Origin of the sequence: Ferrimonas senticii DSM 18821, from assembly GCF_000422665.1 — a bacterium.
Classification (GTDB): Bacteria; Pseudomonadota; Gammaproteobacteria; order Enterobacterales; family Shewanellaceae; genus Ferrimonas; species Ferrimonas senticii.
This window is the reverse complement of record NZ_AUGM01000021.1, coordinates 1-57,181: the sequence shown is the minus strand read 5'-3', so window position 1 is coordinate 57,181 and position 57,181 is coordinate 1. Positions and strand designations below refer to the sequence as shown.

The window sequence follows — 57,181 nt, the reverse complement described above, 5'->3', positions numbered from 1 at the left end:
TCTTGCAGGAAGCGCATTGAGTTAGCTTTACCTTGGCCAATCTTGTCGCCCTTGTAGCTGTACCAGGCACCGGATTTTTCAATCAGCTTCTGCTTCACGCCCCAGTCGATCAACTCGCCGTGCTTAGAGGTACCTGCGCCGTACAGGATCTGGAATTCCGCTTGTTTGAACGGTGGCGCAACCTTGTTCTTAACAACCTTAACGCGAGTTTCGTTACCTACTACTTCGTCGCCCTCTTTGATGGCACCGATGCGGCGAATATCCAGACGTACCGAGGCGTAGAACTTCAGCGCGTTACCACCGGTGGTGGTTTCTGGGCTACCGAACATCACGCCGATCTTCATCCGGATCTGGTTAATGAAGATACACAGGGTGTTGGAACGTTTGATGTTGGCGGTCAGCTTACGCAGCGCCTGCGACATCAGACGGGCTTGCAGACCAACGTGGCTGTCGCCCATCTCACCTTCAATTTCCGCTTTCGGAGTCAGTGCCGCTACGGAGTCGACAATCACCACGTCAACGGCGCCAGAGCGCACCAGCATGTCACAGATCTCCAGCGCTTGTTCACCGGTGTCTGGCTGGGATACAAGCAGTTCATCAACGTTCACGCCCAGCTTGCCAGCGTACACTGGATCCAGCGCGTGTTCGGCATCCACGAATGCACAGGTTTTACCTTGCTTTTGTGCCTCGGCGATAACCTGCAGGGTCATGGTGGTTTTACCGGAGGACTCTGGCCCGTAAATTTCAACGATACGACCGTATGGCAGACCGCCAATGCCTAGGGCGATATCCAGGCCCAGTGAGCCGGTAGATACTGAATCGATGTCCATCGCAGTGGCATCGCCCAGACGCATGATAGAGCCTTTACCAAACTGCTTTTCAATCTGGCCTAGCGCCGCACTGAGGGCGCGTTTTTTGTTGTCATCCATTGTCGTGCTCCGAAGAAATTTGCGATGCCGAACCGTAGATAGGGTGAAAAATCGAACCCAACTTTGGCGCCGCGATAAACAGAATTGCGACCAGTATACTGTATAGTCATACAGTATCAATAGGTCACAGTAAATTCCTTGAATATGGCCATTGTTCCCCTGCCTCCAGCAACAGATTTCGGTATCATGTCGGCTTTGTTTAAAACCAACTGTTGCAGAGGAATTCGTGGCCAAAGCTAAACCTGCAGGCGAACAGCACACGCCGATGATGCGCCAATACTTGGCGATTAAAGCAGAGCATCCAGAGGTGCTGCTGTTTTATCGAATGGGCGACTTTTACGAGCTGTTCTTTGACGACGCCAAGAAAGCCTCGCAATTGCTGGATATCTCGCTGACCGCCCGCGGCTCCAGCCAAGGTGAACCGATCCCAATGGCCGGGGTGCCGTACCATAGCGTTGAAGGTTATCTGGCCAAGCTAGTACAGCGCGGTGAATCCGCCGCCATCTGCGAACAGATCGGCGATCCCGCCACCAGCAAAGGGCCAGTGGAACGCAAAGTGGTGCGGATCATCACCCCTGGCACCATTACCGATGAAGCGCTGCTGCAAGAGCGGCGGGAAAACCTGCTGGCGGCGGTATTTGAGCTGCGCGGTCACTACGGTTACGCCACGTTGGATCTGGCCTCCGGCCGCTTTATGGTGAACGAACTGGAAAGCGACGAGGCCTTGGCCGCCGAGCTGCAACGCACCAGCCCAGTGGAGCTGCTGTACCCTGAGCAGTTCGGACCGATGCACCTACTGGAGCAGCAAAAAGGGCTGCGCCGCCGTCCCGAGTGGGAGTTTGAACTGGGCACCGCACGGCAACTGCTAAACCAACAATTTGGCACTCGCGATCTGACCGGCTTTGGGGTTGAACAAGCCGAGCGTGCGCTGTGCGCCGCCGGTTGTTTGATGCAGTATGTGCGCGATACCCAGCGTACCGCCCTGCCGCACATTCGCAGTCTGATTAAGCAGCAAAACAATCAGCATATCGTGCTGGATGCCGCCACCCGCCGTAACCTCGAACTGACCCAAAACCTCGCCGGTGGCTTGGAAAACACCTTGGCTTCGGTACTGGATGGCTGTGCCACCGCCATGGGCTCGCGTCAGCTTGGCCGCTGGCTGCATCAGCCGCTGCGCCAACCGGAGCGGCTTAACGCCCGCTTAGAGATGGTCAGCGCCATCAAAACCTCTGGCCTGTATGTCGATCTGGCGGAGCAACTGAAACCGGTCGGCGATTTAGAGCGGGTACTGGCCCGTCTGGCTTTGCGCAGTGCCCGCCCGCGGGACTTAACTCGTCTGCGCAGCGCCCTGCAGCAACTGCCGCAGCTTAAAGATCTGCTAGCAGAACTGGATACCCCGCACGCGGCAAACTTAGCCCGTCGTTTAGGCGAATTCCCACAGCAGGTCGATCTGCTTGAACGCGCCATCATCGACAACCCGCCAGTGATCATCCGCGATGGCGGCGTGCTAGCCGAGGGCTATAACGCCGAGCTGGATGAGCTGCGAGCGCTGTCACGCGGTGCTACCGATTATCTGGAAGAGCTGGAAGCGCGGGAAAAAGCCCGCACCGGCATCGCCACCTTGAAGGTCGGTTACAACCGCGTCCACGGCTACTTTATTGAAGTAAGCCGAGCGCAATCGGCGCTGGTGCCACACGACTACATCCGCCGTCAAACCCTGAAAAACGCCGAGCGCTTTATCATCGCCGAACTGAAAGCCCATGAGGACAAAGTGCTGGGCAGTCAAAGCGCGGCGCTGACGCTGGAGAAACGGTTGTGGGAAGAGTTGTTCGATCTGCTGCTGCCGGTATTGCCAGAGCTGCAAGAGTGCTCGGAAGCCTGCGCCGCGTTGGACGTACTGCAAAACCTGGCCGAACGCGCTGAGACCCTCAACTACTGCCGTCCACAACTGGTGGCGCAATCTGGCATTCACATCGATGGTGGCCGCCATCCTGTGGTCGAACAGGTACTGAAAGAGCCGTTTATCGCCAACCCCGTGCACCTATCACCGGAGCGGCGGATGTTGATCGTCACCGGCCCGAACATGGGCGGTAAGTCGACCTACATGCGCCAAACCGCGCTGATTGCCCTGCTGGCGCACATCGGCTCGTTCGTTCCTGCCGAGCAAGCGGTGCTGGGACCTATCGATCGGATCTTTACCCGCATCGGCGCCAGCGACGATCTGGCCTCCGGCCGTTCCACCTTTATGGTGGAGATGACCGAAACCGCCAATATCCTCAACAACGCCACTACTAACTCGCTGGTGTTGATGGATGAGATTGGCCGCGGCACCTCTACCTACGACGGTCTGTCTCTGGCGTGGGCGGCAGCCGAGCAGTTAGCCAATAAGCTGCAAGCGCTAACCCTATTTGCCACCCACTACTTTGAGCTCACCCAACTGCCGGAGCTGCTCGACGGCGTTCACAACGTCCATCTGGATGCCATCGAGCACGGCGACAGCATCGCCTTTATGCACGCGGTGCAAGAAGGACCAGCCAGTCGCAGTTACGGCTTGCAAGTGGCGGCGCTAGCTGGGGTGCCGGTGGAAGTGGTGCGCAGCGCTCGCCAACGCTTGGCGCTGCTGGAAGCCAATGAACAGGGGCAACGCCAAGATCTGACGGCGATGCCGCAAGGGCAACTGCCGCTGCTGCCAGAGCCGCATCCGGTAGTAGAAAGCTTAAGCGCGATTGATCCCGATAGCCTGACCCCGCGGCAAGCGCTGGATCTGCTCTATCAGCTGAAACAGCAGCTTTAATCGGCACCACCATCGCCACATAAAAAATGGCCGCTGAGTCCCCTCAGCGGCCATTTTTATTGGCAAAAGCCACTAGCCAAAAACTAGCGACGTGGCAGGTAGCGGATTGGATCCACCGATTTGCCCTGATAACGGATCTCAAAGTGGAGCATGTTGCGATCGGCATCGGTGTTGCCCACTTCAGCGATCTTCTGCCCCACCTTCACCTGCTGCTGTTCTTTCACCAACAGCTTGCGGTTGTGGGCATACGCACTGAGGTAGTCGTCGCTGTGCTTAATGATCAACAACTGACCATAGCCACGCAGCGCACTGCCAGCGTACACCACCCGGCCATCGGCGGCGCTAACCACCGGAGTGCCACTGGCAGCGGCAATATCGACCCCTTTGTTGCCTTGCTCGGCATTGGAGAATCCCTGGATAACTTTGCCGCTAACCGGCCAGATCCATTTCGCCACCTTGCTTGGCAGCGGCGCTTCGCGCTTCACTGGCGCCGCTGGCTTCGGTTGCGGTTTAGCCACAACCGCAGGCTTAGCCAGAGTCTTGGCCACTGCAACTGGCGCCGCTGGCTTAACTACCGGTTTCGGCGCAGGTTTAGCGACCGGCTTACTGCTCACCGCTTTGGCTGGTGCCGGTGGCCGATAGCGGCTGGTGTTCAGCGACAAGCGCTGCCCCGGATAGATGGTGTAATCGCGGTCCAGTCCATTGCTGCGCGCCAGCGCTCTGAAGTCACGGCCAGAGGCAAAGGCGATGGAATAGAGGGTATCGCCACGCTGTACCACGTAGTGGCTGCCGCTTAAGCTGCCCTTTGGCAAACTGCGTACCGGCGCGGTATCCAGCGCCGCCACCGGCGCCGGAGCCGATGAACTGCAACCGGTTAATTGCAGCAATCCGGCCAGCAGCGGCAACCACCACAGACGGCAACGGCCGATCTTGTCCCCAACTTGCACCAACGACTATTACTCCATGATTTTGCTCGCCGTGTTACGGCTATTGTTATGCAGCCCTACAGCCGAATGAGTTATTCGGTCGCTGCCGCGCTGAGCTATTCCGTCGCTCCCGCGACCAAGGGCACAAACCGCACCACTTCAATTTGCTGGCTGTGGAATTGATCGCCACGACGGACAATCAATTGCAGCACCTGCTGCTGATCGCCAACGGGGATGATCAAGCGGCCACCATCTTGTAACTGTGCCAACAACGCCTGTGGCACCTGAGTCGCTGCCGCAGTGACGATGATCCCAGCAAACGGCCCTTTGCTGGCCCAGCCTTGCCAACCGTCACCGTACTTAAAGCTGATGTTGTGCAGATCCAGTTGCTTTAGGCGGCGCCGTGCCAATATCTGCAAACTTTTGATCCGCTCAATGGTGCACAGTTGCGGTACCACTGACGCCAGCACCGCCGCTTGATAGCCGCTGCCAGTGCCCAGTTCCAACACCGGCCCCGCAGGCAGATCCTGCAGCAGCAACTCGGTCATCCGCGCCACAATATACGGCTGCGAAATAGTCTGGCCAGCACCTATTGGTAACGCGGTATTTTCCCATGCCCGCAGGGTTAACGCGCCATCCACAAACAACTGTCTGGGGATCGCTGCCATCGCCGCCAGCACCCGTTCATCGGCAATGCCTTGATCGCGCAGTTGCGCCAGCAAGCGGCCGCTGTAGCCAGCGGTCGCCGCCGCTGCGGCCAAACTCATAACGTTGCCACCCAGTCTGTTAACTCGGCCAGTTGCTCATGGGCGGTTAAGTCCACTTTCAGCGGCGTGATCGACACATAGCCATTGGCGATGGCATCAAAATCGGTGCCGGGACCGGCATCTTGTTGCGCTCCCGGCGGACCGATCCAGTAGACATCGCGGCCAGCGGGATCTTGCATGGTCAGCATCTCTTCAGCGGCATGACGGGCCCCAAGACGGGTAACCTTAATGCCACGGATCTGCTCCAGCGGTAGATCCGGCACGTTAATATTGAGGATCCGATCTTGCGGCAATGGCTTATTCAGCAGCCCCTTAACCACATTTACCGCAATCGCCGCAGCGCTGTCGTAATGCACCAATTCACGGCCACAAAGCGAAATCGCAATGGTTGGGAAGCCCAGATGACGGCCTTCCATCGCCGCCGCCACGGTGCCGGAATAGATGGTGTCATCGCCCAGGTTGGCGCCAGCATTGATGCCAGACACCACTAAGTCAGGCTCTTCAGTCATCAGCGAGCGAATGCCAACCAGCACGCAGTCGGACGGCGTTCCGTTGATCTGGTAAAAGCCGTTATCCAGCTGCTGTGCCCGCAGCGGGTTGGTTAGGGTCAATGCGTTGGACGCCCCAGAACAGTTGCGATCTGGGGCAACGGTAATCACCTCAGCAATGGTGGCTAAGGCGTCACTTAACGCCTTAATCCCCGGCGCATGCACGCCGTCGTCATTGCTTACCAATATTCTCATTGACGTTCCTTCTCAAATTGCAGCTGCTGGGCGTCGGTGTAATCCACCAATTCACGCAGCAACGAGGTAGCAAAAGCCCCCGCTGGTAGTACAAATTGCAGCCACAGCAGGCCATCTTCCACCTTGGCTTGCAACTGCTCTGGGATCAGCAGGGCGCGACGACGGTCGTGATCCAAACGGGCATTCGCTAAACCGGTGCACATCTCTGGCCACTGGCTGACGATCTGCGCCTCGAACTCACCCGCTTCGGCTTGGGCAATGCCCTCGCCATCGCCCCACAGCGGCGCCGACAGGCTCACATCGTGACTGGCCAGACGATCCAGCAACAGTTGATCCCACTCGTTAGCAATAAAGTAACTGTTGGAACCGGCCAGCATCAAGGCATCACCGGCCAGGCCAACGTTACCAAACTTCGCCAAACGCGCCGACAGCACGTGGTTAAACAGGAAACTGCGGGCGGCAGACAGGTAGATGCTGCGTTTATTGCGATCTTTAATGCGTTTGCCGCCAAACATCTCCAGCGCGCGCTCTACATTGCCACCGCTGTGACCGAAGCGTTGCTCGCCGTAGTAGTTCGGCACCCCAGCTTGCAGCTCGGCGACTTTTGTCAGCAGCGCTTCTGGGTTGTCGATGCCGCTGATGGCGATCTTAAAGCGGTTGCCCAGCAGCGCGCCGGTGCGCAGCTTTTTCAGGTTACGGCTGGCAGACAAAATGGTCAGCTGGTCGCTGTTCAGCTCGGTCCACTTCGGCTCCAATTTGCCCGGGATACGAACACTCAACCACTGGCGAGTAACGCCGTGCTTATCTTTCAGACCAGCCCAAGAGACATCACGGGCTGGTACCCCAGCAAACTTGGCCAGCATGCCGGCCACTTGGTGGGTGGTCAGCCCGCGTTTTTCCACATGAACCATGTGGTTCTCGCCCTCGCCATCCGGCACAAACGGCAAAATCTCTTCCACTTGGAAGTGTTCATGCGCTCCGCGGATCTGGCCGGTTGCGGTTGGTTTGCCGTAAAGGTAGTGCCACTCTGGCAAGCTGTAATCAGTCATTTCAATGCCTATTAAAGGGTTATCTCGGAATACCGGCTTAGATCTTGTTGATCAGCACTACCGCTTCGGTGGCAATGCCCTCTTTGCGGCCGGTAAAGCCCAGTTGTTCGGTGGTGGTGGCTTTGACATTCACTTGGTCAATCGCCACCTGCAGATCAGCGGCAATGTTGGCGCGCATCGCCGCAATGTGCGGCGCCATCTTTGGCGCTTGGGCAATAATAGTCACATCCAAGTTGCCGATCTGATAACCGCGCTGATGGACTTGCTCGACACAGCGGCGCAGTAACACTCGACTGTCGGCGCCTTTAAAGGCCGGATCGGTATCAGGAAAGTGATGACCGATGTCCCCCAACGCCATCGCCCCAAGCAGCGCATCGCTAATGGCGTGCAGCACCACATCGCCGTCGGAGTGGGCGATCAGCCCTTGTGGGTAATCAACGGCAACGCCGCCGATGATCACCGGGCCATCGCCACCAAATTTATGTACATCAAAACCGTGGCCAATGCGGATCATTGCTCGCTCCTTGCTGCCGCTAAAAACAGCTCTGCCAGACGCAGATCGTCTGGGTGGGTGACTTTAATATTATCAGCACGGCCAGCCACCAGTTTCGGGGTCCAACCGCACAGCTCCAGCGCCGACGCTTCATCGGTGATGGCGCGATTATGCTGATGTTCGGTTAGCGCTTGGCTAAGCGCTTTTGCCGGAAACAGCTGCGGTGTCAGCGCATGCCACAGCGCTTCACGTTCGACGGTGTGATCGATATTGCCAACACCATTGGCGCGCTTCATGGTATCGCGTACTGGACTGGCTAAGATCGCCCCCTGCGCGCCGCATTGGGCCAGCAACGCATCGATATCATCGTGATGCAAACAGGGCCGCGCCGCATCATGCACCAACGCCCACGCCTCCTCCGGCAATTCCGCCAACGCCAAACGCACCGAATCGCTGCGCTCTGCACCGCCGCTGACAACGATAAGATCCGGGTGGCCCGCTTCGGCAAGGTCAGAGAAATAGCCATCTTCGGCGCCCAACGCCACCACTACTTTATCGATCCGAGGGTGACTTAACAGCAGCCCTAAGGTGTGGCTTAGGATGGCGCGCCCAGCCAGTGGCAGATATTGCTTGGGGATGGCGCTGCCCATCCGTTTGCCAACACCAGCGGCCGGCACTACCGCATACAACGGCTGCCCTGCTGCAAATGACATAGTAAAACTCCAGTAACGAGATGACGGTTATGGCGCAGCGGTGGGGCTGGGGATCACCCGAAAGAATTGCTCGTTCGGTTTGATCATGCCCAGTTCATTACGGGCACGCTCTTCCACCGCTTCGATGCCGCCACGCAGATCGGCAATCTCTTCTAACAACAATTGGTTGCGTTGCTCAAGCTGATTATTACTGACCTGCTGGGCATCAATCTTCTGCTGCAACTGCCAGTTTTCGGGCAGGTTATTGCTGCCGAACCACAATCGGTATTGCAAAGAAGCAAACAAGATCAGTAGCAATGTCAGTAAGATCCGCATGAGCTAGGCCAATAAACAGTAATTGATGGATCTTGGCTTAAGATGTTACGAAAGAAAAGCAAAAAGCCCGTTCAGATGAACGGGCTTTGGCTTATTCCGAGCAATTAGTAGCTAATCGCGGACTTATTCAGCAACCAACTGTGGTTGGTTACGCTTGTAAAACACCCCAGCGATGATGATTACTACCGTCAGCGGTGCCCATGCCATGTGCTGGTCAAACAGCGGCAGGAACGAGAACAACTCCACCACGCCAGCCAGCGCTTCAATGCCAGCAACCTTGATGGCGCTCAAGGTGCCAACGAATACCGCCGAGATCAGCAGCGCCGCTAACACTGGGCGAGTCTGGCTGATAAATGGTTTAGCAAAGGCAAACACTATCAGTGCCATTGCGATTGGGTACACGATAAACAGCACAGGGATGGAGATGGCGATCAATTGCGACAAACCAACGTTGGCCACCAGAGCACAAACTACCGCGTTGATCACAACCCACGCCTTGTAGCTTACCTTTGGTGCCAGTTCGTTGAAGTACTCCGAACAGGCTGACAGCAAACCAACCGCGGTGGTCAAACAGGCCAAGGTTACTACCGCCGCCAAGATCACCTTGCCGAACTCACCAAATACTTGACCTACGTAGGCGGCCAAGATCACCCCGCCGTTGGCAGCGCCGGCACCCAGTACCGAACTGGTTGCGCCCAAGTAGAACAGCGAGATGTATACCGCTGCCAAACCAACCGCAGCAATCACGGCGGCGATCGACAAGTAACGAGCAACATCGGCGTTATCGGTGATGCCTTTACGGCGCAGCATATCAACCACCAACATACCGAACATCAGCGACGCCAGCGCATCCATGGTCATGTAGCCTTCCAAGAAACCGGTAGTCAGCGGGCTGTCGATCCATGGATCCGATGCTGCGGCAATTGGGTCTTGCGGATCGATCACTGCGGATACCGCCAAGATCGCCAGCAACACGATCAGTGCAGGCGTCAGTACCTTGCCAACCACATCCATCAATTTACCTGGAGACAATGCCAACAGCAGTGCCACGATGAAGAAACCGGCGGTGTACAGCCACTGCGACAGGTCGCCGGCTTCAGACAGGAACGGCACCATGCCGATCTCATAAGCCACCAAACCAGTGCGCGGCGCCGCGAATGCTGGGCCGATAACAATGTAGATCCCCAGTGCGATGGCAATCCCAACCCATGCTGGCAACTGTTTGGTCATGGTTAGCACACCGCCGCCCATTTTCGCCACCGCGATCAGACCAATCAGCGGCAGACCAACGGCGGTCATCAGGAAGCCTGACATCGCCAATGGCATATTTTCGCCGGCCAGCATGCCAGCCATTGGTGGGAAGATGATGTTACCGGCGCCTAAGAAGAAGGCGAACACCATAAATCCGAGACTCAAGGTATCGGCGGTCGTTAATCGTTTGCTCACAATACACCTCTATTTGTGGCTACGTTGCTGATGCAATTTGAAGGGTTCTTGTACGCCTTTGCTAGCTTTGTAAACTTAGATGTACACTTTGTTTTTGATTATCGGTGTCATCTTTGCGCATTTAAGTCGCGAATTTGGCTCGCCTTTCCGATCAACACTGGTTTGAATCACAAATTTCAGTAAAAAACGGGAAAAACGCCAACGACAAGGCTGATTCGTTTGATACCAACATAAGAAAATAAAAGCAACACTCACACCCAGTTTGCAGCAATATAGATCCTGCCGTTAACAAATTGCGATCAAGTTATCCACAGAACCGGACTAACAAATCTGCTAAAGTTGCCGACCTTTTTCGCAATGGCGTGCACTATCTGCGCCCCAGCACTTCCCAAACAGGTTGTATGGCTTTCACCTTTAAACAGTTTCACGTTGATGATCACGGTTGCGGCATGGCCGTTAGCACCGATGGCGTGCTGCTCGGGGCTTGGGCGGCGTTGCCAGATTCGGGCACGGTATTGGATATTGGCACTGGCAGCGGACTGCTGGCGTTGATGGCGGCGCAACGCTGTGGTTGTCCGATCACCGCCATCGAACTGGATGCCGAGGCCTGCGTGCAAGCCAAGGCGAATGTCGCTGCCAGCCCATGGCCGCAGCGCATTGATGTGCAGCACATCGATGCTAATCAGCACCGCCAACAGGTTGCTGCCATCGTCTGTAATCCACCCTACTTTGGCAGCGGCGAGCGCACCCAGAAAAGCCAGGGCCGCGCACTTGCCCGCCACCAAGACGGCTTAACCCTAAGCCAGCTGCTTGAGTGTTGTCAGCGGCTGTTGACCGCAACCGGCTTTGCCAGCGTGATCTTGCCGGACAACGAAGCCCAGCAACTGATACAATTGCTGCCAAGTAAACAATTGCACCTGCAGCGCCAATGCTTGGTGAAAACCACCGAGCGCAAGCCGGTGCAGCGCCAGCTGTTGACCTTTGGCAAACAGCCGCAACCACTACACTCTGAACAGCTAACGGTGCACCGCGCCGATGGCCGGTATAGCGACGCCTTTATCGCGCTAACCGACGACTTTTATTTACAGCTTGGATCCCACCGCTGATGAGCTTTATCGATCTCGACCTTGATCCTCGACTGCTGACCGCCCTTGAAAAAGCCGGTTACAGCAAGCCGACCACCATCCAAAACGCGGTGCTAGAAGCGGCGCTTGAACAACGCGACATTCTGGCCAGCGCCCCAACTGGCACCGGTAAAACTGCGGCCTTTTTGCTACCGGCAATCCAACATTTGTTGGATTTCCCTCGTCGCGGTCCGGGTCATGCCCGCGTGCTGATCCTGACCCCGACCCGCGAACTGGCCGAGCAAGTTCGCCAGTACGGCGAAAAACTGGTTCGCGGCACCGATCTGACCATCGGCGCCATTGTTGGTGGTCGCGACTACCAACTGGATGCGGATCTGCTGACCGCCAATCTGGATATTTTGGTGGCCACCCCTGGCCGTTTGGAATACTACCTGCAGAGCGAACGCTTTGATCCGCGCCAAGTGGAGCTGCTGATCATCGATGAAGCGGATCGCATGCTGGACATGGGCTTTATGCCGGTAGTTGAACAGATCGCCAATGAAACCCGCTGGCGCAAACAGACCATGCTGTTCTCCGCCACTTTGGAAGGGGCTGGCATCGATCAGTTCGTTGACCGTATTTTGCAAGAGCCGGTGCGCTGCGACGCCAAACCGCCACGCAGCGAACGTAAAAAGATCAACCAAAGCTACTACCGTGCCGACGACTTAGCCCATAAAGACAAGTTGCTGATGCGGATCTTGAACGATCCTAGCTGCGAACGCAGCATCATCTTCGTCCGCACCAAAGATCGGGCGGTGGTACTCAACGGCAAGCTGTTTGCTCGCAAAGTGCGCATCGCGGTACTGCAAGGCAATATGGCGCAGGGCCAACGTGACCGCGCCATCGAACTGTTTAAAGAGGGCAAGGTAAAGCACTTGGTGGCAACCGATGTGGCTGCCCGTGGTCTGGATATCCCAGAAGTAACCCACGTGATCAACTACGATCTGCCGCGTAAGGGCGACACCTACCTGCACCGCATCGGCCGCACCGCCCGCGCCGGCGCTAAAGGCAGCGCAGTATCAATTGTGGAAGCGCACGATCACCCATCTTTGGAGAAGATCCAGCGCTACGTTGGCGAGCCAATTCGCTACCGAGTAATGGAAGGCCTAAAGCCACTGTCGCGGGTGCCAAAGTTCACCAAGCCAAAGAAAAGTAAGCTGAAAAAAGCCGCCGCCAAAAAGCGTAAATAAGCGCACACAAACACCGAGGGGTCGTTCTAAGCAACGACCCCTCGTGCTATGGTGGCGCAAAACCTCAGCAATGATCCGTCCGTGGCCAACTCAAACACCATTAAACAACTGTTAAACCAAGAAGATAACAAACAGCGTTTGGCAGACAGCCGGTTACTGTTTATCGCCAAAATGGTGCTGGTGGTGGTACTGGTGATCAGCTTTAGTGAGGCGATGCTGCAGCTCAATCAGCAGAGTGTTCGAGAACGGATCGCCAACAGCCGTTTCGCCGAACTGCAAAACTACAGCGATCGACTCAATGACGGTTTGGAGGCATTGCGACTGAACAGTCGCTTGCTTGAGCAACTGCCGCTACCGACCGCGGCGGTCGACGGCGGCAGTATTTCGCAAGCGCAGGCGGCATTGGCACGATTGCAAAGCAACTTAATTGGCTACCGCCACTTGGCGCTGATCAACGCCAATGGCGAGATATTAGCCAACGTTGGCGATCAGCCTTTACCGGTGCCACCGGCGGATCTACAGCGAGTACTGGCGCAACTGAGCAGCCGTGAACACTACTTATCACCGCTGCAACTGGATCAAACCCAAGACAGCAGTCATCTGTGGACATTAACCCCCATCAGCCATGTCGCTGGCGGCCGCCATTATCTATTGGCGTACATCGATATCAGCCCAATGTGGCGCCACCTAGGTGACAATGCCACGCCGCTATTTATGGCCAACCAGGCGGGTCAGTTAATCGATCTTCGTGACCAAAGCGATGACAATAACCACCAGTTAGAGCAACGCTTCCCCGGACTTTGGCGAACCATGGTCGAACAAGACTTTGGCCAATGGCACAGCAGCAACCGCACCATGGTATTTATCAAGGTGCGCCCCAACATTCCGCAAGGGTTCTACCTATTTTCCTATGTTGACGACAGTCAGATGCCAATGGCTCTGCGTTTTCGTTGGCAGATGCGCGCCTGCATCGGGTTAATGCTGCTGTTTATGATTCTTTATCTGCATCAAAAACGGCAACAGCAATTGCAACTGCAGCGCAGTAATCGCGGCCAAAATCTAGCAGAGGCACTGTATCAATCCGGCAGTGGCTCAATGCTATTTAGCGCCGAAGGCCACTGTTTAGGTGCCACCGAAGCACTTTGCCAAGAGCTGGATATTCCGCTAATGCAGTTAAAGGATCGCCGCTTTAACCGACTATTTAACAGCAAGCCAATTAGCATCGATATGGTCTGGCAACTGGCCCGAGGCAGTGGCAATTGGAGCGGTACCTTGCAACTCAATGGCCATACCGGTGGCCGCTTACAGGTTAAGCTGTCACTACTGCCACTGGACCAGTTGCAATCACTGATGTTGCTGCAACTGCAAGAGAGCCCGCAGCAGCGCCAACAAACCTTGAAACTGCAACAGATCGAACTGCTGTGCGAGAGCGCCAGTGGCTTGGCGCTGCTGGACAACCAACAGCGGATCCAAAGCAGCAATCGGGCGCTGGCAATTGTCTGTAAAACCCCGATGGAGCAACTGATCGGCCGCGATTGGCTGGAGTTATTGCCGCTGTGCAGTAGCGAGATGCAGCAGCAATTGGAAAATCAGCTCAATAGCCGTGGCCTGTGGCAAAGCCAAGTGTGGGTGCGCCGTGGCGATGCCGCTATCCAGCGCTGTCTCGCCAGCATTCAGTTAACCGAATCCAGCCATACCGAAGAGCTGCAGCGGGTGCTGACATTGACCCCGATCCGCGATCTGAGTCTGGTCAACGATGACGATCTGGCCAGCCCGCTAAAACGCGCTAACTTGGCGCAGCAGCTGGCACAACAGCCGAAGCCATACGTATTGATGCTGTTGAACATTAGCCACAGTAGCACCCTGGGCAGTTTTGCTGATGCCGATCAGTTGCTATTCCGCCAGCACCTATTGCTGCAGCAATTGGCCCATGAATTGCCACCAGAAACCATTCTGGGTCAATACAGTCAGCCAACAGAGATCCAATTGTTACTGCCGGACTGGCACCACACCAAAGCCGCTACGCTGGCTGCCAACCTGCTGAAATCAATGGACGATGCTGGCCTTGGCGAGCAGATCACCATCGGTTTGTCACAGTGCGACAGCGACGCCAATTGGCCACAGTTGTTGGCCGATGCCCATGCGGCCATTGAACGCGCGCGGATGACCGGACAACGCTACTGCCTGGCATACACCCGGATCCCCCGCTAGCCATGGGTATCATTGATTAGCCACGGCAATCACTGGTGATTTTATCAACGGATTTTGGCGATCTGCATCACGCAACCATTAAGCGGCAATGGTATCTGGCTAATGATTGCGCCAATCTGCGGCACCGATTTATCGATTCAACTAAAACACCAAGGATCTGGTAGTGGCGGATACACAAACACAGCGGGAATTAACCGGCCTCTTAATCCGCATCGCCGAGTACCCTGCGTTGACGGGGCTGGCGGAGATCAAACAACGCCTTAAGGCGATGATGGCTCGGGATAACAGCCAGCTGTCCGTGGCCGCTGACGCCTTTTTAACGGGCATCGAACACGACCGCCATGGCCGCTTAGAACAAGCCATCGAGCAATTCCAGCACTGTGCTGAACTGCACCAATCCCATGAACTGCGCTTGGCCGATCTTAGCCATATCTACCTTGGTTCAATCTACGGCGAACTGGGGGAGAGCTTTCTCGCCTATCACCATTACAAACAGGTGCTTGATCGTGTGGCCGATTTGGATGCGCTGCCATTGGCCATGTTGTACACCAACTTAAGCGATCTGTTTGTGCAGCTTAAACGCCATCAAGAGGCGGTGCACTATGGCCGCATGGCCTGTCGCGCCAGCGCCGATGCCCAGTCCCATCAAAGCCGAATCATCGCGTTAATCAACACCGGTATTTCGCTGGCACGGCTTGAACAGCCCGCCCCCGCACTGGCGTTAATGGAACAGGCGCTGGCCATCGCCTGCGAACATCAAGTGGCGCGGACAATTGGCTTAGTCCACAGCTACTACGGCATGGTACTTAGCCAGCATTGCCAAGGGCGTCAGGCCGACGCCGAACACCATTACGCCGCCGCAACCCATCATCTGCAAGAGATGGCCGGCAATTTCGACAGTCTGGCTAACCGGCTGCATTACACCGAGTTTTTGCTGCAGCACAACCGCCTAGATGAAGCGCTGCAAGATTGGCCGCAGCTTAGCAGCCAAGTTGCCGCGCTGGGCTGTACTGAGCTCGATCATCACTTACAACGGCTTGATATCGAACGACTTCGCCGCTTAGGCGCCGACCAACAGCGACTGGAAGCGCAGCAGCAGTTTATCGCCACCCTAGAGCAAGAACGGCTGGCCAGCTTACATCGCGAAAGCGAATTGTTGCTCAACCAAGTGCAGCGTTTAGAGCGCCAGCAAAGTCAGCGGATAGCGCAGCAGGTAAACGACAATCTCGACGTGATCACCGAGATCGGCCAGTTGATCGCCACCGCCGATAAACTTGAACAACAAATGCCAAAGGTGTTTGCCGATATCCAAACCATCTTTAACGCCAGCGAATTTGGCATCGCCCTGTATGACAACAATAGCAATCAGCTCGATTATCGTTACTACATCGGTGAGCAAGGCCTGCTGAGCCCCTTCGTCATCGATTGCGCTAAGGTTAATAACTTCGGCACCCACGTAATTGCCACTCGGCAAACCATTCACTTAAGCGAAGTCACCGACGAGACGTTGATGGCGTATAGTGGTCAGCGCGGTAACAGCAAAAGTAACCCGTTGTATGACGATGGTGCACTACCACAATCGGTGCTGTTGACGCCGGTGATCCTCGGCAATGAGGTACTGGGGATGTTGTCGGTGCAGGCGATGGCGACCAATCAATATCAGCAACACCACCGCCAGCTGTTTGAACAGTTAGCCAATCTGATCGCCATCGCTCTAAAAAACCTACGCCAGCGGCAAGATCTGCAGCGCAGTTATCAAGAGCTCGAGCGGGTGTCGATCACCGATCAGTTGACCCAAACCTATAATCGCCACCACCTAAAAACCCTGGTGCCCAAACTGGTAAATCACTGCGCGAGCAGCGAGCAACCGCTGGCGATTGCGCTCGTCGACATCGATCACTTTAAGGGGCTTAACGACAGCCTTGGCCATTACGCCGGTGATCAAGCCTTGGTGGCGGTCGCCGAGGCGATGCGCTTTTGCTTTAATCGCCAATACGATTACCTGTTCCGCTATGGCGGCGATGAACTGCTGATCTTAGCCACCGATATCGACCAAGCCGACTTTGCCGCCAAGTTACAGCAGTTGCAGCAGTTGGTGGCGAGCTTAGCGCCACGCAATCCCGCCTCGCCCTATCAAGGCCGTTTAACCCTGTCGATTGGCGCAGTTCATTGTCCGCAATTTGCCAACGACACCCGGCTGTTCAACGCCGCCTTTGAAACCGCCGATCAGCAGCTCTATCAGGCCAAGCGTGCTGGCCGCAACGGCCAGCGGCTGACTCAGTTTCTACAGCCGGCAACAGCAGCAATCGCTGGCTAATCCAGCAACTTGGCTGCGATCCTGATCTTGATCAGATCCAGTTAGTGACGCCACCGATGGGACAAGGCATGCTGTTGCTGTCAGTCAGTCCGCGACGATAATTGAGGCCACTTTTGGGTAATACCGCCATCCGCTTTAGCGGCGTTGATAAGTTTTATGGTGACTTTCACGCCTTGAAAAAGATCGACCTGAGCATCGAGCAAGGTGAAATCGTAGTGATTTGCGGCCCGTCGGGCTCGGGCAAATCGACGCTGATCCGTACCATCAATCAGCTTGAGTCAATCTCCGCCGGACGGATCGAGATCAACCCGGCGCTGGTGCAGCGCGCCGGTGAGATCGGCATGGTGTTTCAACACTTCAATCTGTTTCCACATCTAACGGTGCTGGAAAACTTGATGTTGTCACCGCGCCATACCCTCAAGCTATCCAAAGCCGACGCCCGTCAACGGGCACTGCAGTTTCTCGACAAGGTCAACATCTTAGAGCAAGCCGATAAGTACCCGGCGCAGTTGTCTGGCGGGCAACAGCAGCGGGTCGCGATCGCCCGTTCACTGTGTATGCAGCCGCAGATCCTGCTGTTTGATGAACCCACATCCGCGCTCGATCCAGAAACCATCAATGAGGTGCTCGAGGTGATGGTCAATCTCGCCAAAGAGGGCATCACCATGGTCTGCGTTACCCATGAGATGGGCTTTGCCCGCAGGGTCGCCGACCGAGTGATATTTATGGATGATGGCCAAATCTTGGAGCAAAACACCCCAGAGGCACTGTTTAACGCCCCGCAGCACCCACGCACCCAACAGTTCCTGCAACAGATCCTAAGCCACTGATGAACAAAGCCGCGGTTACCTCAACCCTTTCGGCGCTGGCACAGATGGCGGTGCTTGTCGGCCTGTTGGTATGGACCATCGACAACGGCGCCAGCGCCATGGGGTATCAATGGCAATGGCAGCGGGTGACAGACTATCTGGCCTATTTTGAAGAGGGTCAATGGTGGGCAGCCGAGTTGCTCTTAGGGCTTGAGGTCACCCTGCAATTGGCGGGTTTGAGCCTCGTCGGCACGCTGCTACTAGGCACCGCCACGGCACTGCTAAAACGTTCCGATTCAATTATCGGTCGCGGGCTCGCCAATCTTTATGTCGAACTTATCCGCAACACCCCACTGCTGGTGCAGATCTACCTACTGTACTTCGTCTTTGGTCCAATCATCGGCCTAGACCGTTTCAGCACCGCGGTATTGGCATTGTCACTGTTTCAAGGCGCTTACAGCGCCGAAGTGATCCGCGCCGGGCTTAACAGCATTGCCAGCGGCCAATGGGAGGCCGCCACCAGTTTAGGCCTGTCGCGCTGGCACAGTTACCGCTACGTAATCTTGCCGCAGCTACTGCAACGGATCTTGCCGCCGCTGACCAACGAAGCGGTATCGCTAATAAAAAACTCTTCAATCGTCAGTGTGATGGCGATCTTTGATTTGACCACCGAAGCGCGCAATATTGTGGCGGATACCGCCATGCCATTTGAGATCTGGTTTACCGCCGCCGCCATCTATCTGCTACTGACGTTGTCGTTAGCGGCACTGGCGGCGCTGCTTGAACGACGTATTGGCGCCCCATGGCGGGGCCATTAACCTAAAGGAGATGCTGATGTTTCATCGTCACTTGATTCGCCTGTTACTGCTGGCTTACGTTGCCATAAGCGGGGTAATGACGCCGCTGCAGGCCGCCGAGCCAACCCCCAACCTGGATCAGATCAACCAGCGCGGCAGCCTTAAAGTCGGTTTATCTACTTTTGTGCCTTGGGCGATGCGCGATAAGCAGGGACAGCTAATCGGTTTTGAAGTTGATGTTGCCAGACGGTTAGCGACCGATTCCGGTTGGCAGGTAGAGTTTGTGCCAACCGCTTGGGATGGCATCATTCCGGCGCTATTGGCGGGCAAATTCGACGTCATCATCGGCGGCATGACCATCACTCCAGAACGGAGCAAATCGGTGCTTTTTAGTGCACCTTATTCCCATTCTGGCAACCTGCTGCTGGCCTCCAAAACCCTGGCTGGCGACAAAACCCTTGAACAGTTCAATTCACGTCGAATTAAACTTAGCGCCCGTCGCGGCGCCACCACCGTCCAAGTGGCTAAAGCACAGTTTCCCAAGGCGCGCATTTTGCAGTTTGATGACGATGCACAAGCGCTGCAAGAGGTGCTAAATGGCAATGCCCATGGCTTTATCTCGACCGCGAACTACAACAAAAAAGCGGCGCTAAAACATGCCGACAAACTCTATCTGCCAAGTGAAGAGTTGTTAGTCCGGCAGGATGAAGGCTTTGCAGTGCGACTGGATGAGCTCGACAAAAAGCACTTTTTTGATAATTGGATCGCCGAACGTCGGGCCGATGGCTGGCTGGCGGAGCGCTACCAATACTGGTTTGTCGGTGACGCTTGGCGCGATCAGATCGCCCAATCCAGCGTTCGCTAACCGCCACGATTAACGCCAATGCAGATCACCCCACCGCCAAGCCGCAAACTGTGGCAACTGCAGCGCCTCGATTGGGCACTGCTGGTTGCCATCGCCGCGGCCATCGCCTGGTTTAGCTATCGCGCTAGCATTGGCGTGCACTACCAATGGCAGTGGCAAGCGGCCTGGCAACTGCTGTTTACTAATAGCGCTGGGGGGGATCTGCCCTACTTTTTCCAAGGCCTATTGGCAACCCTAAGACTCAGTCTATGGGGATTGCTATTGGCACTGGTGCTTGGGGTGACCTTGGGCGGCTTACGCCACGGCGGCCCACGCTGGCTGCAACTGCCACTGGCGACGCTGATCCAATTGGTGCGCAACGTCCCGCCGCTGGTGTTTATCTTTATCTTTTACTTTTTTATCTCCAGCCAACTGCTGCCACTGCTCGGCATCGATTTCGATCAACGAGGTGACGAAGCACCGTGGCTACCGTGGCTGTTTGGCCCCAGCAGTTTGCGAGAAAACCTCTTTTCTGGGGTGCTGTGCATCGGTTTTATCAGCGCTGTCTATATCGCCGAGATCGTTCGTAGTGGCCTAAACGGGATCCCTAAAGGCCAATGGGAGGCCGCCACGAGCCTTGGACTGTCACGCCATCAAACCTATCTTCGTGTCATCGCCCCGCAAGTGTTAACCGCCACTTTGCCAGCGCTCGCGGGTCAAGCGATTGCACTGGTCAAAGACTCCTCTATCGTCTCGATCATCTCGATTCAAGAGATGACCTTCGCCGGCAGCGAACTGGCCATCTCCTCCGGGCTAGTGTTTGAAATCTGGTTGCTTGTCGGTTTGTGCTACCTGCTGCTGTGTTTGAGCTTGTCACTGTGGTTTCGTCGGCTGGAACAGCGCAGTCAACGCCATCTGCAGCGTTGATAAGCCGACTGACAACTTACTCCTTTCCTACGCGAAAAATTCTTCACGTTATTGCTCACCATTTAGCGATCAACTTAAAACATCTGAATATTCAAATAAGCTTTCGATTGCCTTGTTTTCAACATTTGGTCATTTTGCCAATTAACCAATTAAGGAGAACCGATGACCACCTTTGACCTAGCCCAGTATCAAGCACGAACTCAGGTCCTGAAAGCGCTCGCCCACCCCACTCGGTTGTGGTTAGTCGAACAACTTGAGCAACAGGAGCGCTGCGTTTGCGAATTAGTTTGCGGCGTTGATGCCGATATTTCGACGGTATCGAAACACCTGTCGGTGCTGAAAAATGCTGGGATCGTCAGTTGTCGTCGCCAAGGCAAACAGATCTTCTACCGCCTTGAGACCCCTTGCTTGTTGAAATTGATGAACTGTGTCGAAACAGTCATCAGCAGTAACGCTAAGGCTGCCGTATTGGTGGCAAATAAGGAATATCCGATGAAAGTTGAAGTATTAGGTCCAGGTTGTAAACGTTGCACTGAACTGGCCACTAACATTGCCCGCATCGCGGCAACGATGGCCAACCCGATCGAAGTAGAAAAGGTCAGCGACATGGCCAAACTACTGGAATACAACGTGCTATCGACCCCAGGGATCGCCATCGACGGTAAGTTAGTCAGCAGTGGTCGAGTGCCTAGCGACGATGAAATCGAAGCGATGCTGCGATAGGACACTAGCGATGAAAGCCCGTCATATTCTGTTTGCCGCGCTGTTGCCAATGCTCGCCATCGGTGGCGCCACTCTGTACGGCAGCGATGCCTTCGCCCAAAGCGAACGCATTAACTACCACGCCCCAGCATTGAATCTGGCTGACAATCAGCAGATCCACGTCTACTACTTCCACGGTAACGTCCGCTGTACTACCTGTACTCAGATTGAAAAATTCACCACCCAAGCGGTGCAGCAAGGCTTCGGTCGCGATCTTGGCAGTGGCCAGGTGGTGATGCATATCGTCAATGTCGAAGAGCCGCAAAATCAGCATTACATTAATGATTTTGAGCTGATCACCCGCTCGGTGGTGGTCGAGATCCATGAAAACGGTCAGCCGATCCGCTGGAACCGACTCGATCAGGTCTGGCAGTTAGTATTTGAACAGCAAGACTTTACCAACTACATCTACCGCGAGATGGCCAGGTTAAGCCCAACCGCCACCTTCCCACAGCGCACCGGAGCGTCCCATGGCTGAATGGCTAGCGCTGCTGGCCAGCGCGCTATCGTTTGGGGTGCTGACATCGATCTCCCCCTGCCCGTTGGCGACCAACGTTGCGGCGGTATCCTATTTAGGCAAACAGGTTAGTCAGCCTAAACAATCAATTACGCTGGCAGCGGCCTATAGCGCCGGCCGTATGGTCGCCTACATGCTGTTGGCAAGCCTACTGTTGTCCAGCGCCCTTGCCGCGCCGCAGTTGTCGGCGTTTTTGCAAAGTCAGATGAATATGCTGCTGGGACCGGTGCTGTTATTGGTCGGCCTGATTTTAGCTGGGATCATCCGCATTCCAGCCCCCAATTGGAGCCTCAGTAGCGAACGTCAACAACGGTTAGCCAGCGGCGGCGCTGTCGGTTCCTTTGGCCTTGGGGCACTGTTTGCGTTGTCGTTCTGCCCCACCTCTGCGGCGCTGTTTTTTGCTTCTTTATTACCGCTGGCGATGGCACAACAATCGGCATTGCTGCTGCCGGCGGTGTACGGCTTTGGCACCGCCCTGCCAGTGATCATCATCGCCCTACTGCTGACCTTCGGCAGTTGGCAGATGGCGCAGATCTTCTCCGGCATTAGCAAATTTGAGCAATGGTTGCGACGATTGTCGGCACTGATCTTTATCGTCGCTGGCGGCTACTACTGCGTCGCTTATCTGTTGCCACAACTGCGCTGAGGAGGCACAGATGCTTGGGATCTTTACTGATCTGGCTGACTATCTGGTGTATCAACTGCTGGGGTTAGACCCCGCCACCAAGCTTGGTCATGCGCTGCACTTTTTTGTCGAAGACACCACCAAGATTTTTGCCCTGCTGGTAGTCATGATCTATGGCATCGGCTGGCTAAGAGCCTCGCTTAACATCGAACGAGTGCGAGTCTACTTGGCGGGCAAGAACCGCTGGGTCGGCTACCTGATGGGCTCCAGCTTTGGTGCCATCACGCCGTTTTGCTCTTGTTCTAGCATTCCGGTGTTTTTGGGCTTCACCAGCGCCGGCATTCCGATTGGCATCACCATGTCATTTCTGTTGACCTCACCGCTGATCAACGAAGTGGCGGTATTGCTGTTACTGAGCCTGCTGGGTTGGGAATTAACCCTATGGTATGTACTGATCGGCATCGGCATCGGCGTGCTGGGTGGTGCCTTGTTGGATGCCCTTAAAGCCCATCGTTGGTTGCAACCGCTGGCCGCCAAAGCCTATGAAATGGGGCAGAACAACCAGCAACCGCTGGCACATTCAGCCGAAAAGATGGACGCTCGCGCTCGCCACCAGTTTGCCAAAGAGGAAACCGTGGTCATCTTCAGCCGAGTCTGGAAGTGGGTGATCATCGGCGTCGGCGTCGGCGCTGGCTTGCATGGCTTTGTCCCTGCTGGCTGGTTGGAAGCCAACTTGGGCGACGGCCAGTGGTGGTCGGTACCCATGGCAGTGTTGATGGGCATTCCGCTGTATGCCAACGCCACTGGGGTGATCCCAATCATGGAAAGCCTGCTCACCCAAGGAGTACCGCTGGGCACCACCATGGCGTTCTGCATGAGTACCGTCGCCGCCAGTTTCCCAGAGTTTGTGATGCTCAAGCAGGTGATGCAGTGGCGTTTACTGGCACTATTGTTCGTTATCTTGCTGACCAGTTTCACCTTGATGGGCTGGCTCTTAAATCTGCTATGACGCTGACGCGAATAGTTAGCAGTTAGCAGTTAGCAGTTAGCAGTTAGCAGTTAGCAGTTAGCAGTTAGCAGTTAGCAGTTAGCAAGAGTAACAACCAAAGCTTAAAAGCAAAGCCAAAGCGCCGTTGAAGCCTAACTCAGCGGCGCTTTTTTTACAGCGTTGGCAAATCGCAACAAAGTGACAATTGGACGCACTCGCACGCTTATGCGTAGACTCAAATGGAACGTTATTCGCAAGGAGTCGACTATGTCTGTACGCACAACCGCACTGCTGTGTGCCGCGCTCGCCGCTGTTAATGCCCACGCTGCCCTGCAATTTGGTGAACCGGTGAAGCCACAATTACTGGTAGAGGTCAGCACCGTGTTAGCCGATCCGCAAGCTTATGTCGGCAAAGAACTGACCATTGACGGCGAAGTGACGGCGGTATGCAAAAAAGCCGGTTGCTGGATGCAGATTGTCGCCGCTGATAACAGTGGCAAGTTGCGGGTTAAGGTCAAAGATGGGGTGATGGTGTTTCCGGTCAGCAGTATTGGCCAAAGCGCTCAAGTGACCGGCACCTTGCAGGGGATCCCGATGGATTTAGCGCAAACCCGCAACTACTACGCCCACATTGCCGAAGAGCAAGGCGAGGCCTTTGATCCTGCCAGCATCACCAGCGCCATCAGCCTGTATCAAATCGTCCCCAGCGGCGTCAGCATCGACGAATAAGCCGAGTAATACCGATTAGATTAATGCTGTGATCTTCTGCTGCGTAGGAGCTGACGCCAGATAATTTGTCTGATTGGTATTCGCCTCCGGCGGGAAAGGGTTTCCACCCTTTTCACCCCCAAATGCCTCCTACACGGCGAAATCCCTTCGCCCGTTGGCGCAACCGTTGCCAGATAATCACTTCCCTTAATGCTTCTGATGACGGTTGCTATGACGGCTCTAAGCCGACTTGTTGACGCCGAGTGAAACCGCAAACGTAGCGGCAGCCGAGGGCAGGATGCCCGAGAGGCCCGCGAAGGCATGGATGCCGCCTCGGGCCGATGCTGCCGCGAAGTGCGGTGAGAACGAGGGGCTTTCGTCAACCTTGAAGGCGCAGGGGATTCCAAAGGGCGTAGCCCTTGGCCGCCGGAGGCAAAGAAAAGAGAGTTAGCAGTGATTAGTTCACAGTTGTCAGTAAGTGCGCGAGCGTCGGTGGCAGTAGCGAATGACAGCGATAGCCAATGTGTCCTCACCATTCCATAGCCATTAGCCTCCGGCGGGAACGCTGGATAGGCCAGATGATTATGCAGAATGGTAAAAGCCATCAGCGATATTTATCGAGAAACGCCTGCAGCACCGCCAGGCCGCATTCGCCGGCTTGATAACGTTGCAGGCACTGGTAGATCGCAGTTTCATGGTCGGCAATCAGTTGCAGTGCTTGGCGCTGCTCAGGACTATCCACCGCCAACGCCAGTTGCTGCCGATAACGTTGTTCATAGGGTTCAACCCACGTCAGCAAGGTCTGCAGCAGCTGCGGCCATGGTTGCCGCAGCCACCGCTCGGCGTCACGAATGCCTTTTTGCTGTTGCTGCAAAACCCGCTCGGCCTCACCGGTTGCTACCGGCAACAGCGGCTGCAGTCGCGCTGCGGTTAACTGTTCCACCGCCAGCAATTGCTGCCATAACGGACGCAGCGTCGATTGTGGGTAGTGATTTAGATAATGGTTAAAGAAAGCAATGCCATACAGCTCGCCCCAATAAGCATCGGCGATGTGATCTAAAGCAGCAGAGAGGTTCATCTGAGAGCTCGCTAAATTGGTTGCGCAGAGGATAGCAATTGCCGGGTCGCGGTGCTGCCAGATAACGGCAGCGATTGCTGCAACAATAGGCAAATAACTCATTGGCGCTTGTAATTGCCATGCGAACTCTGTTGCACTATGCGTCCGATTTGCAGCAAGAGATTCCAAAAGCACTATGGCAAAACCGTCATTTCGTTCAACCATCGAAACCGCCGACAGCACCGAACAACTGGTGCAGATCTACAACTACATGGCACACGTCAAGTTCGTTAGTAAGCGGCAACAGTTTGATAGCGTTGAGGAAGGCCGTGCTGCCTGCTTTGAATTAGCCGAGCAACACGGGTTCAATCTGAAAAAGAGCTACGTTGAACATCAGCCGCTAGGTAAAACCATTAAAGCGGCCATCAAACGGCTAAAATCCTAGGGCTCCAATGGCCGCCGCGAAAACAGCGTGCCATCGCATTCAGGGCAAGCAGGGAGTTTAGTCGGGTGGAAGAAGCTCATACTGTGTTGGCAGTTTTCGCAGATAAGCTCGCCTAAACCGACGATCTCGCCAGCCTCGTAGCTGCCACGGTGTTTCAACTCATCACCAAACTCATGCCACTCCAACTGACTGCGATCGGTGATCGCCCCAAGCCAGCGCCACACCGTATTTTCTAGGCCGATGGTAAAGATGCTGTCGCCGTCCATCTCAAACTGCTCTTGGGCATGGCGGCGGGCGTAATCGGCTAAATCTCGTCGTAAAAAGCGCTCCACTAACGCCAGTTTGTCGGGGCTCAACTCTTTATTGAGCGCCAAATAGGTGCGACTTTGCTGCAGCACACTATCCAGTTCGCCTAAGGTCAGATCCGGTTCGGCGCGATAACGCTTTTCCATCTCTGCCAGTAAATACTCGTACTTACGGATCAAGCTGTCGTCAGTGTCCATCTTGGGTTCCCCTTGGGCTGTCGCAACCGCCATATTTGGTTGTTGCTTTTCCGACTCCTACTGTATTCTATGCAGATCTTTATGGGCCATTCCCTGCCCGAAATCAAAAATTCAAGTGGACCGAAACCGTGTCGATGCAAGAGCAATACAATCCCGCCCAGATCGAGCCGCAGGTGCAACAGCACTGGCGTGACAACCGCACCTTTGAAGCCAAAGAGATTGAAGGCAAAGAGAAGTTTTACTGCCTATCGATGTTCCCATACCCATCAGGTCACCTGCATATGGGGCACGTGCGTAACTACACCATCGGTGATGTGATCAGCCGTTACCAGCGTCTGCTGGGTAAAAACGTGATGCAGCCAATGGGTTGGGACGCGTTCGGTCTGCCAGCGGAAAACGCCGCCATTAAAAACAAAACCGCACCAGCGCCGTGGACTTACGACAACATCGACTACATGAAAGACCAGCTCAACATGCTGGGCTTCGGTTTCGATTGGAGCCGCGAACTGGCGACCTGTAAGCCAGATTACTACCGCTGGGAACAATGGTTCTTCACCCAGCTGTACCAGCAAGGCTTGGTTTACAAAAAGACCGCCTCAGTAAACTGGTGTGAAAACGACCAAACCGTACTGGCCAACGAACAGGTAGTGGACGGTTGCTGCTGGCGCTGTGACAGCCCAGTGGTGCAAAAAGAGATCCCACAGTGGTTCATCCGCATCACCGATTACGCCGACCAACTGTTGGCGGACATGGATCAGCTGGAAGGTTGGCCGGATATGGTGAAAACCATGCAGCGCAACTGGATTGGCCGCTCTGAAGGGGTTGAGATGACCTTCGGTGTTGATGGCTCCGACGAGACCTTCGACATCTACACCACCCGTCCAGACACCGTGATGGGCGTAACCTACGTCGGTATCGCCGCTGGCCACCCATTGGCCACCAAAGCCGCCGCAGGCAACAGCGAGCTGACCGCGTTCATCAACGAATGCAAAAACACCAAGGTAGCCGAAGCCGAGCTGGCAACCATGGAGAAAAAAGGGATGGCCACCGGTCTGTACGCCATCCATCCGCTGAGCGGCAAGCGCGTGCCGATCTTCGTCGCTAACTTCGTGTTGATGGGCTACGGCACCGGCGCGGTAATGGCGGTTCCGGCTCACGATCAGCGCGATTTCGAGTTTGCCACCAAGTACGGCCTGGAGATCACCCCGGTGATCCAGCCAACCGAAGGCGAACTGGATATCTCTGAAGCGGCCTACACCGAAAAAGGCACCCTGTTTAACTCTGGCGAGTTCGACGGTCTGGACTTCGCCGGTGCTTTCGATGCCATCGCTGCCAAACTGGAAGCTGAAGGCAAAGGTAAGAAGACCACCAACTTCCGTCTGCGCGACTGGGGCGTATCCCGTCAGCGTTACTGGGGCGCGCCAATTCCAATGGCCACTCTGGAAACCGGTGAAGAGGTGATCATCCCAGCCGACATGCTGCCAGTAGTACTGCCAGAAGATGTGGTGATGGATGGCGTAACCAGCCCAATCAAGGCCGACAAAGCGTGGGCCCAGATCAACATCAACGGCGTACCAGCACTGCGTGAAACCGACACCTTCGACACCTTTATGGAGTCTTCTTGGTACTACGCGCGCTACACCAGCCCAGGTTTTGACGGCGGCATGGTTGATCCAGCCAAAGCCAACCACTGGCTGCCAGTAGACCAGTACATCGGTGGCATCGAGCACGCCAACATGCACCTGCTGTACTTCCGCTTCTTCCACAAACTGCTGCGTGATGCCGGTCTGGTGGACAGCGACGAGCCAGCCAAGCGCCTGCTGTGTCAAGGCATGGTACTGGCCGATGCGTTCTACTACGTTGGCAGCAACGGCCAGCGGATCTGGGTATCGCCAACCGAAGTTACTCTAGAGCGTGACGGCAAAGGCAACATCATCAAGGCTACCGACGCGGAAGGTCGTGAACTGGTGCACACCGGCATGACCAAGATGTCCAAGTCCAAGAACAACGGCATCGACCCACAGCAGATGGTAGAGAAATACGGTGCTGACACCGTGCGTCTGTTCACCATGTTCGCCGCGCCACCAGAGTTGACTCTGGAGTGGCTGGAATCCGGCGTAGAGGGCGCCCATCGCTTTATCAAGCGTCTGTGGAAACTGGCTTACGAACATACTGCCAAAGGCACCGCCCCAGCGCTGGATACCGCCAACCTGACTAACGATCAGAAAGCGCTGCGTCGGGCCCTGCACCAGACCATCGCCAAGGTGAACGACGACTACGGCCGTCGCCAAACCTTCAACACCGCCATCGCCGCGGTGATGGAACTGATGAACAAGCTGGCGAAAGCGCCACAGGAAACCGACAACGACCGTGCGCTGCTGCAAGAAGCACTGGATGCGGTCGTTATCATGCTGTACCCAATCACCCCGCACACCAGCTACGTGCTGTACAACGCGCTGGGTAACACTGGCAGCATCGACGACGTTGCCTACCCTGCAGTCGACGAAGCGGCACTGGTGGAAGATGAGAAGCTGATCATCGTTCAGGTAAACGGCAAGCTACGTGCTCGTTTGACTGTCGCTGCTGACGCCGACAAAGAGGCGGTAGAGGCCTTGGCAATGGCCGATGAGAACGTGGTGAAATTTGTGGAAGGGGTAACCATCCGCAAAGTGATCTACGTGCCAGGTAAACTGCTGAACATCGTAGCCAACTAACCTAGGTTACGAGCCAACGGCGCCAATATTGGCGCCGTTGATTCGTCGCCCCTTCATTAGGCTCCGCGCCTGTACATTGCGGCTAAACCCCAGCCATCAGTGTGTAATCGCCGTGCTTAATCAATTTCAATCCAATTAGGAGCTAGGATGTCACGTCTGCTGTGCGCCCTACTGACCGCCACCATGCTGCTGAGCGGCTGCGGTTTTCGTCTGCAAGGTCACTACCAATACCCGCCAGAGCTGGCGCAAGTGCAGCTGCTTAGTAGCGATGAATACGGCGAGCTGCACCGCTTACTGCAAGACACCCTGCGACTGCATGGTATCCAAGTGGTGGCCGACGACGATAAGCCACAAATTCAACTTGGTAACGAAAGCTTAAGCCGCACCACTTTGTCGCTGTTTCCTTCCGGCCAAGTAGCAGAATATGAACTGCAATACAGCGTGCAATTCTCGGTACAACTGCCCAACCAAGAGGCGCAGCCGTTCCAAGTCAACGTCCGTCGCGACTACCTTGACGATCCTCGCACGGCACTGGCGAAAAACCGCGAATTGGAAAGCTTGAAAGAGGACATGCGCCACAACGCCGCTGATCAGATCATGCGCATTCTGGCGGCTACCGAAGTGGATCGCAGCAATCACGCCGATACTGACGGCAAACCGCAGTAACCCCGCCAGATGAAGATCTTTGCCAGTCAACTGGCACGCGCACTGGATAAACTGCCGCAACTGCTGCTGGTATTCGGCGACGATGTGCTGATCCGCGAGGAGTGCCGCGACCAAATTCGCCAGCAACTGATGCGCAAGCAAGGGGTCGAAGAGCGCCTATCACTGGTGCAAGAGTCGCCGTTTGATTGGCAAGCGCTGGCGCAGGAGTGCCAGGCGCTGTCGCTGTTTGCCAGCCGTCGTCTTATTGAGCTGGAACTGCCAAGCCTAAAGCCTGGCAGCGAGGGCGCCGCGGTGTTGGCGGAAATTGCCGAAGCCCTAAGCCAACAGCAAGACACCTTTTTGCTGCTGCATGGTCCCAAAGCTGGCCGCGAGCAAACCAACACTAAGTGGTTTAAGACGCTGGAAAAACACGGCTTGTACGTGCAAGCGTTAACCCCAGAGGGCGCCCACTACCAGCGCTGGATTGGCGATCGCGCTCGCCATCATGGTTTAAGCCTAAACCGCGATGGCCAGCAACTGCTGGCCTCGATGTTCGAAGGCAACCTGTTGGCGGCAGATCAGACCATGGCGCAGCTTAGCCTGATCAGCGATGGCCAACCGCTGACGCTTGAGCAGCTGCAGCAGCAATTGCAAGATCAAAGTCGCTACAGCGTGTTCCAACTGACCGACGCGCTGCTGGCTGGGCAATTACCACTGGCGATTAAGATGCTCAATCAGCTGCAGCTGGAAGAAAGCGCGCCGACCATGATCGCTTGGGCCATCGGCCGTGAGCTGGCGCTGCTGTGCCGCCTAACCGCCCACTTGCAAGCGGGGCAAAATCGCAACGCGGCAATGAAAGCGGAAAAGCTGTGGGAGAAGAAACAGCCGCTGTATGGCGCCGCCTTAGATCGCCTAAGTCCCGCCCAATTGACGGCGGCTCTGGCGACAGTGGGGGCACTGGAACAGGCGATTAAGCTGGCCGGTTGCAGCGATGCCGAACAGTGGCTAGCACTGAGCGACCTGTGCGCCCGCTTCGATGGCCGTTATCAACCGCTGCTGGCGTAACCATGACCATCACTCATCTGGGGCTGCTGGGCGGCACCTTCGATCCCATCCACCAAGCGCACCTCGAGTGCGCTTTGGCGGTGCAGCAGGCGCTTAAGCTGGATCGCGTCGACCTGCTACCCAATGCCGTGCCACCGCACAAAGCCAGCCCAGGCGTCAGCGCCGCGCAGCGCTTGGCGATGGTCAAATTGGCGATTGCCGACTACCCGCAGTTGGGCGTGGACGACCGCGAACTGGCGCGCTCCGGTCACTCCTACAGCGTCGATACCCTAGCGCAGCTTAAAGCCGAGCAACCAGATACCCGGCTGTACTTTATTGCGGGCATGGACTCACTGCTGAGCTTTCATCACTGGCACCAATGGCAACGTATTTTGCAACTGTGCCATCTGGTGATCTGCTACCGCCCCGGTTACCCGCTGCCGCAGCAACCGCAAACTCAGGGGGCGACCATGGCGCTGTTAAGCCAGCATCAAGTGGCGGATGTGGCGGCGCTAAGACAGCGCGATAGTGGCGGCATTTTGCTGCTGGAGGGGCCACAACTGGATATCGCCTCCAGCGATATCCGCCGTCAGCTCAGCGGCGTCGAGCCGGTTAACCTCGGCCTGCCAGCGGCGGTGCTGACCTACATTCATCAACAGCGGCTTTATCGCTGAGGCGAAATCGCTATAATTCGCCGCCTTATACCAATGCGATTGGGTAAGTCATCACCAACTTAAACATTGGTAGTAACACTTTTTACTGAGGAAAACTCTAGTGCAAGCAACTGAATTAAAAGACTTTGTAGTTGATAAGATTGACGATCTTAAAGCACGCGATATCGTAGTGCTGGACGTGAGCGACCGCTCAGACGTAACCGATTTTATGGTGGTCTGTACCGGTACTTCAAAAACTCACGTACGTTCTATCGCTGAATACGTGGCGCTGGAAGCTAAGCGTGCCGATTGGGCACCGCTGGGCGTTGAAGGCACCAACGAAGGCGAATGGGCGCTGGTGGATCTGTCTTCTGTGATCGTTCACGTAATGCAGGAATCTACCCGCGATCTGTACCAGCTGGAAAAACTGTGGGGCGCTAAGCCTCAGTAACAGACTGACATGAAGCTAAAACTGATCGCCGTCGGCACCAAAATGCCAAAATGGGTTACCGAGGGCTTTTTAGAATACCAGCGCCGCTTCCCGCGGGATCTTGGCCTAGAGCTTATCGAGATCCCCGCCGGCAAGCGCGGCAAAAATGCCGACATCCCACGCATTCTCGATAAAGAGGGCGAAGCGATGTTAGCGGCGGCGCAAGGGTGTCATATCGTCACGTTGGATATCCCAGGTAAGCCTTGGGACACTCCGCAATTGGCCCAGCAGCTGACCCGTTGGCAGCTGGATGGCCGCGATGTGGCGATCATGATTGGCGGTCCAGAAGGACTGGCGCCAATGGTAAAACAAGCGGCGGAGCAAAGCTGGTCACTGTCTAATTTGACCCTGCCTCACCCGCTGGTGCGGATTGTGATGGCGGAAAGCCTCTACCGCGCTTGGAGCATCAACAACAATCACCCTTATCATCGCGAATGAAACGCTATAAACAGCGCACTGCGATCCGCGATCACGCCGCGGAATCCGCTCTTTTCAGCCGTCGTGCCATCGTCGCCTTCGGCTTTGTGGTTGCGCTGTTTATGGTGCTGCTGGTCAATATGTACAAGTTGCAGATTGTTCAGTACGACACCTACGAAACTCGCGCCGATGATAACCGCATCCGGTTGATCCCAACCGCGCCCAACCGTGGTCTGATCTACGATCGCCACGGCACCTTGCTGGCAGATAACCAGCCGGTATTCAGCTTGGATGTGATCCCCGAGCGGGTCGACGATATGGACGCCCAGCTGGCCGATATCCAAACGGTATTGCCGCTGTCTGCCGAAGACATCGACGACTTTAAGCAACGCCTGCGTGGCCACCGTCGCTTTAAACCACTGGCGCTGATGAATCAGCTCAGTGAAGAGCAAGTGGCGACCTTTGCGGTCAACAGTCACCGTTTCCCGGGCTTTCAAGTCGATGGCGGTCTGAAGCGCAACTACCCCTACAGCGCCAGCTTAACTCACCTAATGGGCTACACCGCCCGCATCAATAACCGCGATCTGCAGCGGATTGAAGAGCGCGGTGAAGACGCCCGTTACGCCGCCAGCCGCACCATTGGCAAGCAAGGGATCGAGCGCTATTACGAAGGCGCGTTGCATGGCGAGCCCGGCATGCGCGAGGTCGAGGTTAACAACCGCGGCCGTATCGTTCGTACCATCAACGCCAAAGATCCAATCGCCGGCCAAGACTTGTTCCTGTCGCTGGATCTTAATCTGCAACTGAAAGCGGAAGAGTTATTGGCAGGACGTCGCGGCGCCGTGGTCGCGATGGATCCGCGCGATGGTGGCATTTTGGCGATGGTCTCCAGCCCCAGCTACGATCCCAACCTGTTCGTTAACGGCATCAGCAGCAAAGATTACGCCGCCTTGAACAACAAAGACCGGCCGCTGATCAACCGCGCCACCCAAGGCCAATACGCCCCCGCCTCCACCGTCAAACCACACTTGGCCTTGCTGGGTTTGGAAAAAGGGGTGGTGACCGAGAAAACCAAAGTGTGGGATCCAGGTTGGTGGCAGATCCCTGGGGTAGAGCGCAAATACCGCGACTGGAAACGCTGGGGCCATGGCTGGGTCGATCTGGACAAAGCGATCGCCTCCTCCTGCGATATCTATTTCTATGAGCTGGCCTACAACACCGGCATCAACGACATCAGCGACTTTATGGGGCGCTTTGGTTTTGGTGCCAGTACCGGCATTGATCTGTACGAGGAGTCGTCGGGCAACCTGCCGACTCGCGAATGGAAAAAGCGCAAGTACAAAGAGCCATGGTACATCGGCGATACCATCTCGGTCGGCATTGGCCAAGGCTACTGGACCGCGACGCCACTGCAGCTGGCGAACTCCACCGCGATTCTGGCCAACAGCGGCCGCCGCGTGGTGCCGCACTTCCTGCAAGGAGTCAGCATCGAAGGCGAACGCCTGCCGGTGCCGTATCCCGAGCAAGAACCGATGGTGTTGAACAACGCCAACGCTTGGCACAGTGTGCAACGAGCAATGTATCTGACCGCTCATAAGCCCGGCGGCAGTGGTTACAACCAGTTCAACGACGCCCCCTACAAGTCGGCGGTCAAAACCGGTACCGGTCAGGTATTTGGCCTAGCCGAAGACGCCGAATACGACGAAGACAACGTCGCCGAACACCTACGCGATAACGCCCTGTTTGTCGGCTATGCACCGTTCGACGATCCGCAAATCGTGTTGGCGATTGTGTTAGAAAACGCCGGCTGGGGTGGCGCCAATGCCGGCCCCGTCGCCCGCGCCCTGTTTGATGAATACCTGATCCCGAAGGAGCCTACGCCATGAGTCAGGCCGGCAATAAAGCCCCTAATATCTGGACCCGCCTGCACATCGACTTGCCGCTGCTCTGCGGCCTGCTGGTGCTGATGGGGTATGGCCTTATGGTGCTGTACAGCGCCAGTGGCGAAAGCCTCGCAATGCTGGAGCGGCAACTGGTGCGGATCGGCTTGGGCCTATTCGTGCTGTTCGTACTAGCCCAGTTTCCTCCCGATTTCTGGCGCCGCTGGGCGCTGCCGATCTTTATCGTCGGCACCCTACTGTTAGTCGCGGTGGATCTGTTCGGGGTGATCAACAAAGGCGCGCGCCGCTGGCTCAACCTCGGCTTTATGGAGTTCCAGCCGTCGGAGATCATGAAGCTGGCGTTTCCAATCATGATGGCGTGGTACATCAGTCAATTCCCACTGCCGCCGAAGAAACGTCATCTGCTCGGCGGCGCCGCGATTTTGCTGATCCCGACCCTACTTATCGCCTCTCAGCCCGATCTCGGCACCTCGATTCTGGTGGCCGCGTCTGGAGTGTTCGTGCTGTTTCTCTCCGGCATGAGCTGGGCGGTGATCGGCAGCTGCTTTGTGGCGCTGATGGGGTTTCTGCCGATCCTGTGGTTTTACTTGATGAAGGATTACCAGCGCACTCGGGTGGAAACCCTACTGGATCCAGAAAAAGATCCGCTCGGCGCTGGCTATCACATCATCCAGTCCAAGATCGCCATTGGCTCCGGTGGCATAGAAGGCAAAGGCTGGCTGCACGGCACCCAGTCGCAGCTCGACTTCCTGCCAGAGCGCCACACCGACTTTATCTTCGCGGTATTGGGTGAAGAGTTTGGTTTTCTTGGGGTGATCCTGCTGCTGCTGATGTACCTGTACATCATCGGCCGCGGCTTGGTGATTGCCGCCAACGCCCAAACCCCGTTTGCGCGACTGCTGGCCGGTTCCATCACCCTGACCTTCTTCGTCTATCTGTTTGTGAACATCGGCATGGTCTCCGGTCTGCTGCCAGTGGTGGGCGTGCCGTTGCCACTGGTGTCCTACGGCGGCACATCAATGCTGACATTGATGGCCGGCTTTGGCATCCTGATGGCCATTCAAACCCATCGACGGTTTATCTCGCGCTAGTCGCGAGAACCAACAAAGAACAACCACGCCAATGCCCTCCATCGAGGGCGTTGGCAGCAACAGTTAAGGACATCATGAGCAGGATTACTCAGACCCTGGCAGCATTGACGCTGCTGGCCAGCGGCGCAGTTTGCGCCGCCAACACCGCGCCGACCAGTGCCGAGATGAGCGCTGAGCTAGAGCAATTCCGGCAAACGTGGCAGAGCAAAGGGGTCAGCACTGAGGTGCTGGATAACGCTCTTGCTCAGGCCGAACGCCAACAAGGGATCATCGACGCCATCACCCGCCCATGGGAAGCCAAGCCGTGGTATCAGTACCGCACCATCTTCCACACTGAAGCACGCCTGCAAGCCGGCCTTGAGTTCTGGCAGCAGAACGAACAAGCGCTGAATGACGCCTACGCCGAATTTGGCGTAGAGCCGGAAATCGTGGTCGCTATCATCGGCGTCGAAACCCTGTATGGCCGTCATCTGGGCAAGCACAAGGTATTGGATGCACTCTACACCTTGGGTTTCCACTACCCACCACGACAGACATTCTTTCGCAAAGAACTGGGCCACTTCCTGCAATTGGCCAGTGAGCAGGGTTGGCCGCTGGATCAGCCACTGGGCTCCTACGCTGGTGCCATGGGCTTAGGCCAGTTTATCCCCTCCAGCTACCAAGCCTATGCGGTCGATTTTGATGGCGACGGCAAACGCGATCTGATCAACAACCGCCGTGACGCCATCGGTTCGGTGGCCAACTACTTTGCTCGCCATAACTGGCAAAAAGGCCAACCGGTAGAGCAAACCGTTAGCGTCAGCGATGCCGCCGCGGTCGAAAGCCTGCTGTGGAATGGCAAGAAGCTGTCCCACAGCGCCAGCGCGCTACAGCAAGCAGGGATTGCCATCAATGGCGATGAAGGCGCGGCGCTGGGGCTGTTGAAACTCGACAGCGCTGCGGATGCAGTGCAATACCATCTGGTCTATCCCAACTTTTACAGCATTACCCGCTACAACCACAGCCCGCTGTACGCTATGGCGGTGTGGCAATTTAGCCAACAACTGAAACAGGCCAAACGTTCGTGAGTAAACGCCTCTCTGCGCTGTTGTTACTGATCCTTGGGGGCTGCGCCAGCGGCCCTGAAGATCGCTATGACATCGACCAAGACCACGCCCCAGAATCCGCCCCAACGTTGTCCCATTTGGAACAACCGCAGCCGCGCTATGAACCGAAAAGTCGCGGTGGCAACAAATCCAGCTACGTGGTGCGGGGCATCGAATATCAAGTGCTGCCATCGGCAGCAGGCTTTGATAAAACCGGCACCGCCTCGTGGTACGGGCAAAAGTTTCATGGCCACTTAACCTCCAACGGCGAAAGCTATGACATGTACGGTTTCAGCGCCGCGCACAAATCGTTGCCGCTGCCGACTTACGTGAAAGTGACCAATCAGGCCAACCAGCGAAGCATCGTGGTTCGCGTCAACGACCGTGGTCCATTCCACGGCGACCGCGAGATTGATCTCTCCTACGCCGCCGCAGCGGCGCTGGATATGCTTAAAACCGGCACCGCCATCGTACGAGTTCAGGCCTACCATTTTGCCGACCAGCACAGCCAAGGGGTGTTAGCCGGCGAACCATTGGTCAACGCCAGTGGCACCGAGTTGGAAATTGGCGCACTGACACCACCGGTAGAGCAACTGCAGCCACAGCAAGCGCTGGTAACCATTCCTGCCAGCGCTGCTGAAAATCACTTTATCCAGGTGGTTGCCAGCGGCAATCAGGTCACCATCGGGGAACTAAAGCAGCGACTTTCTGCCGAATACTCAGTACCTTCGCGGGTGACTCAAGATAACAGCTTGTATAAACTGCAGCTTGGGCCGTTCGCCACCATGGCGCGCACCGAAGATCTGCTCAAACAGCTGCGTGCCGCAGGCTACAACGGCGCTTTTAAGCTGATTGAACCGGCCATTACCAATTAATTTTTGGGTCGTCGAAGCTGCGACGACCACTGACCAAAAGCGAAAAAAACAACCGACATGAGATTGCTCAAACACACCTTGCTCTGCGCCTCAATGATGTTCAGTGCCGCCGCTGCGGCCGCTCCAGTAGTGGTGCCTAACGCCCCTGCGGTTGCCGCCGAAGCCTACGTACTGATGGACTACAACACTGGTAAAGTGCTGGTCGAGTCCAACATGCACCTGCAACGCGCACCAGCCAGTCTGACCAAAATCATGACCTCCTACGTACTGGGGCAAGAGCTAAAATCCGGCCGCGTTAGCCTAGATGATGAGATCACTGTCTCGGTTAATGCTTGGGCGCAGAACCGTAAACTCAAAGGCTCATCGCTGATGTGGCTGAAAGAGGGCGACACCGTCACTCTGGATAAGCTCTATCAAGGTATGGTGGTGGCTTCCGGTAACGATGCCACCGTGGCGATCTCGGAACACATCGCCGGCAGCGTCGATGGCTTTGCCCATCTGATGAACACCTGGGCCGCCGAGCTGAAGATGAACGATTCGATCTTCGAAAACCCACACGGTCTGGACGCCAACAATCAGCAATCCAGTGCTTACGATATGGCGATTCTGACCCAAGCGCTGATCCGCGATCTGCCTGAGTACTACGCACTGCACTCGCAAAAATCGTTCACCTACAACAACATCACCACCGATAACCGCAACGGCTTGCTATGGGATCGCTCCATCAACGTCGATGGCGTTAAAACCGGTTACACCAACGACGCCGGTTACTCACTGGTGTCATCGGCAACCCGTGACGATATGCGTCTGATCGCGGTAGTGATGGGCGTTAAAGGTCGTAACGGCAACGAAGGCGCCAACAACCGCCAAGCGGAGAGCAAAAAGCTGCTGAACTACGGCTTCCGCTTCTTCGAAACCGTGACCCCATACAAAGCGGGCGATACCTTCGTAACCCAGCCAATCTGGTACGGCGATAAGCCGGAAGTGAAGTTGGGCGTGCTGGCTGATACCCCAATCACCCTGTACCGTGGCCAAGCCGCCAACATGCAGGCGGAGTTTGAACTGAACGACGAGCTGCAAGCACCGCTGTCCCGTGGCGCCCAAGTGGGTACCCTGTACTTCCGCTTGGACGGACAGGATATCGCTAGCTACCCACTGATGGTTCTGGAAGACGTGCAAGAAGGCAGCTGGTTCTCCAAGCTGATGGACTACTTCAAACTGCTGTTCAAATCGATTTTCGGTTAGAGCCAGAAAAGAGCAGTTGATGGTTATCAGTTGTTAGTTATCAGTAAGAGCGCCGCGTTGGCGCTCTTTTTTTAGGCGGGATTCTTGCCCACCGCCAAGGTTGACGAAAGCCACTCGTTCTCACCGCAATAGGTAGCCGCGAACGTGTTCGCGGGATTGTTGATTGGCAGGTCGGTGTTTCGACTTGTTATAGCACCGCAGTACTTCGTAGCCTTTGCCTCCGGCGGCCAAGGGCTGTGCCCTTTGGATTCCCCTTAGCCTCCAAGGTTGACGAGAGCCTCTCGGGCATCCTGCCCTCGGCTGTCGCCGTGTTGGAGGCTTTCGGGTGTGCAGAGGGCGCAGCCCTTGCCCGCCGGAGGCTAATAGCTATGGAATTGTGGTGTTAATTAGCTATCACTAATGGGCTTTGGCTCTGTTCTTACTAACGACTGCGAACTAATTGCTACCAACTCGCTTTTATCTTCGCCTCCGGCGACCAAGAAATGCTGCGAACTGAGAGAGCCAACCATCTAGATCCCACAAACTTATTCGCGACTACGAATTAGACTGTGCCCCTTGATTTATCCCCGCCCCACCCTAATATCTGCGCCAAGATTAGATTGACGAAGTACTATCGGAGCCTCTCATGCAAACTAAGTTTGATGAACTGCTGGAATTTCCATGCGCTTTCCCATTTAAAGTGCTGGGCCTAAAAAGCGACACCCTAGCGGAACGCGTGGTTGCGGTGCTGCAGCAGCACTGTCCAGGTGACTACATCCCAACCATCAAGCCATCCGCCAAGGGCACCTACATTTCGGTCGGCGTAAACTGCACCGTGCACAGCAAAGAGCAGATCGAAACCCTGTACACCGAACTGGCTAAGCTGGAAGGCGTAAAAGGCGTACTGTAAGCCTTTACTAGGGCGTGTTGACGTTTGGTGTTCGGAATTTGGTCGAGGATAGCGGCTGTCAATCGAGGATTGCGATTGAAGGCATAGTGGCTCTACGTCGAAATCGTCTGACGAAGAGTGACAGCTGCTAGTCCGACCCGGCAAGGCGCCCCTCAGTGACCACGGAACAGCAAAACAAACCGACCAAGTTCAATTTGCTTTCACAAGTAGCCAATGATGGGCGCAAAAATATACGGCAAAGGTCAACACGCCCTAATATATTCTGCTGCCGATTATCGCAATCGGCAGCAGCCCCCCGCTGGTCAGCGTGGTCTAAGCTGACAACCCCAGCCTCCAAGGTTACAATCGAGCCACCCCGCAGTAAGCATGGAAGGCTTAACCGTTGCGAACCGATACCCCGATTGCTGAGGCCTCAAGCGAAACTCCGCCGCCAAGCAATAGCGTCACACCGAGCCCACCTAGCTCGACTCCCCTTGCCGTTAATCAGCGGCTGATAGTCCGCCGTCTTGGCATCCAAGACTACCTGCCGATCTGGCAGGCGATGCAACGCTTTACCGATAACCGCGATAACGACAGCGTCGATGAACTGTGGCTGGTGCAGCACCCGCCGGTGTTTACCCAAGGGCAAGCGGGCAAAGCCGAACATCTGCTCAATACCGGCGACATTCCGGTGATCCCCGTCGATCGCGGCGGCCAAGTTACCTACCACGGTCCCGGCCAACTGGTGGCCTACCCGCTGCTGGATATCGCCCGGCGTAAGCTCGGCGTACGCCAATTGGTTACCGACATCGAACAGACCATCGTCACCTTACTTAGCCAGCATGGCATTGATTCAGCACCGCGCTGCGACGCCCCCGGTGTGTATGTTGATGACGCCAAGATCTGCTCGCTGGGATTACGCATTCGCAAAGGGCGGTCATTTCATGGTTTGGCACTGAATGTCGATATGGATATGCAGCCGTTTTTGCGGATCAATCCCTGCGGTTACGCCGGTATGGCGATGACCCAGTTGCAGCAGCTCGGCGGCCCCACCGACATTGAACTTTTGGGGCAACAATTAATGGATATCTTTGTTGAGCGCCTTGGCTATCAGCAAGTGCAAGTAGTAGAAGGATTAGCCGATGTCTGAACAGCCGGTAAAGTTGCAAGCTGGGGTTAAACTGCGTGATGCCGACAAGGTGGCGCGGATCCCAATTAAAGTTGAACCGAGCAATCGTGACGAGATGCTGCGCAAGCCCGATTGGCTGCGGATCAAACTGCCCCCCACCAGCGAACGCATTGACGAGGTCAAACACGCGATGCGCAAACATGGCCTGCACAGCGTCTGTGAAGAGGCCAGCTGCCCCAACCTCAGTGAATGTTTCCACCACGGCACCGCTACTTTTATGATTTTGGGGGCGATCTGCACCCGCCGCTGCCCATTCTGCGATGTCGCCCACGGTCGTCCGCTAAAACCAGACGCCGAAGAGCCGGTCAAGCTGGCCCGCACCATCCGCGACATGAAACTGAAGTATGTGGTGCTGACCTCGGTCGACCGTGACGATCTGCGTGACGGCGGCGCCCAGCACTTTGCCGATTGCATCCGCGAAATCCGTGCCCTTAACCCGCACATCAAGATCGAAACCTTGGTGCCAGATTTTCGTGGCCGCATCGACAAGGCACTGGATATCTTAAGCACCTGCCCGCCGGATGTGTTTAACCACAACCTTGAAACCGCGCCACGGCTATACCGCCAAGCGCGCCCGGGCGCCAGCTACCAGTGGAGCTTAGAGCTGCTGCAAAAGTTCAAGCAGCGCCACCCAGAGGTGCCAACTAAATCCGGCCTGATGGTCGGCCTTGGCGAAACCGACGACGAGCTCAAACAGGTGCTGCAAGATCTGCGTGAGCACGACGTTAATATGCTCACGCTTGGCCAATATCTACAGCCGAGCCGTCACCACCTGCCGGTAAAACGCTATATGTCACCGGCGGAGTTTGATCAGTTCAAACACTACGCCGAAGCGATCGGCTTTAGTCACGCCGCCTGCGGTCCGCTGGTGCGTTCCAGCTATCACGCCGATCTGCAAGCGCAAGGCAAAGAAGTTAAGTAACCTGAACGACATCCGCTTAAAAGCAAACAACCCGCCAAATGGCGGGTTGTTTATTTACAGCGACTTCGACATCAGCACCGCGTCTTCGCGACCATCCCCTTTGATGGCCGGGTAATAGCCTTTACGGATCGCATCTTGGTTAAAGCCACAGCGCTGATACAGCGCGATGGCGGGCGCATTGCCAGCTCGCACCTCTAAGAAACAGATCGCCAGATCGCGAGCCTTCGCTTGTTCCAGCGCGTGCTGTAACAGCCGTTGCCCTAAGCCTTTACCCTGCTGCTGCGGATGGATGCAGATATTGACCAAGGTGGCCTCATCCAGCACCTGCTGGAACAGATAGAAGCCTGCGGCTTTACCATCGACCAATAACAATTCGCCCCAGTAGTTGCCCATCAGACAGCTGTATAGGTTGGACTCACTCCATGGCAGTGGGTGACACGCCTGTTCCAATGCCCAAAAGCGGTCAAAGCGCTGCGGGCTCGCGGCGACAAAAGTTAGATCCATTGTTGTAATCTCTGCCACAGCTTGCGCTTGGCGGCGGGGTCGCTTAGCTCACTCAGTGAGGCACTGAATAGGTGGGTAGCACGGGAGGGCATATCGTGCTTAAGCTGCCAATAACGCTTGGCTTTCACTTGCTCAGGAGCGCTTGCCAGCACACACTGCTGCGGCGACAGTCCAAGCAACTGCAACACATCGGCGATCAGCGGGTGCGCCAACTCCGCTTCGGTAACATTGATAAGGCACAGCTCAGCCGGCGCCGCAGGGATCTGATAAGCGGTGATCCCCATCTGCTGTAATACCGCCAGTTGGCGTTGGGATAAGGTAGTCATGGCGGCGAAGATAGCACGGAACGGCCATCGCAGCGACGCCAAACCTTACCGCTAACATCAGCGCTCGCTGTGTTCAAACCACAAGCACAGCAACAACGCCCCAGCAATTACCGTCACTGCCAATAACAACCACATCCAGCCCATCTGCTACTCCCTTGTTTCGATGTCATATCAGCCGCCACGCAACGCTCGAATTGCCGACCACATCTGCTATGCTGCCGCCACTATTCGCGTTGAGTTGACCTAAATGAAACTAATTAAAGCCGCTTGCTTGTTGCTGCCACTGACGTGGCACGCTGGCGCTTACGCCGCCGAGCAAATCACCCTTGACGATGGTCGGGTAGTGCAACTGAATGATGATTTTACGTGGCAATATTTGCCAGCGTCTGCGATCCAGCCTGCACAAAAACCAACCACCACTGACAGCACTGTTGCCACTGACACCATCCCAGCAATGGCCACCACTCCGGCCGCCAGCACTCAGGTCGGTGTAGCATTTCGCCTTGGGCAAACTCAAACCATCGGTCGGGTAGCGCAATATGGTTTACAGGTCGAATTGGGTGCGCCGCAATGGCAAGATGGTGAACTACTGATCCCGACCACGGTGCTTAACACCGGTCTGAAATCGATCATTGAGGTAGAGCTGCAACTGCAGATCTACTCCGCCGAGGGCAAGTTGTTGGCGCAAGAACAGCTGACCGCGTTTCACGCCATCACTCGCTTAGCCGATACCTATCTGCGTCCACAGCAACAAAAAGAGGGCAATGAGTTACGTCTAGCGCTACCTAAGCAAAGCGACTATCGGATTGAGGTCGCCATCAGCGATATCGATTATCGCGGTTAGGGCGTATTGAAAAACAAAATCGGTTTGGCAGGGCACTGGCGACGCCAAACCGGTTTTGTCTGTCGTCACATTAACCGACGCAAAAACGGATCAACTCCATACTGACCAACACCATCAGCACCGGCAAGCCAACGGCTCCCAGCGACTTCATTAATACCATCAACACGTTCATTGCTACCTCCTGGTTGTAATTGACTGATCCAACTGCCGCGTCCGCTTAAGCGTGGTTGCCGCTGACGCGCACGAGCAGCGATTTAGCATACGCCTGCCCCCCTGACAAAAAACGCGATCTTGATCACCAACTTAACTTGGTCACTAAAGCGACTGAGTTGCGGCGGTGGTTGCGTAATTTTGATTAAATTCACACCGCTTAAGCTATTGGCCTGCGACAATCTTGCGGCGATGTTGCGTTAAGGAGAACAGGTAATGGAGCTACCAACCGTAGGGGTCATTTTACGAGCCGCTAAAGAGGCAGGCTGGAGCATCAAGAAATCCACCGAGAGCACCGAAAAGCTGGCGCTGTGGGAAACCGAATTTGGCGATCTGTACACCACCAAGCAGTTGCAACAAGCCTATCTTGAGGGCGAACTGTTTTAACTCTCCCTAACCGGCTTCCCAGAGCAGCAGCTCTGGGAAACCTATCCGGCGTTATCCCTCCGCTACCGCTTCTCTGTTAAGCTCGCCAATTCCCATTTAGGCCAACTCTTTTTGCATGTGATGAAAACGGTTATCTCGGCAGCCTTGGCGATGCTGTGGCTCTGTGCCAGCGCGGGCGCTAACGCGACCATAGCGCCGCTGTCAGACTGGCAATGTCAGATGATGCAACGTCATTCGGTGCTGCCCAGCGATGCCCCAATCGGTTGCCAGCGATTAGCCAAAGTCGAGTTTGAATTTATTCACTTTAATGGCGATATCAAGGTTGGCAACGTTATCGTCTTGGATGTTGTCGCCGCGGCGGTGGCGGCGATATTTGCCGATCTTAAACAGCAAGGTTTCCCGCTGCATTCAGCCCGTCTGATGCGCGAATTTAGCGGCGATGACAACGCCTCGATGAACGCCAACAACAGCAGTGCCTTTAATGCCCGCGCCATCAGCGGCGGCCGCAGCTGGTCGAAGCACGCTTATGGGGTCGCGATCGACATCAATCCGCTGCAAAACCCCTTTTTGTCATTTGATGACGCCGGCAACATCAGCGTTGCCCCGGCGCAATCGGCAGCCAATTACGTCAACCGTAACCGCTATCGCGCTCGCGCCGAGGTGACTCGACAAGGTATGGCAGAAGCCGCTGTCGAGGTATTTGCTCATCACGGCTTTTTGATTTGGGGCGGCGATTGGAATCAACCGATCGACACCCAACACTTTGAGGTGGGCTCGCGCGCTTTGGTGCAGCAACTGGTCGAGCTGCCACCTGCGCAAGCCAGTGCCCTGTTTCAGCGCTACCGCGACGATTATCGCCATTGCCGCAGCCTGAACACCAACATGCCTAACGAGCAAGCCCGCGCGCATTGCGCCTACCAAACCGTGCAAGCTTATTAGGGCGGCGCAACTAAATCTGATCCTCAAGCGGCAACTGACGGTAGAAGATGCTGGTTTTCTACCGACAACAACGAGGTTCAACCATGAGCAACGACAACACCAGCAATTGGCCGGAACTGGCCAGCGCCCTGTACGACAAACTGACCGACCGCAATGCGGAACTGACTTACGATTTCGATCAACTGCAGATCCAAGTGCCCAATAGCGCTGGCGATCAGGTCAACCATGCCGCATGGACTATCAACGGCAGCATCAGCATCCGCTCAAAGAACCTCGAGTAATGCTCTCTTTTAACGGCCACCTTAGTCTGCAAAACCACGCCGGCACGGTCACGGTCGACGCCGACGACCAGCGACTGAGGTTGACCGTCGCCAAACCGCAGCAACTGTTTCAACTGCTGCCATGGCTGCTTTCATTGCGCCGCCACACTGCCACCATGGTGGCGGATGGCCACTACCAGATCGGCATTTACCTCGGCGATGCCGCGCCATTAAGGTTTGCAACCCACGGCGTTAAGCCAAGGTTTACCACGGTGCGCACCGGTGCACCGCTGTTTTGGGCAACGCAATTAGCCAAGGGGTGGTGGCGGACACGCTAACTGCGCCGTAAAAGCAAAAAACCTCGCCACGAGTGAACTCGGGCGAGGTTTTTATGTAATTTGGAGCGGGTGATGGGAATCGAACCCACGTATGCAGCTTGGGAAGCTGCCGTTCTACCATTGAACTACACCCGCGTTGTGTCATTGATACTAAAGGCTTTATTACCCAACTGACAAGTGAGCTAGCGCCTATTTACAGCAATGACACGCCAACTGCGGGTTATTTCACCACACTCATCTCTTGCAGTAGATTGTCGGCACCATCCAGTTGCTCCATCACCCACAGCATGTAGCGTGAATCAACGTGGATTGAGCGCGCGGTCGCCGGGTTGTAGTCCCAATCGGCGATGATGCTCTCGTACACTCCATCAAACAGCAGACCAACCAGTTCACCGTCGGCATTGACTGTCGCCGAGCCCGAGTTGCCACCGGTGCTATCGACGGTAGAGAGGAAATTCACCGGCACCGAGCCGACTGCCTTATCAAAGTAACGGCCAAACTGCTTATCGCTGATCAGCTGCAGCTGCTTGGCCGAGGCGTCAAACGGTTCAACTCCAGTCGCTTTCGCTGCCAGCCCTTCAAGAGTGGTAAACGGCATCGCCCACAGACCATCTTGCGGGCTGTAGCCTTTAACGCTACCAAAGCTGACCCGCAAGCTGGAGTTGGCATCGGCGTACACCAGTTGGTCTTGGCTTTGTTTATAAGCGATGATCGCTTCCATGTACGCCGGACGGGCGGTCAACAACGCCCCATCCAGATCTTTTTGCTGATTTTCCAGCTCGATGTCAGTGGCGTACATCGCCGCTGCCAACTTGATGAACGGATCACGGCTGAGATTCAGCTCCGCCACCGATTGTCCCACCAGCGCCAAACGACTGTCCTCATCCGCCAGCTTGCTGTTGGCGTACATCTTATCAAGCTGCGCCGCCAGCTTGGTTTTATCGAAGCCACTCTCAAGGGCAAAGAAACTATCCAGTGCAGCAACCCGTTCGCTCTGTGGCAGCGCCGCGTAGCGCTCTAACAGATGCAGCATCAAGGCCTTATCCACTTGTGCGTCGAAACCGCGTTGCATCCGTTTAAGCCGCGCAGTGAAATTTTCCAGATCTCGCTGCTGATAACCGGCTTTACGCTCTAAATCCGGCTTTTGCTGCTCATGGGCTAGGCGGTACAGCGACTGCGCGGTGCGATACAACTGGGCGTAATACAGATAGCCCAAGATCATATCGCGCTCGGCATGGGCATCGCCTTGGGCGATCAGCTGATCAAGACGCTGCTTGGCAGCACCATATTGGGCGCTGCGCTGCTCATCGGCGGCGATCCACTCCAGCAGCGCTTGCTCATCGGCTTGCTTACGCTCGCCAAACTGCGATTTGCCGTAGCTTTCTATCATGCTCTGGAAGTTTTTGGCGTAGTTAGCCAGTCCCGCCAAGGTGCTTTCGTAGGCCAAACGCGCTTGCGATCCTTCAGGGGCGGCCTGCTTGATCACCTCGATCAGCTCGTTACGCAGCACCATCGCCTGCGGGTAGTCATGCTCAAACGCTTGGGTTACTTCAGCGGCGGTACGATAGCGATTGGTACGGCCGGGATAACCCATCACCATCACAAAATCTTCATCGCTTAAGCCGTGGCTGGAGACTTTTAAGAACGCTTGCGGCTGATACGGCACGTTGTCTTCGCTGTACTCCGCTGGGTTGCCATCTTTATCGACGTAGGCACGGAAAAAGGCAAAGTCGCCGGTCTGGCGGGGCCACATCCAGTTATCGATATCGCCGCCATATTTGCCGACCGACATCGATGGTGTGTACACCAAACGAACGTCTTTGATCTCCAGTGATTTCATCAAGAAATGGCTGGCGCCGTGGTGGAAGGTATAAACCGAGCAACGGCTCGACGGCGCTTGTTCACACTGCGACACCAACGCCTTTTTGCTGCGTTCAACCGCTTCAAAATAGACTTTATCGGTAAGACCATCGGTACCGGCAAGCACCTTGTCGGTCACTTCGGTCATCGATTCGGTCACCCAGATTTTGTAACCGGGCACCGGGGTTTTCTCCTCGGCCAAGGTGTGGGCCAAGAAGCCGTTTTCAAGGATGTTGTCGTCGGGGGTGGAGTGATAGGCGATGGCGCCATAGCCACAGTGGTGGTTGGTGACCACCAGTCCCTGTGGCGATACAAACGAGGCGCTGCAACCGCCGAAGTTGATCACCGCGTTCATTGGGAAGGCATTCAGATCCGCCATCTTATTGGCGTTCATCTTAAAGCCCAATTGTTCCATCTGCCCCTTCAGTGCTGGCAGTTGATGAGGTTGCCACATCCCTTCGGTGGCCATGGTTGCCGGCATCGCCGCCGCCATCAGCAGCGCCAATGGCCGCAACGTAGAGGAAAAGTTCGAGGTCATAGTAGGTTGCTCCGCACTCCATTAGTTGCGGTCAACCTAGCATGCCCTACCCAAGGATGTTAACCGAATGGCAACAATCACTTAGGCAGGGATGTAAAGGGATATTTCAGGCCAATTCAGCCGTTCAGGCGACTTGCACCTGAGCCACAATCACTACTAAACCCACCAACGCCGCCAGCGCCAACCCCACTTTGCCGCCAGTAACTTGGTAACCCGACTGTTGTGTCCGCAGCTTGGCCGCCATCAGCGCTGGCAGCAGCACCATCAGCACCACCAGTGGCACCGCCGCGTAGCCAAGCACCGCCACAAAACCGCCAGGGAAGAACAGCGCCAATGCCAGCGGTGGCAGGAAGGTTAACGCCCAAGTGGCGATCCGGCCTTTGGCGTTAGAACCCATACGGAACAGTTCGGTCAGGTAATCAAACAACGACAAGCTTACCCCCAAGAATGAGGTCACCAGCGCCAAGTCCGCGAACAACTGCAGTGCTGGGCTTAATCCTTGCCACAATGCTTTATCGCTCAGCAGGGCAATCATCGCCGCCAAGGCATCGCCGTCGCTCAGAGCCACACGTTCTGCGGCCGACAGACTGCCCAGCGCCGCCAACAGCCACAAGGCATAGCACAGCAATGGCAAGGTGGAACCACTGACCAAAGCGATCCGCAACTGCTTAACGTCACCATCTAAGTAGCGCACCAAGGTTGGGATACTGGCATGGAAACCAAACGAGGTGATCAGCACCGGCAGTACCGCCATGTAGCCACTGACGTCGCTGCTGCGAGTCACGCCGACATTGGCCAGCTCCACCTGTGGCAGCAGCCCCAGCAACACCACCGCCAATGCCGCCATCATGATCAGGAACAGCACTTTAGTCAGCTGATCGATGTATTTCACCCCCAGCGCCGCCACCGAGCCAACAAACACCGCAAACAGAAGCGGCCCCATGCCCGTCGGCAAGGTCATCACCCCAGCCAGCTTCAACGCCAGCAGCGAACCACCACCACTTAAGTAGGCGGCAGTCAGGGCGTACAGCAGTGCCATCATAGAGGCCATCGCCACCAGCTGACCGTTGCGGCCAAGCACTTGGCCGGTAATGTGGTGGTAGTTGCAGGTGCTGCCAACTTTCAGGTTCACTTCCAGCATGATCAGCGCGCTGTAGGCGGCAAAGCCCCAAGTGCCTAGCATCAACGCCATCGCCGGCCAAAAGCCAATGGCAGCAGTCGCCAACGGCAGTGCTAACATGCCCGCGCCGATCGCGGTTCCGGCCACAATTAAGATGGCGCCAATTAATTTACTGTGATTTGTCATTGCTCAATTATCGTCAGGTATAGAGGGGGTGACGTTGGGGCGGGAGTATTGAGCAGGGGGAGAGAGTTTGCGCGTAATTATCGCTAACACCGTCTTGCCAATTGATCCACGACCTTCTGTCGGTGTCAATTAGCCTTAGCGGTTATCAGCGGTGTCATCGACCTAACGGTCTACGCTCGCTGACAGCATCTAAGGCCGGCAAAATCGAGCGTAATAATAAGTTACGCGGTGCATGATGGTTCTCTCATTGTGGAAACCACAGACTACGGGAGTTGGTCGCATTTTAACAAGTGAGCCAGATCGCACTTTTGAATTTTTAGCAACCATTATCACCAGCGCCTTATTTCTCCGGCGCCTCCGGCGGGAAAGGGTTCCACCCTTTTCAATCCCAAAAGCCTCCAGCACGGCGACAACCCTTCGCTCCTTGTGCTACTCCTTTCGGCACTGCGCGGATTCATCGTCCCTGATTTAGCCGCGCACTTCGGGCATCCTGCCCTTCGGCCTCAATACACAGCACACCGCTCAGCGCCGCGAGTCGGCCAAAGCCCGTTGGCGCAACCGTCAGTGGTTCAATCGTAGCCGCGAACACGTTCGCGGAAATCAAGCTGGTTCAGACCCACAATTGATGACTCTACAGTAAGGGGGATTCACAGCGCTCTATGCCGACTTGTTGACGCCGAGTGAAACCGCAAACATAGCGGCAAGCCTAGGGCAAGAAGCCCGAGAGGCTCGCGAAGGCAGGGATGCCGCCTCGAGTCGATGCTGCCGCGAAGTGCGGTGGGAACGAGGGGCTTTCGTCAACCTTGGAGGCGAAGGGGATTTCAAAGGGCACAGCCCTTGACCGCCGGGGGCTAAAACAAGAGAGTTTACTGGGAAAGCTGGGTCGATCAGATGATTAAGTTAAATGGTATAACAGAGCCAAAAAAAACGGAGCAACGACCACTGCCGCTGCTCCGCTCTCTAAGCCATACCGCAATCGGCTTAAGTGATTACGCTACGTAGATCTGGCTGGCGATCACCAGCAAGCCGCCAAAGGTAGCCAGACCCAAGCCCAGTTGGCCACCAGCCACTTGATAACCCGCTTGTTGGGCCCGTAGTTTGTACGCCATCGCCACCGGCAGCAATACAATCAGTACCATCAGCGGCACCGCCGCGTAGCCCAACATCGCGACGAAACCACCAGGGAAGAACAGCGCCAGCAGCAGTGGCGGCACGAAGGTCAGCTTCCAAGTAACCAAGCGGCCAGCGATGCTGTTGCCAGTGCGGCACAGTTCTGCCAAGTAGTCGTACAAGCTTAAACTCACGCCCAAGAATGAGGTCACCAACGCCAGATCAGCAAACAAGGTAAGTGCTTGGCCGATGCCGCCCCATTGAGCTTTTTCGCTGAGATTCTGAATCAAAGCCGCCAGGGCATCGCCGTTGTTCAGTGCCGCTCGCTCTAGGGCGGTTAAGCTGCCCAGCGCCGCCAGCAGCCACAGCACGTAACATACGAACGGTAGAGTTGAACCAACCAGCAATGCGGTACGCAGTTGCTTTACATCGCCATCCAAGTAGCGCACCAAGGTTGGAATACAGACGTGGAAACCGAATGAGGTGATCAGCACCGGCAGCAGGGCCACCAAACTGGCGCCCGTGGTCGCTTCCGCGGTTGGCAGGTTGCTTGGCTGCACTTCTGGCAGCAGCCCGAACAGCACCAGCGCCAGCGCCAGCATCATTACGGTAAACATCAGTTTGGTCAGCGCATCGATGTAGCGAATGCCGAACACAGTGAAGGAGCCCAGCAAAATCGCAAAGATCACCGACGCCGAACCATCCGGTAAGGTCATCAGTCCTTGCAGTTTTAGGGTCAACAGCGAACCGCCGCCAGAGAGGTACGCGGCAGTCAATGCGTACAACAGCCCCAACATCGACACCATCGCCACCGCTTGGCCTTTGGCGCCAAACACACGACCGCTCATGTTGTGGAAGTTCACATCGCTGCCAACTTTCAGGTTCACTTCCAGCATCAGCAACGCGCTGTATGCTGACAGACCCCAACAGGCGATCATTAGCGCTAGCGCTGGCCAGAAGCCAACGGCGCTGGTCGCCAGTGGCAACGCCAACATTCCGGCGCCGATGGCCGTTCCCGCAACAATCAAAGTCGCGCCGATCAATTTACTGTGATTATTCATTATTGCTCGTTCGTCACAAGGTGGATTGTTTCCATCGCATTGAAGTAAGGATCAACACGGGGAGTGGTATGACGTCAGGCGAGGATTGATTGAGCAGTGGGGGGAGGAATCTAGCGTGCGTATCAGCAGCCAACACCGTCTTGCCAATTGCTCCTCGACCTTCGGTCGGGTAGTCAATTAGCCCTAATGGGTGTCAGTCTGGACGGCTCTGTGGCCTACGCTCGCTGACAGCCATTAGGGCTGGCAAAATCGAGCGTAAAAAATAGTTACGCGGATCATTGCTGGTTCTCTCATTGATACGCTTTCAGACTACGGCCAAGCTGCCGCGCCGACAAGCGATCTCGATCACGGTTTTTAGCAATAACCACTGTTCGGCATAAAAAACATTACTGCAGCTATCGGCCGATAGCTAACGGCAATCACCACTGTCTGCGCCTAGGCAACTGATATAAGCTGTTGAACAATAACCACACAGAGGTATGCGATGGCCAAGGTAGTGATTTTGCACGGCTTGTACATGAATGCGTTGGTGATGTGGCCACTGGCCAACAAGCTGGAACGACTTGGCTGGCAACCCAAGTGTTTAAGTTATCGGTCGATGCGCATCGACACCCAAGCGTTGTTTGCCCAGATTGATCAGGAACTGGCCGACAACCAACCGGCGTTTCTGGTTGGCCATAGCCTTGGCGGGGTGTTGCTGGCGCACTACGTTCAACAAGCGTCACTTGCCAACGGTTCGCGATTAGTCACTTTAGGCAGCCCACTCACCTCATCCCGAGCGGCCAAACAACTGCAGCAGTGGGGGCTTGGCATCGTTCTCGGCAATTCCGCCAGCCATGGCTTAACCGAAAACCCACCGCTGCACTGGGATAGCGAGGTCGCCTTGGGCAGTTTGGCCGGCAGTAATCATTTGGGGCTGGGCACCCTCGCCGGTGTCACCGATAAGCACAGCGATGGCACGGTGCAGATCAGCGAAACCCAACTGCCAGGAATGACCGATCACATCTGTGTCGATGTCACCCACACCAGCATGCTGCTAAGCGACATCGTGGCCACGCAAACCGATCACTTTTTGCGAAGCGGTCGCTTTGCTCCGTTGTCACCATAGCGGACAATTCCCCCTCCCCCAACTGGCGTAGAATGAGGTCAGCCGATGAGTAATGTGGTTTATATCGCCACCAGTTTGGATGGTTACATCGCCGATAAAGACGGCGGCTTAGATTGGCTACACAGCGTCCCCAATCCTGATAATGATGACTTGGGTTGGAGCGAATTTTTAGCCGACATCGACGCCATCGTCATGGGTCGTAATACCTTTGAAACCGTCTGTGGCTTTGATGTGCCATGGCCCTACCCGGTGCCAGTATTTGTATTAAGCAGCCAGCTCGCTGAGATCCCAGCGGCGTTTACCGACAAGGCCGAATTGTTGTACGGCAGCCCAGCCGAGGTGGTGGCGCAATTGCAACAGCGCGGCCATCAGCGGCTGTATATCGATGGCGGCAACACCATCCAACGTTTCTTACAGGCCGATCTGATTGATGAGTTGATCGTCACCCAGCTCCCAGTGTTGCTGGGCGACGGTGCGCCACTGTTTGGCTCGCTGGCAAGCGCGCAGCAATACCAACTGGTCGGCTCGCAGGTGCTGCTGAACAACTTGGTCAAAAATCACTTTAAGCGAGTGCGCTAAAGCGCATGGCCCGAAAAGCAAATAGCCCCGCTCGATTCCTCGGCGGGGCTTAGTGTTATTCAATATTAGCGGGCTTGCGGTGCCAATGTTGCAGGCTGCGGCAACGACCGCTTCGATAGCCACCAGTACACCAACACCTGCGCCGCCAGCGCCAACACAAACACCATCGGCGTTGCCAACAGACCCGCGACAATAAAGCTGGCCAACGCGATCAGGCCATTGGTAACCGCATACGGCAGCTGGGTACGGAAGTGCTCAAACTGATCACAACCGGCACCGGTCGACGACAAAATTGTGGTTTCCGAAATGGGCGAACAGTGATCGCCAAACAAGCCGCCAGACAGCACCGCGCCGATACACACCAACATCGGCGCATCAACCGCGACCGCAGTTGGGATCACCAACGGCATCATGATCGCAAAGGTGCCCCAAGAGGAACCGGTAGCAAACGAGATCACCGCCGCAATCAAGAACGCCACCGCAGGGATCAACCACGCAGGGAAGCCCGCTTGCGCTTGTTCGGCAATGTAGGCCGCTGCGCCCAGCTGCTTGCCAATGGCGCTTAAGGTCCAGGCGAGGATCAAAATCACCGCCACCGACATCATCCCCGACATCCCTTTTAAGTAGATATCGACCCCCTCTTTGAATTTGCGCACCTGATGGAAGGCCATCAACGCAATCAAACTGGTGGCAGCACAGAAATAGGCGGTTGATAACGCCGCCCGGAATACCGAACCCGACACCCGTTCAAACGGGAAACCGTGGGGGGCCAACATGGTGAACATCACCGTCAGCATCACCGCCAGTGGCACGAACACAAAGTTGGCTTTGGCGTTCGGGTGACTGAACACCTCGATGGTGTCGCTGACCTTGCCAAAATCCGAGCCCTGTTGGGCTAACCGCTCCGCTTCGGCCATCGGCCCAAAGTCCAGTTTCAACAGGGCAATCACCGGGATCACCGCCACCGCCAAGATGGCGTAGAACTGATATGGGATGGCGCCGATAAAGGCATCCCAATCACTCAGTGGCAGGTTCAAAGCATCGAACTCTTTTTGCAGCAGCCCCATGATGTACACCCCCCAACCAATGAAGGGGATCAGAATCGCCACCGGCGATGAGGTCGAATCGATTATAAACGCCAGTTTCTGCCGTGAGATTTGCAACTTATCGAACAGCGACCGGAATACCGGCCCGACGATCAGCGGCGTGCCCAGATCGGAGAAGAAGATCACGATACCGCCGAACCACGCCGACAACTTGGCCTGACAGCGACTTTTAACCCAGTTCACCACCGACGCTGCGAACGCCACGCCGCCACCAGACTTCTCCACCAGCGCCACAAAGCCGCCAATAAACACCAACAAGATGATGATGCCGGCGTTATAGCTGTCGGTTACCTGGGGCAACAGATGGTCTTTGACCAAGGCGCCAAAGGTATCCAGTGGCCCAAGCGTGGCAAACAGCCCCTCAATCATTGCCACCCCAGTGACCACCCCAGAAAACAGGCCGATCACCACGTTCCGAGTTAACAGCGACAACACCAGGGTTACCACAATAGGAAGAATGGACATCACGTCCGCGTTGCTTTCCATACGCCACCGAATGAATTTAAAATCAATTAAATTCACTATAAATGCATATTGACTTATTTTCTCACTGTTCTGAACAGCAAACGCGATCGCCATCACACAATCATCTAAAATCGCCTTTCACCATCAAAAAAGTACCGACATCTGTCATTTAATCCTTAATATGTCGGCGTTTTTCAAAGTTAAAGGTTAGCTAATGGCACTCTGGGGCGGACGTTTTACTGGGCAATCCAGTGAACTATTCAAACAATTCAATGATTCACTGCCAGTCGACCATCGACTAGTTATGCAAGACATTCAAGGTTCGCAAGCTTGGGCCAATGCCATCACCCAAGTGGGGATCTTGACCGCCGAGGAAAATCAGCAGTTACAGCAGGCGCTCGAGCAACTGCGTGACGATGTTGCGGCCAACCCAGAGGTGGTGCTGGCCAGTGGCGCCGAAGACATTCACAGCTTTGTCGAAAGCGAACTGATTAAGCGGATCGGCGACATCGGTAAAAAGCTGCATACCGGCCGCTCCCGCAACGACCAAGTGGCGACCGACTTTAAACTGTGGTGTCGTGACAGCACCGCCGAAGTGCTGGAGCAATTGCAAGCGGCAATCCAGTCGCTGTGCGATCTGGCTGAGCGCGAGCTGACCACCGTATTTCCCGGCTACACCCACCTGCAGCGCGCGCAACCGATTACCTTAAGTCACTGGGCGCTGGCTTACGTTGAAATGCTAGAGCGCGATTGTTCGCGACTGCGGGGCGCCAGCAAGCGCTTGAATACCTGCCCGCTGGGTTCTGGAGCGCTGGCCGGCACCGCCTACCCGATCGATCGTCAGGCGTTGGCACAGGAGCTGGGCTTTAGCCGCGCCACTCGCAACAGCTTGGACAGCGTTTCCGATCGCGATCACGCGGTGGAACTGTGCGCCGTGGCGGCCATCAGCATGATGCACCTGTCGCGGATGGCGGAAGATCTGATCTTCTTTAACTCCGGCGAAGCTGGCTTTATCGAGCTGTCGGACGCGGTCACTTCCGGTTCATCACTGATGCCACAGAAGAAGAACCCGGATGCGCTGGAGCTGATCCGCGGTAAAACCGGCCGAGTTTACGGCAACCTGACCGGCATTCTGACCACCATGAAGGCGCTGCCGCTGGCCTACAACAAGGACATGCAGGAAGACAAAGAGGGACTGTTCGACACCATCGATACTTGGCAGCTGTGCCTGAAGATGTTGCTGCTGGTGCTCGATGGCATCCAAGTCCGTCACGCCAATGCCGAACTGGCCGCCCAACAAGGCTACGCCAACGCCACCGAACTAGCGGATTACTTGGTAGCCAAAGGGATGCCATTCCGCGAAGCCCACGATGTGGTTGGGGCGGTGGTGGTAGCAGCCATCGCCGAGAATCTGGCGATTGAACAGCTGCCACTGACGCAGCTGCAGCAGTTTGCGCCGCTAATCAGCGATGACGTTTACGCCATCCTGACGTTGGAGTCCTGTTTGGCGAAACGTTGCGCCCACGGTGGCACCGCCATTGCCCAAGTCAGCGAAGCCTTGGCCGCGGCGCAGCAACGCCAGCGCTAAGCCAGACCGAACGACAGACAATAAAAGACCCCGCCGAGATCCTCGGCGGGGTCTTTTGTTACCTAACATTTACTCCAACTGATTCAGCCGCCGTTTAATCGCCGCGCGGGTGGCGTCGATCTGCGTCAGTAATTGTTCGGCAATCGCTCTGTCATCCGGCAACCGTTGCCAGCCCACTTGCCACTGCTGCCGCAGCAGTTGGCTGTGCTGGGCAACCTCGCCATCAATCAGGCCACTCAGATCATCGATAAGGCCGACTTTCACCCAGCCATCGCGGGGATTACCGCGCAACCGATCCTGATCGTAATGGGCGGCAAAGATGTTTTGCTCTAACTCCGATAACTGCAGCAATACCTCAAAGGCGGCGGTGCGAACCGTGCTATTGGCTTCCGACGCTTCCAATCGCCAAGCGTTGTAGCTAAAACCAATCAGCGCAAACAGCAGACTGACCAACGCGGTTAGCGCGTTCCAGCGCAGCTTTTGGGCAACAATGGCACTGTCAGAACTGGCGCTCATGGCGACCTCAGCAAGTCATGGGTTTGTTTGACTATAGCCCTGTTGTTACAGCGGCGAGGCCACCACCACAAACTTACCGCTGCCCGCTAATGGCGCAAACCAGAGTCCAGCATGTTGACGATAATCAACACCATCCACGCGCACCGATTTGCTACCGGCCGGCAGCCACGTTACCACCTCGCCAATGCGGTAATTAGCACTGCCACTGCCGCTGTCGACCACCTGATAGTTGCCTTGTGGCGGCTGCGACACAAACACATAGTGATCGCCCCGTTGTTGATAGAACAGGTTGTCGATCACCGCGTAAGTGGCACCGGCGAACACCGCAAAGGTCGCCAGCTTTTTCAGTTCACGGTGACGGTACTTATGTTTGTGCGGTTTATGGTGTGGCCGATAGTTGGGCTTCACCACAATCACCGGCTTGTGATGCGGCCGATGATGATGACCGGGACCATCGTGGGGACGGGCGCTCGCTGGCAGAGCGAGTGCCAAGCTCAGCATCCCTGCCAGCAGCAGCGGCAAATTGATAACAGGCAGTTTCATAAAATACTCTCACTAATGAATCAAAGCATCCTAGTCGGTTTGCTGAGCGAGTTCTGTAAAGAATGGTCAACCGTTTGACTTGCCAATAAAAGAAAGGCTATGTCTAAGTTAACTGTTGTACCCAAGGTATCCTGTCTGCGCGGGCACTCTCGGGCACCCTGCCCTCGGCTTGCCGCTACGTTTGCGGTTGCACTCGGCGTCAACAAGTCGGCGAGAGCACTTTGAATCACTGTTACCGAGTGTGCAAACCAATGCAATTCATCGGTGAGGGTTGCGCCAACGGGCTGTGGCCGACTCACGGCGCTGAGCGGTGTGCGGCGGATTGAGGTCGGAGGCCATGGATGGCCGAAGTGCGCGGCTAAATCAGGGACGATGAATCCGCGCAGTGCCGAAAGGAGCAGCACAAGGAGTGAAGGGGTGTCGCCGTGTTGGAGGCATTAGGGATTGAAAAGGGT

Annotated in this window: 56 protein-coding genes and 1 tRNA gene (1 of these 57 cut by a window edge); 37 read left to right on the top strand and 20 right to left on the bottom strand. The window is 55.8% G+C overall.

The genetic code is table 11. From position 1 onward, the window contains the following. Positions 1–929, bottom strand: the 5' portion of a protein-coding gene (gene recA, locus G506_RS0111810; RefSeq protein ID WP_028117049.1) for a recombinase RecA. It extends 124 nt beyond the left edge of the window; only the first 929 of its 1,053 coding nucleotides appear in the window; its start codon is at positions 927–929; the stop codon falls past the left edge of the window. 265 nt (positions 930–1,194) lie between these two features. On the opposite strand from recA, the gene mutS reads away from it, so the two are divergent. Beyond that, on the top strand, positions 1,195–3,723 hold the full coding sequence (gene mutS / locus G506_RS0111805; RefSeq protein WP_051202088.1) for a DNA mismatch repair protein MutS: 2,529 nt from the start codon (positions 1,195–1,197) through the stop codon (positions 3,721–3,723). An 83-nt stretch (positions 3,724–3,806) separates the two neighbouring features. On the opposite strand, the gene G506_RS0111800 is transcribed toward mutS, so the two are convergent. The 8 genes from G506_RS0111800 to brnQ form a co-directional block, all read right to left on the bottom strand. Continuing rightward, on the bottom strand, positions 3,807–4,670 hold the full coding sequence (locus G506_RS0111800; protein ID WP_240473422.1) for a peptidoglycan DD-metalloendopeptidase family protein: 864 nt from the start codon (positions 4,668–4,670) through the stop codon (positions 3,807–3,809). A 95-nt stretch (positions 4,671–4,765) separates the two neighbouring features. Beyond that, entirely contained in the window at positions 4,766–5,416 is a 651-nt protein-coding gene (locus G506_RS0111795) for a protein-L-isoaspartate(D-aspartate) O-methyltransferase (protein WP_051202087.1), read from the bottom strand. After that, positions 5,413–6,159: a 5'/3'-nucleotidase SurE gene (surE, locus tag G506_RS0111790; protein ID WP_028117045.1), complete on the bottom strand. Its 747-nt coding sequence runs from the start codon at positions 6,157–6,159 to the stop codon at positions 5,413–5,415. The genes G506_RS0111795 and surE overlap by 4 nt, the downstream gene beginning before the upstream one ends. Then, positions 6,156–7,208 (bottom strand): tRNA pseudouridine(13) synthase TruD, encoded by a 1,053-nt coding sequence (gene truD / locus G506_RS19575; RefSeq protein ID WP_240473421.1) that lies wholly within the window; start codon positions 7,206–7,208, stop codon positions 6,156–6,158. The genes surE and truD overlap by 4 nt, the downstream gene beginning before the upstream one ends. 37 nt (positions 7,209–7,245) lie before the next feature. Then, complete coding sequence (gene ispF, locus G506_RS0111780; RefSeq protein ID WP_169628104.1) at positions 7,246–7,722, bottom strand: 2-C-methyl-D-erythritol 2,4-cyclodiphosphate synthase; 477 nt, start codon at positions 7,720–7,722, stop codon at positions 7,246–7,248. After that, the gene (gene ispD / locus G506_RS0111775; RefSeq protein ID WP_028117043.1) at positions 7,719–8,414 is read right to left on the bottom strand and encodes a 2-C-methyl-D-erythritol 4-phosphate cytidylyltransferase; all 696 of its coding nucleotides are present in this window, start codon (positions 8,412–8,414) and stop codon (positions 7,719–7,721) included. Before ispD ends, ispF begins: the two co-directional genes overlap by 4 nt. A gap of 27 nt (positions 8,415–8,441) precedes the next feature. Continuing rightward, a complete protein-coding gene (ftsB, locus tag G506_RS0111770) occupies positions 8,442–8,729 on the bottom strand; it encodes a cell division protein FtsB (RefSeq protein ID WP_028117042.1) in 288 nt (95 codons plus the stop codon). Positions 8,730–8,852: 123 nt separating this feature from the next. Beyond that, positions 8,853–10,175: a branched-chain amino acid transport system II carrier protein gene (gene brnQ / locus G506_RS0111765; protein ID WP_028117041.1), complete on the bottom strand. Its 1,323-nt coding sequence runs from the start codon at positions 10,173–10,175 to the stop codon at positions 8,853–8,855. Positions 10,176–10,576: 401 nt separating this feature from the next. On the opposite strand from brnQ, the gene G506_RS0111760 reads away from it, so the two are divergent. The 13 genes from G506_RS0111760 (at position 10,577) to G506_RS0111700 (ending at position 24,015) form a co-directional block, all read left to right on the top strand. Further along, entirely contained in the window at positions 10,577–11,281 is a 705-nt protein-coding gene (locus G506_RS0111760; protein WP_028117040.1) for a tRNA1(Val) (adenine(37)-N6)-methyltransferase, read from the top strand. Then, complete coding sequence (gene srmB / locus G506_RS0111755) at positions 11,281–12,489, top strand: ATP-dependent RNA helicase SrmB (protein ID WP_156904886.1); 1,209 nt, start codon at positions 11,281–11,283, stop codon at positions 12,487–12,489. The genes G506_RS0111760 and srmB overlap by 1 nt, the downstream gene beginning before the upstream one ends. An 81-nt stretch (positions 12,490–12,570) precedes the next feature. Continuing rightward, positions 12,571–14,700 carry a PAS domain-containing protein gene (locus tag G506_RS0111750; protein WP_156904885.1) on the top strand — a complete coding sequence of 710 codons (2,130 nt, stop codon included), beginning with the start codon at positions 12,571–12,573 and terminating at the stop codon, positions 14,698–14,700. A 163-nt stretch (positions 14,701–14,863) separates the two neighbouring features. Further along, the gene (locus G506_RS0111745) at positions 14,864–17,017 is read left to right on the top strand and encodes a sensor domain-containing diguanylate cyclase (RefSeq protein WP_028117037.1); all 2,154 of its coding nucleotides are present in this window, start codon (positions 14,864–14,866) and stop codon (positions 17,015–17,017) included. A 113-nt stretch (positions 17,018–17,130) separates the two neighbouring features. After that, positions 17,131–17,847 (top strand): amino acid ABC transporter ATP-binding protein, encoded by a 717-nt coding sequence (locus G506_RS0111740; protein WP_035387292.1) that lies wholly within the window; start codon positions 17,131–17,133, stop codon positions 17,845–17,847. Further along, positions 17,847–18,644, top strand: coding sequence for an amino acid ABC transporter permease (locus G506_RS0111735; RefSeq protein ID WP_028117035.1), 798 nt, complete (start codon positions 17,847–17,849; stop codon positions 18,642–18,644). The genes G506_RS0111740 and G506_RS0111735 overlap by 1 nt, the downstream gene beginning before the upstream one ends. A 16-nt stretch (positions 18,645–18,660) precedes the next feature. Further along, the gene (locus G506_RS0111730; protein ID WP_205619503.1) at positions 18,661–19,488 is read left to right on the top strand and encodes a transporter substrate-binding domain-containing protein; all 828 of its coding nucleotides are present in this window, start codon (positions 18,661–18,663) and stop codon (positions 19,486–19,488) included. Positions 19,489–19,506: 18 nt separating this feature from the next. Beyond that, a complete protein-coding gene (locus G506_RS0111725) occupies positions 19,507–20,394 on the top strand; it encodes an ABC transporter permease subunit (RefSeq protein ID WP_035387291.1) in 888 nt (295 codons plus the stop codon). 162 nt (positions 20,395–20,556) lie between these two features. After that, positions 20,557–21,117: a metalloregulator ArsR/SmtB family transcription factor gene (locus tag G506_RS21170; protein ID WP_240473420.1), complete on the top strand. Its 561-nt coding sequence runs from the start codon at positions 20,557–20,559 to the stop codon at positions 21,115–21,117. Between the two features lie 10 nt (positions 21,118–21,127). Then, positions 21,128–21,634 carry a nitrophenyl compound nitroreductase subunit ArsF family protein gene (locus tag G506_RS0111715; RefSeq protein WP_028117032.1) on the top strand — a complete coding sequence of 169 codons (507 nt, stop codon included), beginning with the start codon at positions 21,128–21,130 and terminating at the stop codon, positions 21,632–21,634. After that, positions 21,627–22,319 (top strand): aromatic aminobenezylarsenical efflux permease ArsG family transporter, encoded by a 693-nt coding sequence (locus tag G506_RS0111710; protein ID WP_028117031.1) that lies wholly within the window; start codon positions 21,627–21,629, stop codon positions 22,317–22,319. The genes G506_RS0111715 and G506_RS0111710 overlap by 8 nt, the downstream gene beginning before the upstream one ends. 10 nt (positions 22,320–22,329) lie before the next feature. After that, the gene (locus G506_RS0111705; protein ID WP_028117030.1) at positions 22,330–23,307 is read left to right on the top strand and encodes a permease; all 978 of its coding nucleotides are present in this window, start codon (positions 22,330–22,332) and stop codon (positions 23,305–23,307) included. 246 nt (positions 23,308–23,553) lie between these two features. Beyond that, the gene (locus G506_RS0111700) at positions 23,554–24,015 is read left to right on the top strand and encodes a DUF4920 domain-containing protein (protein ID WP_028117029.1); all 462 of its coding nucleotides are present in this window, start codon (positions 23,554–23,556) and stop codon (positions 24,013–24,015) included. Positions 24,016–24,598: 583 nt separating this feature from the next. On the opposite strand, the gene G506_RS0111690 is transcribed toward G506_RS0111700, so the two are convergent. Beyond that, positions 24,599–25,072 (bottom strand): hypothetical protein, encoded by a 474-nt coding sequence (locus tag G506_RS0111690; protein ID WP_028117027.1) that lies wholly within the window; start codon positions 25,070–25,072, stop codon positions 24,599–24,601. A gap of 175 nt (positions 25,073–25,247) precedes the next feature. On the opposite strand from G506_RS0111690, the gene G506_RS0111685 reads away from it, so the two are divergent. Further along, a complete protein-coding gene (locus G506_RS0111685) occupies positions 25,248–25,496 on the top strand; it encodes a hypothetical protein (RefSeq protein ID WP_028117026.1) in 249 nt (82 codons plus the stop codon). Here the strand turns inward: G506_RS0111685 and G506_RS0111680 are convergent. Beyond that, positions 25,493–25,999 (bottom strand): zinc ribbon-containing protein, encoded by a 507-nt coding sequence (locus G506_RS0111680; RefSeq protein ID WP_028117025.1) that lies wholly within the window; start codon positions 25,997–25,999, stop codon positions 25,493–25,495. The genes G506_RS0111685 and G506_RS0111680 overlap by 4 nt on opposite strands. A 134-nt stretch (positions 26,000–26,133) precedes the next feature. Here G506_RS0111680 and leuS point away from each other — a divergent pair, with 134 nt between their 5' ends. The 14 genes from leuS to lipA all read left to right on the top strand — a co-directional run bounded on the left by leuS (position 26,134) and on the right by lipA (position 41,138). Further along, complete coding sequence (gene leuS / locus G506_RS0111675) at positions 26,134–28,713, top strand: leucine--tRNA ligase (protein WP_028117024.1); 2,580 nt, start codon at positions 26,134–26,136, stop codon at positions 28,711–28,713. A gap of 147 nt (positions 28,714–28,860) precedes the next feature. Continuing rightward, entirely contained in the window at positions 28,861–29,379 is a 519-nt protein-coding gene (locus G506_RS0111670) for an LPS-assembly lipoprotein LptE (protein WP_028117023.1), read from the top strand. Positions 29,380–29,388: 9 nt separating this feature from the next. Next, complete coding sequence (holA, locus tag G506_RS0111665; RefSeq protein ID WP_028117022.1) at positions 29,389–30,423, top strand: DNA polymerase III subunit delta; 1,035 nt, start codon at positions 29,389–29,391, stop codon at positions 30,421–30,423. A 2-nt stretch (positions 30,424–30,425) separates the two neighbouring features. After that, positions 30,426–31,076 carry a nicotinate-nucleotide adenylyltransferase gene (nadD, locus tag G506_RS0111660; RefSeq protein WP_028117021.1) on the top strand — a complete coding sequence of 217 codons (651 nt, stop codon included), beginning with the start codon at positions 30,426–30,428 and terminating at the stop codon, positions 31,074–31,076. Positions 31,077–31,176: 100 nt separating this feature from the next. Beyond that, positions 31,177–31,506, top strand: a complete 330-nt coding sequence (gene rsfS / locus G506_RS0111655; RefSeq protein ID WP_028117020.1) for a ribosome silencing factor — start codon at positions 31,177–31,179, stop codon at positions 31,504–31,506. Between the two features lie 9 nt (positions 31,507–31,515). Beyond that, entirely contained in the window at positions 31,516–31,983 is a 468-nt protein-coding gene (gene rlmH / locus G506_RS0111650; protein ID WP_028117019.1) for a 23S rRNA (pseudouridine(1915)-N(3))-methyltransferase RlmH, read from the top strand. Beyond that, the gene (mrdA, locus tag G506_RS0111645) at positions 31,980–33,848 is read left to right on the top strand and encodes a penicillin-binding protein 2 (RefSeq protein WP_035387290.1); all 1,869 of its coding nucleotides are present in this window, start codon (positions 31,980–31,982) and stop codon (positions 33,846–33,848) included. Before rlmH ends, mrdA begins: the two co-directional genes overlap by 4 nt. After that, a complete protein-coding gene (rodA, locus tag G506_RS0111640) occupies positions 33,845–34,954 on the top strand; it encodes a rod shape-determining protein RodA (RefSeq protein ID WP_028117017.1) in 1,110 nt (369 codons plus the stop codon). The genes mrdA and rodA overlap by 4 nt, the downstream gene beginning before the upstream one ends. A gap of 74 nt (positions 34,955–35,028) precedes the next feature. Then, complete coding sequence (mltB, locus tag G506_RS0111635; protein ID WP_028117016.1) at positions 35,029–36,021, top strand: lytic murein transglycosylase B; 993 nt, start codon at positions 35,029–35,031, stop codon at positions 36,019–36,021. Beyond that, positions 36,018–36,914 carry a septal ring lytic transglycosylase RlpA family protein gene (locus G506_RS0111630; RefSeq protein ID WP_028117015.1) on the top strand — a complete coding sequence of 299 codons (897 nt, stop codon included), beginning with the start codon at positions 36,018–36,020 and terminating at the stop codon, positions 36,912–36,914. The genes mltB and G506_RS0111630 overlap by 4 nt, the downstream gene beginning before the upstream one ends. A 57-nt stretch (positions 36,915–36,971) precedes the next feature. After that, positions 36,972–38,159: a D-alanyl-D-alanine carboxypeptidase family protein gene (locus G506_RS0111625; RefSeq protein ID WP_028117014.1), complete on the top strand. Its 1,188-nt coding sequence runs from the start codon at positions 36,972–36,974 to the stop codon at positions 38,157–38,159. A 625-nt stretch (positions 38,160–38,784) separates the two neighbouring features. Next, positions 38,785–39,048 (top strand): DUF493 family protein YbeD, encoded by a 264-nt coding sequence (ybeD, locus tag G506_RS0111620; RefSeq protein WP_028117013.1) that lies wholly within the window; start codon positions 38,785–38,787, stop codon positions 39,046–39,048. 490 nt (positions 39,049–39,538) lie between these two features. Then, entirely contained in the window at positions 39,539–40,177 is a 639-nt protein-coding gene (gene lipB, locus G506_RS0111615; RefSeq protein ID WP_028117012.1) for a lipoyl(octanoyl) transferase LipB, read from the top strand. Beyond that, complete coding sequence (lipA, locus tag G506_RS0111610; protein WP_028117011.1) at positions 40,170–41,138, top strand: lipoyl synthase; 969 nt, start codon at positions 40,170–40,172, stop codon at positions 41,136–41,138. Before lipB ends, lipA begins: the two co-directional genes overlap by 8 nt. A 54-nt stretch (positions 41,139–41,192) precedes the next feature. Here the strand turns inward: lipA and rimI are convergent, their stop codons facing one another. Beyond that, a complete protein-coding gene (rimI, locus tag G506_RS0111605) occupies positions 41,193–41,642 on the bottom strand; it encodes a ribosomal protein S18-alanine N-acetyltransferase (RefSeq protein ID WP_028117010.1) in 450 nt (149 codons plus the stop codon). Next, on the bottom strand, positions 41,633–41,968 hold the full coding sequence (locus G506_RS0111600; protein ID WP_028117009.1) for a DNA polymerase III subunit psi: 336 nt from the start codon (positions 41,966–41,968) through the stop codon (positions 41,633–41,635). The genes rimI and G506_RS0111600 overlap by 10 nt, the downstream gene beginning before the upstream one ends. Positions 41,969–42,215: 247 nt before the next feature. On the opposite strand from G506_RS0111600, the gene G506_RS0111590 reads away from it, so the two are divergent. The 5 genes from G506_RS0111590 (at position 42,216) to G506_RS0111565 (ending at position 44,946) form a co-directional block, all read left to right on the top strand. Then, positions 42,216–42,812 (top strand): DUF3157 family protein, encoded by a 597-nt coding sequence (locus G506_RS0111590; RefSeq protein WP_028117008.1) that lies wholly within the window; start codon positions 42,216–42,218, stop codon positions 42,810–42,812. A gap of 426 nt (positions 42,813–43,238) precedes the next feature. Next, the gene (locus G506_RS20950) at positions 43,239–43,409 is read left to right on the top strand and encodes a hypothetical protein (protein WP_156904883.1); all 171 of its coding nucleotides are present in this window, start codon (positions 43,239–43,241) and stop codon (positions 43,407–43,409) included. A 120-nt stretch (positions 43,410–43,529) separates the two neighbouring features. Beyond that, positions 43,530–44,348 carry a M15 family metallopeptidase gene (locus G506_RS0111575; RefSeq protein ID WP_028117007.1) on the top strand — a complete coding sequence of 273 codons (819 nt, stop codon included), beginning with the start codon at positions 43,530–43,532 and terminating at the stop codon, positions 44,346–44,348. Positions 44,349–44,431: 83 nt separating this feature from the next. Next, complete coding sequence (locus tag G506_RS0111570) at positions 44,432–44,629, top strand: hypothetical protein (protein ID WP_028117006.1); 198 nt, start codon at positions 44,432–44,434, stop codon at positions 44,627–44,629. Further along, complete coding sequence (locus G506_RS0111565; RefSeq protein WP_028117005.1) at positions 44,629–44,946, top strand: hypothetical protein; 318 nt, start codon at positions 44,629–44,631, stop codon at positions 44,944–44,946. The genes G506_RS0111570 and G506_RS0111565 overlap by 1 nt, the downstream gene beginning before the upstream one ends. A 61-nt stretch (positions 44,947–45,007) precedes the next feature. On the opposite strand, the gene G506_RS0111560 is transcribed toward G506_RS0111565, so the two are convergent. The 4 genes from G506_RS0111560 to G506_RS0111545 form a co-directional block, all read right to left on the bottom strand. Beyond that, positions 45,008–45,081 (bottom strand) — tRNA-Gly (locus tag G506_RS0111560). An 85-nt stretch (positions 45,082–45,166) separates the two neighbouring features. Further along, positions 45,167–47,344 (bottom strand): S46 family peptidase, encoded by a 2,178-nt coding sequence (locus G506_RS0111555; RefSeq protein ID WP_420806089.1) that lies wholly within the window; start codon positions 47,342–47,344, stop codon positions 45,167–45,169. Positions 47,345–47,468: 124 nt separating this feature from the next. Then, entirely contained in the window at positions 47,469–48,650 is a 1,182-nt protein-coding gene (locus tag G506_RS0111550) for an amino acid permease (RefSeq protein WP_028117003.1), read from the bottom strand. 989 nt (positions 48,651–49,639) lie between these two features. Beyond that, positions 49,640–50,821, bottom strand: a complete 1,182-nt coding sequence (locus tag G506_RS0111545; RefSeq protein WP_035387289.1) for an amino acid permease — start codon at positions 50,819–50,821, stop codon at positions 49,640–49,642. Between the two features lie 484 nt (positions 50,822–51,305). On the opposite strand from G506_RS0111545, the gene G506_RS0111540 reads away from it, so the two are divergent. Further along, positions 51,306–51,929 (top strand): esterase/lipase family protein, encoded by a 624-nt coding sequence (locus tag G506_RS0111540; RefSeq protein WP_035387288.1) that lies wholly within the window; start codon positions 51,306–51,308, stop codon positions 51,927–51,929. Positions 51,930–51,974: 45 nt separating this feature from the next. After that, positions 51,975–52,508, top strand: coding sequence for a dihydrofolate reductase family protein (locus G506_RS0111535; protein ID WP_028117000.1), 534 nt, complete (start codon positions 51,975–51,977; stop codon positions 52,506–52,508). Between the two features lie 65 nt (positions 52,509–52,573). On the opposite strand, the gene G506_RS0111530 is transcribed toward G506_RS0111535, so the two are convergent. Further along, entirely contained in the window at positions 52,574–54,079 is a 1,506-nt protein-coding gene (locus tag G506_RS0111530) for a Na+/H+ antiporter NhaC family protein (RefSeq protein WP_240473419.1), read from the bottom strand. A 214-nt stretch (positions 54,080–54,293) separates the two neighbouring features. On the opposite strand from G506_RS0111530, the gene argH reads away from it, so the two are divergent. Further along, complete coding sequence (argH, locus tag G506_RS0111525; protein ID WP_028116998.1) at positions 54,294–55,667, top strand: argininosuccinate lyase; 1,374 nt, start codon at positions 54,294–54,296, stop codon at positions 55,665–55,667. Between the two features lie 69 nt (positions 55,668–55,736). Here argH and G506_RS0111520 read toward each other — a convergent pair whose 3' ends face one another. Both G506_RS0111520 and G506_RS0111515 read right to left on the bottom strand, forming a co-directional pair. Continuing rightward, complete coding sequence (locus G506_RS0111520) at positions 55,737–56,183, bottom strand: hypothetical protein (RefSeq protein WP_051202085.1); 447 nt, start codon at positions 56,181–56,183, stop codon at positions 55,737–55,739. A gap of 45 nt (positions 56,184–56,228) precedes the next feature. After that, positions 56,229–56,726: a hypothetical protein gene (locus tag G506_RS0111515; RefSeq protein ID WP_051202084.1), complete on the bottom strand. Its 498-nt coding sequence runs from the start codon at positions 56,724–56,726 to the stop codon at positions 56,229–56,231. Between the last annotated feature and the right edge of the window lie 455 nt (positions 56,727–57,181).

Bases quoted from the DNA above. Each gene is read 5' to 3' on its own strand.
- mutS (WP_051202088.1), top strand. From the start codon at position 1,195: ATGATGCGCCAATACTTGGCGATTAAAGCAGAGCATCCAGAGGTGCTG.
- G506_RS0111795 (WP_051202087.1), bottom strand. From the start codon at position 5,416: ATGAGTTTGGCCGCAGCGGCGGCGACCGCTGGCTACAGCGGCCGCTTG.
- surE (WP_028117045.1), bottom strand. From the start codon at position 6,159: ATGAGAATATTGGTAAGCAATGACGACGGCGTGCATGCGCCGGGGATT.
- truD (WP_240473421.1), bottom strand. From the start codon at position 7,208: ATGACTGATTACAGCTTGCCAGAGTGGCACTACCTTTACGGCAAACCA.
- ispF (WP_169628104.1), bottom strand. From the start codon at position 7,722: ATGATCCGCATTGGCCACGGTTTTGATGTACATAAATTTGGTGGCGAT.
- ispD (WP_028117043.1), bottom strand. From the start codon at position 8,414: ATGTCATTTGCAGCAGGGCAGCCGTTGTATGCGGTAGTGCCGGCCGCT.
- ftsB (WP_028117042.1), bottom strand. From the start codon at position 8,729: ATGCGGATCTTACTGACATTGCTACTGATCTTGTTTGCTTCTTTGCAA.
- G506_RS0111760 (WP_028117040.1), top strand. From the start codon at position 10,577: ATGGCTTTCACCTTTAAACAGTTTCACGTTGATGATCACGGTTGCGGC.
- srmB (WP_156904886.1), top strand. From the start codon at position 11,281: ATGAGCTTTATCGATCTCGACCTTGATCCTCGACTGCTGACCGCCCTT.
- G506_RS0111735 (WP_028117035.1), top strand. From the start codon at position 17,847: ATGAACAAAGCCGCGGTTACCTCAACCCTTTCGGCGCTGGCACAGATG.
- G506_RS0111730 (WP_205619503.1), top strand. From the start codon at position 18,661: ATGTTTCATCGTCACTTGATTCGCCTGTTACTGCTGGCTTACGTTGCC.
- G506_RS0111725 (WP_035387291.1), top strand. From the start codon at position 19,507: ATGCAGATCACCCCACCGCCAAGCCGCAAACTGTGGCAACTGCAGCGC.
- G506_RS21170 (WP_240473420.1), top strand. From the start codon at position 20,557: ATGACCACCTTTGACCTAGCCCAGTATCAAGCACGAACTCAGGTCCTG.
- G506_RS0111715 (WP_028117032.1), top strand. From the start codon at position 21,128: ATGAAAGCCCGTCATATTCTGTTTGCCGCGCTGTTGCCAATGCTCGCC.
- G506_RS0111710 (WP_028117031.1), top strand. From the start codon at position 21,627: ATGGCTGAATGGCTAGCGCTGCTGGCCAGCGCGCTATCGTTTGGGGTG.
- G506_RS0111705 (WP_028117030.1), top strand. From the start codon at position 22,330: ATGCTTGGGATCTTTACTGATCTGGCTGACTATCTGGTGTATCAACTG.
- G506_RS0111700 (WP_028117029.1), top strand. From the start codon at position 23,554: ATGTCTGTACGCACAACCGCACTGCTGTGTGCCGCGCTCGCCGCTGTT.
- G506_RS0111690 (WP_028117027.1), bottom strand. From the start codon at position 25,072: ATGAACCTCTCTGCTGCTTTAGATCACATCGCCGATGCTTATTGGGGC.
- G506_RS0111685 (WP_028117026.1), top strand. From the start codon at position 25,248: ATGGCAAAACCGTCATTTCGTTCAACCATCGAAACCGCCGACAGCACC.
- G506_RS0111680 (WP_028117025.1), bottom strand. From the start codon at position 25,999: ATGGACACTGACGACAGCTTGATCCGTAAGTACGAGTATTTACTGGCA.
- leuS (WP_028117024.1), top strand. From the start codon at position 26,134: ATGCAAGAGCAATACAATCCCGCCCAGATCGAGCCGCAGGTGCAACAG.
- G506_RS0111670 (WP_028117023.1), top strand. From the start codon at position 28,861: ATGTCACGTCTGCTGTGCGCCCTACTGACCGCCACCATGCTGCTGAGC.
- holA (WP_028117022.1), top strand. From the start codon at position 29,389: ATGAAGATCTTTGCCAGTCAACTGGCACGCGCACTGGATAAACTGCCG.
- nadD (WP_028117021.1), top strand. From the start codon at position 30,426: ATGACCATCACTCATCTGGGGCTGCTGGGCGGCACCTTCGATCCCATC.
- rlmH (WP_028117019.1), top strand. From the start codon at position 31,516: ATGAAGCTAAAACTGATCGCCGTCGGCACCAAAATGCCAAAATGGGTT.
- mrdA (WP_035387290.1), top strand. From the start codon at position 31,980: ATGAAACGCTATAAACAGCGCACTGCGATCCGCGATCACGCCGCGGAA.
- rodA (WP_028117017.1), top strand. From the start codon at position 33,845: ATGAGTCAGGCCGGCAATAAAGCCCCTAATATCTGGACCCGCCTGCAC.
- mltB (WP_028117016.1), top strand. From the start codon at position 35,029: ATGAGCAGGATTACTCAGACCCTGGCAGCATTGACGCTGCTGGCCAGC.
- G506_RS0111625 (WP_028117014.1), top strand. From the start codon at position 36,972: ATGAGATTGCTCAAACACACCTTGCTCTGCGCCTCAATGATGTTCAGT.
- ybeD (WP_028117013.1), top strand. From the start codon at position 38,785: ATGCAAACTAAGTTTGATGAACTGCTGGAATTTCCATGCGCTTTCCCA.
- lipA (WP_028117011.1), top strand. From the start codon at position 40,170: ATGTCTGAACAGCCGGTAAAGTTGCAAGCTGGGGTTAAACTGCGTGAT.
- rimI (WP_028117010.1), bottom strand. From the start codon at position 41,642: ATGGATCTAACTTTTGTCGCCGCGAGCCCGCAGCGCTTTGACCGCTTT.
- G506_RS0111600 (WP_028117009.1), bottom strand. From the start codon at position 41,968: ATGACTACCTTATCCCAACGCCAACTGGCGGTATTACAGCAGATGGGG.
- G506_RS0111590 (WP_028117008.1), top strand. From the start codon at position 42,216: ATGAAACTAATTAAAGCCGCTTGCTTGTTGCTGCCACTGACGTGGCAC.
- G506_RS20950 (WP_156904883.1), top strand. From the start codon at position 43,239: ATGGAGCTACCAACCGTAGGGGTCATTTTACGAGCCGCTAAAGAGGCA.
- G506_RS0111575 (WP_028117007.1), top strand. From the start codon at position 43,530: ATGAAAACGGTTATCTCGGCAGCCTTGGCGATGCTGTGGCTCTGTGCC.
- G506_RS0111570 (WP_028117006.1), top strand. From the start codon at position 44,432: ATGAGCAACGACAACACCAGCAATTGGCCGGAACTGGCCAGCGCCCTG.
- G506_RS0111565 (WP_028117005.1), top strand. From the start codon at position 44,629: ATGCTCTCTTTTAACGGCCACCTTAGTCTGCAAAACCACGCCGGCACG.
- G506_RS0111555 (WP_420806089.1), bottom strand. From the start codon at position 47,344: ATGACCTCGAACTTTTCCTCTACGTTGCGGCCATTGGCGCTGCTGATG.
- G506_RS0111550 (WP_028117003.1), bottom strand. From the start codon at position 48,650: ATGACAAATCACAGTAAATTAATTGGCGCCATCTTAATTGTGGCCGGA.
- G506_RS0111545 (WP_035387289.1), bottom strand. From the start codon at position 50,821: ATGAATAATCACAGTAAATTGATCGGCGCGACTTTGATTGTTGCGGGA.
- G506_RS0111540 (WP_035387288.1), top strand. From the start codon at position 51,306: ATGGCCAAGGTAGTGATTTTGCACGGCTTGTACATGAATGCGTTGGTG.
- G506_RS0111535 (WP_028117000.1), top strand. From the start codon at position 51,975: ATGAGTAATGTGGTTTATATCGCCACCAGTTTGGATGGTTACATCGCC.
- G506_RS0111530 (WP_240473419.1), bottom strand. From the start codon at position 54,079: ATGTCCATTCTTCCTATTGTGGTAACCCTGGTGTTGTCGCTGTTAACT.
- argH (WP_028116998.1), top strand. From the start codon at position 54,294: ATGGCACTCTGGGGCGGACGTTTTACTGGGCAATCCAGTGAACTATTC.
- G506_RS0111520 (WP_051202085.1), bottom strand. From the start codon at position 56,183: ATGAGCGCCAGTTCTGACAGTGCCATTGTTGCCCAAAAGCTGCGCTGG.
- G506_RS0111515 (WP_051202084.1), bottom strand. From the start codon at position 56,726: ATGAAACTGCCTGTTATCAATTTGCCGCTGCTGCTGGCAGGGATGCTG.